The sequence below is a fragment of the Pseudomonas frederiksbergensis genome, assembly GCF_900105495.1.
GTDB lineage: Bacteria > Pseudomonadota > Gammaproteobacteria > Pseudomonadales > Pseudomonadaceae > Aquipseudomonas > Aquipseudomonas frederiksbergensis.
This window is the reverse complement of sequence record NZ_FNTF01000002.1, coordinates 4,537,877-4,592,211: the sequence shown is the minus strand read 5'-3', so window position 1 is coordinate 4,592,211 and position 54,335 is coordinate 4,537,877. Positions and strand designations below refer to the sequence as shown.

60 protein-coding genes and 4 pseudogenes (2 of these 64 running past the window's edge) are annotated in these 54,335 nt (G+C 58.1%); 14 read left to right on the top strand and 50 right to left on the bottom strand.

Going from position 1 to position 54,335, the window contains the following annotated elements:
- Together tnpA and tnpB are read left to right on the top strand one after the other, a co-directional pair.
- Positions 1-102, top strand: the end of a protein-coding gene (gene tnpA, locus BLW70_RS21535) for an IS66-like element accessory protein TnpA (protein ID WP_074877385.1). The gene continues 231 nt to the left of window position 1, outside the view; the window shows 102 of its 333 coding nt (coding positions 232-333); its start codon lies off the left edge, out of view; the stop codon is at positions 100-102.
- A gap of 4 nt (positions 103-106) precedes the next feature.
- Positions 107-403: an IS66 family insertion sequence element accessory protein TnpB gene (gene tnpB / locus BLW70_RS31165; RefSeq protein ID WP_074877383.1), complete on the top strand. Its 297-nt coding sequence runs from the start codon at positions 107-109 to the stop codon at positions 401-403.
- Between the two features lie 205 nt (positions 404-608).
- Here tnpB and BLW70_RS21525 read toward each other — a convergent pair whose 3' ends face one another.
- From BLW70_RS21525 to BLW70_RS21505, 5 genes are read right to left on the bottom strand one after another with little or no spacing between them, the layout of a single operon-like run.
- Positions 609-1,199 (bottom strand): HvfX family Cu-binding RiPP maturation protein, encoded by a 591-nt coding sequence (locus BLW70_RS21525; RefSeq protein ID WP_074877381.1) that lies wholly within the window; start codon positions 1,197-1,199, stop codon positions 609-611.
- Between the two features lie 12 nt (positions 1,200-1,211).
- Positions 1,212-1,871 carry a putative DNA-binding domain-containing protein gene (locus BLW70_RS21520; protein WP_074877379.1) on the bottom strand — a complete coding sequence of 220 codons (660 nt, stop codon included), beginning with the start codon at positions 1,869-1,871 and terminating at the stop codon, positions 1,212-1,214.
- The gene (locus BLW70_RS21515; RefSeq protein WP_074877377.1) at positions 1,868-2,701 is read right to left on the bottom strand and encodes an MbnB/TglH/ChrH family RiPP precursor modification enzyme; all 834 of its coding nucleotides are present in this window, start codon (positions 2,699-2,701) and stop codon (positions 1,868-1,870) included. Before BLW70_RS21515 ends, BLW70_RS21520 begins: the two co-directional genes overlap by 4 nt.
- Complete coding sequence (locus tag BLW70_RS21510) at positions 2,698-3,000, bottom strand: hypothetical protein (RefSeq protein ID WP_074877375.1); 303 nt, start codon at positions 2,998-3,000, stop codon at positions 2,698-2,700. The genes BLW70_RS21515 and BLW70_RS21510 overlap by 4 nt, the downstream gene beginning before the upstream one ends.
- 14 nt (positions 3,001-3,014) lie before the next feature.
- Positions 3,015-3,950 (bottom strand): MBL fold metallo-hydrolase, encoded by a 936-nt coding sequence (locus BLW70_RS21505; protein WP_074877373.1) that lies wholly within the window; start codon positions 3,948-3,950, stop codon positions 3,015-3,017.
- Between the two features lie 609 nt (positions 3,951-4,559).
- Between BLW70_RS21505 and BLW70_RS21500 the strand changes: the two genes are divergently transcribed.
- The 3 genes and pseudogenes from BLW70_RS21500 to BLW70_RS31550 all read left to right on the top strand — a co-directional run.
- Positions 4,560-4,814: a DUF2790 domain-containing protein gene (locus BLW70_RS21500; RefSeq protein ID WP_074877371.1), complete on the top strand. Its 255-nt coding sequence runs from the start codon at positions 4,560-4,562 to the stop codon at positions 4,812-4,814.
- A 105-nt stretch (positions 4,815-4,919) separates the two neighbouring features.
- The gene (locus BLW70_RS21495; RefSeq protein WP_074877369.1) at positions 4,920-5,144 is read left to right on the top strand and encodes a co-regulatory protein PtrA N-terminal domain-containing protein; all 225 of its coding nucleotides are present in this window, start codon (positions 4,920-4,922) and stop codon (positions 5,142-5,144) included.
- 317 nt (positions 5,145-5,461) lie between these two features.
- A pseudogene (locus BLW70_RS31550) lies at positions 5,462-5,609 on the top strand (group II intron reverse transcriptase/maturase); the annotation flags it as partial.
- A 535-nt stretch (positions 5,610-6,144) separates the two neighbouring features.
- On the opposite strand, the pseudogene BLW70_RS21485 reads toward BLW70_RS31550, so the two are convergent.
- Positions 6,145-6,448, bottom strand: a pseudogene (locus BLW70_RS21485) (transposase domain-containing protein); the annotation flags it as partial.
- 508 nt (positions 6,449-6,956) lie between these two features.
- Here BLW70_RS21485 and BLW70_RS21480 point away from each other — a divergent pair.
- Positions 6,957-8,094 (top strand): annotated as a pseudogene (locus BLW70_RS21480) (ATP-binding protein).
- A 246-nt stretch (positions 8,095-8,340) separates the two neighbouring features.
- Here the strand turns inward: BLW70_RS21480 and BLW70_RS21475 are convergent.
- Positions 8,341-9,501 carry a S1C family serine protease gene (locus BLW70_RS21475; RefSeq protein WP_074877367.1) on the bottom strand — a complete coding sequence of 387 codons (1,161 nt, stop codon included), beginning with the start codon at positions 9,499-9,501 and terminating at the stop codon, positions 8,341-8,343.
- A gap of 203 nt (positions 9,502-9,704) precedes the next feature.
- On the opposite strand from BLW70_RS21475, the gene BLW70_RS21470 reads away from it, so the two are divergent.
- The gene (locus tag BLW70_RS21470; protein ID WP_074877365.1) at positions 9,705-10,820 is read left to right on the top strand and encodes a S1C family serine protease; all 1,116 of its coding nucleotides are present in this window, start codon (positions 9,705-9,707) and stop codon (positions 10,818-10,820) included.
- A 549-nt stretch (positions 10,821-11,369) separates the two neighbouring features.
- On the opposite strand, the gene lhpI is transcribed toward BLW70_RS21470, so the two are convergent.
- The 7 genes from lhpI to BLW70_RS21435 all read right to left on the bottom strand — a co-directional run bounded on the left by lhpI (position 11,370) and on the right by BLW70_RS21435 (position 17,734).
- Positions 11,370-12,317, bottom strand: a complete 948-nt coding sequence (gene lhpI, locus BLW70_RS21465) for a bifunctional Delta(1)-pyrroline-2-carboxylate/Delta(1)-piperideine-2-carboxylate reductase (RefSeq protein ID WP_074877364.1) — start codon at positions 12,315-12,317, stop codon at positions 11,370-11,372.
- A gap of 137 nt (positions 12,318-12,454) precedes the next feature.
- On the bottom strand, positions 12,455-13,243 hold the full coding sequence (locus tag BLW70_RS21460) for an amino acid ABC transporter ATP-binding protein (RefSeq protein WP_074877362.1): 789 nt from the start codon (positions 13,241-13,243) through the stop codon (positions 12,455-12,457).
- Between the two features lie 17 nt (positions 13,244-13,260).
- Entirely contained in the window at positions 13,261-14,502 is a 1,242-nt protein-coding gene (locus tag BLW70_RS21455; protein ID WP_074877360.1) for an NAD(P)/FAD-dependent oxidoreductase, read from the bottom strand.
- Between the two features lie 48 nt (positions 14,503-14,550).
- A complete protein-coding gene (locus tag BLW70_RS21450) occupies positions 14,551-15,261 on the bottom strand; it encodes an ABC transporter permease (protein WP_074877358.1) in 711 nt (236 codons plus the stop codon).
- A complete protein-coding gene (locus BLW70_RS21445) occupies positions 15,258-15,977 on the bottom strand; it encodes an ABC transporter permease (RefSeq protein WP_074877357.1) in 720 nt (239 codons plus the stop codon). The genes BLW70_RS21450 and BLW70_RS21445 overlap by 4 nt, the downstream gene beginning before the upstream one ends.
- Before the next feature lie 112 nt (positions 15,978-16,089).
- Positions 16,090-16,845 (bottom strand): transporter substrate-binding domain-containing protein, encoded by a 756-nt coding sequence (locus BLW70_RS21440; RefSeq protein WP_074877355.1) that lies wholly within the window; start codon positions 16,843-16,845, stop codon positions 16,090-16,092.
- A gap of 13 nt (positions 16,846-16,858) precedes the next feature.
- Positions 16,859-17,734 (bottom strand): MurR/RpiR family transcriptional regulator, encoded by an 876-nt coding sequence (locus tag BLW70_RS21435; RefSeq protein WP_074877354.1) that lies wholly within the window; start codon positions 17,732-17,734, stop codon positions 16,859-16,861.
- A gap of 471 nt (positions 17,735-18,205) precedes the next feature.
- On the opposite strand from BLW70_RS21435, the gene BLW70_RS21430 reads away from it, so the two are divergent.
- Both BLW70_RS21430 and BLW70_RS21425 read left to right on the top strand, forming a co-directional pair.
- Complete coding sequence (locus BLW70_RS21430; protein ID WP_074880741.1) at positions 18,206-18,700, top strand: chalcone isomerase family protein; 495 nt, start codon at positions 18,206-18,208, stop codon at positions 18,698-18,700.
- A gap of 10 nt (positions 18,701-18,710) precedes the next feature.
- A complete protein-coding gene (locus BLW70_RS21425) occupies positions 18,711-19,247 on the top strand; it encodes a DUF3833 domain-containing protein (RefSeq protein ID WP_074877352.1) in 537 nt (178 codons plus the stop codon).
- Positions 19,248-19,296: 49 nt separating this feature from the next.
- On the opposite strand, the gene BLW70_RS21420 is transcribed toward BLW70_RS21425, so the two are convergent.
- From BLW70_RS21420 to BLW70_RS21390, 7 genes are all read right to left on the bottom strand, one after another.
- Positions 19,297-19,785, bottom strand: coding sequence for a DUF2878 domain-containing protein (locus BLW70_RS21420; protein ID WP_074877351.1), 489 nt, complete (start codon positions 19,783-19,785; stop codon positions 19,297-19,299).
- Position 19,786: 1 nt separating this feature from the next.
- A complete protein-coding gene (locus BLW70_RS21415) occupies positions 19,787-21,046 on the bottom strand; it encodes an SAM-dependent methyltransferase (RefSeq protein ID WP_074880740.1) in 1,260 nt (419 codons plus the stop codon).
- Positions 21,021-21,833: a DUF1365 domain-containing protein gene (locus BLW70_RS21410; RefSeq protein WP_074877349.1), complete on the bottom strand. Its 813-nt coding sequence runs from the start codon at positions 21,831-21,833 to the stop codon at positions 21,021-21,023. The genes BLW70_RS21415 and BLW70_RS21410 overlap by 26 nt, the downstream gene beginning before the upstream one ends.
- A complete protein-coding gene (locus BLW70_RS21405) occupies positions 21,830-23,077 on the bottom strand; it encodes an NAD(P)/FAD-dependent oxidoreductase (RefSeq protein ID WP_074877347.1) in 1,248 nt (415 codons plus the stop codon). Before BLW70_RS21405 ends, BLW70_RS21410 begins: the two co-directional genes overlap by 4 nt.
- A gap of 6 nt (positions 23,078-23,083) precedes the next feature.
- Entirely contained in the window at positions 23,084-23,833 is a 750-nt protein-coding gene (locus tag BLW70_RS21400; RefSeq protein ID WP_074877345.1) for an SDR family NAD(P)-dependent oxidoreductase, read from the bottom strand.
- Entirely contained in the window at positions 23,830-24,252 is a 423-nt protein-coding gene (locus tag BLW70_RS21395; protein ID WP_074877343.1) for a nuclear transport factor 2 family protein, read from the bottom strand. The genes BLW70_RS21400 and BLW70_RS21395 overlap by 4 nt, the downstream gene beginning before the upstream one ends.
- Before the next feature lie 125 nt (positions 24,253-24,377).
- A complete protein-coding gene (locus BLW70_RS21390; protein ID WP_074877341.1) occupies positions 24,378-24,824 on the bottom strand; it encodes a PAS domain-containing protein in 447 nt (148 codons plus the stop codon).
- 164 nt (positions 24,825-24,988) lie between these two features.
- Between BLW70_RS21390 and BLW70_RS21385 the strand changes: the two genes are divergently transcribed.
- Positions 24,989-25,906: a MerR family transcriptional regulator gene (locus BLW70_RS21385; protein ID WP_074877339.1), complete on the top strand. Its 918-nt coding sequence runs from the start codon at positions 24,989-24,991 to the stop codon at positions 25,904-25,906.
- 185 nt (positions 25,907-26,091) lie between these two features.
- On the opposite strand, the gene BLW70_RS21380 is transcribed toward BLW70_RS21385, so the two are convergent.
- From BLW70_RS21380 to BLW70_RS21345, 8 genes are all read right to left on the bottom strand, one after another.
- Positions 26,092-26,262, bottom strand: coding sequence for a DUF1289 domain-containing protein (locus tag BLW70_RS21380; protein WP_074877338.1), 171 nt, complete (start codon positions 26,260-26,262; stop codon positions 26,092-26,094).
- 2 nt (positions 26,263-26,264) lie between these two features.
- Positions 26,265-26,621 (bottom strand): hypothetical protein, encoded by a 357-nt coding sequence (locus BLW70_RS21375; protein WP_074877336.1) that lies wholly within the window; start codon positions 26,619-26,621, stop codon positions 26,265-26,267.
- A 36-nt stretch (positions 26,622-26,657) separates the two neighbouring features.
- A complete protein-coding gene (gene dmeF, locus BLW70_RS21370) occupies positions 26,658-27,581 on the bottom strand; it encodes a CDF family Co(II)/Ni(II) efflux transporter DmeF (protein WP_074877335.1) in 924 nt (307 codons plus the stop codon).
- Between the two features lie 20 nt (positions 27,582-27,601).
- Entirely contained in the window at positions 27,602-27,877 is a 276-nt protein-coding gene (locus tag BLW70_RS21365; RefSeq protein ID WP_074877333.1) for a metal/formaldehyde-sensitive transcriptional repressor, read from the bottom strand.
- A gap of 185 nt (positions 27,878-28,062) precedes the next feature.
- Positions 28,063-28,788: an anti-sigma factor gene (locus tag BLW70_RS21360; RefSeq protein WP_074877332.1), complete on the bottom strand. Its 726-nt coding sequence runs from the start codon at positions 28,786-28,788 to the stop codon at positions 28,063-28,065.
- Positions 28,785-29,351 carry a sigma-70 family RNA polymerase sigma factor gene (locus tag BLW70_RS21355; protein WP_413037965.1) on the bottom strand — a complete coding sequence of 189 codons (567 nt, stop codon included), beginning with the start codon at positions 29,349-29,351 and terminating at the stop codon, positions 28,785-28,787. The genes BLW70_RS21360 and BLW70_RS21355 overlap by 4 nt, the downstream gene beginning before the upstream one ends.
- 106 nt (positions 29,352-29,457) lie before the next feature.
- Positions 29,458-30,000 (bottom strand): DUF3455 domain-containing protein, encoded by a 543-nt coding sequence (locus BLW70_RS21350; protein ID WP_074877331.1) that lies wholly within the window; start codon positions 29,998-30,000, stop codon positions 29,458-29,460.
- A 187-nt stretch (positions 30,001-30,187) separates the two neighbouring features.
- A complete protein-coding gene (locus BLW70_RS21345; RefSeq protein WP_074877329.1) occupies positions 30,188-31,018 on the bottom strand; it encodes an alpha/beta fold hydrolase in 831 nt (276 codons plus the stop codon).
- 235 nt (positions 31,019-31,253) lie between these two features.
- Here BLW70_RS21345 and BLW70_RS21340 point away from each other — a divergent pair, with 235 nt between their 5' ends.
- Positions 31,254-31,733, top strand: coding sequence for a MerR family transcriptional regulator (locus BLW70_RS21340; protein ID WP_074877327.1), 480 nt, complete (start codon positions 31,254-31,256; stop codon positions 31,731-31,733).
- A 15-nt stretch (positions 31,734-31,748) separates the two neighbouring features.
- On the opposite strand, the pseudogene BLW70_RS21335 reads toward BLW70_RS21340, so the two are convergent.
- The 5 genes and pseudogenes from BLW70_RS21335 to BLW70_RS21315 all read right to left on the bottom strand — a co-directional run.
- Positions 31,749-31,877: pseudogene (locus BLW70_RS21335) on the bottom strand (acetoacetate decarboxylase (ADC)); the annotation flags it as partial.
- 172 nt (positions 31,878-32,049) lie between these two features.
- Positions 32,050-33,072, bottom strand: a complete 1,023-nt coding sequence (locus BLW70_RS21330; RefSeq protein ID WP_074877323.1) for a transketolase family protein — start codon at positions 33,070-33,072, stop codon at positions 32,050-32,052.
- Positions 33,069-33,917, bottom strand: a complete 849-nt coding sequence (locus BLW70_RS21325) for a transketolase (protein ID WP_074877321.1) — start codon at positions 33,915-33,917, stop codon at positions 33,069-33,071. The genes BLW70_RS21330 and BLW70_RS21325 overlap by 4 nt, the downstream gene beginning before the upstream one ends.
- A gap of 17 nt (positions 33,918-33,934) precedes the next feature.
- Positions 33,935-35,233, bottom strand: coding sequence for an MFS transporter (locus tag BLW70_RS21320; protein WP_074877319.1), 1,299 nt, complete (start codon positions 35,231-35,233; stop codon positions 33,935-33,937).
- A gap of 100 nt (positions 35,234-35,333) precedes the next feature.
- A complete protein-coding gene (locus BLW70_RS21315; RefSeq protein WP_074877317.1) occupies positions 35,334-36,083 on the bottom strand; it encodes an SDR family NAD(P)-dependent oxidoreductase in 750 nt (249 codons plus the stop codon).
- 198 nt (positions 36,084-36,281) lie between these two features.
- Here BLW70_RS21315 and BLW70_RS21310 point away from each other — a divergent pair, with 198 nt between their 5' ends.
- A complete protein-coding gene (locus BLW70_RS21310) occupies positions 36,282-37,196 on the top strand; it encodes a LysR substrate-binding domain-containing protein (protein WP_074877315.1) in 915 nt (304 codons plus the stop codon).
- 194 nt (positions 37,197-37,390) lie between these two features.
- On the opposite strand, the gene BLW70_RS21305 is transcribed toward BLW70_RS21310, so the two are convergent.
- Complete coding sequence (locus BLW70_RS21305; protein ID WP_074877313.1) at positions 37,391-38,434, bottom strand: LLM class flavin-dependent oxidoreductase; 1,044 nt, start codon at positions 38,432-38,434, stop codon at positions 37,391-37,393.
- Positions 38,435-38,470: 36 nt separating this feature from the next.
- Positions 38,471-38,956: a flavin reductase family protein gene (locus BLW70_RS21300; RefSeq protein ID WP_074877311.1), complete on the bottom strand. Its 486-nt coding sequence runs from the start codon at positions 38,954-38,956 to the stop codon at positions 38,471-38,473.
- 324 nt (positions 38,957-39,280) lie between these two features.
- Here BLW70_RS21300 and BLW70_RS21295 point away from each other — a divergent pair, with 324 nt between their 5' ends.
- On the top strand, positions 39,281-40,687 hold the full coding sequence (locus BLW70_RS21295; RefSeq protein WP_074877310.1) for a purine-cytosine permease family protein: 1,407 nt from the start codon (positions 39,281-39,283) through the stop codon (positions 40,685-40,687).
- 2 nt (positions 40,688-40,689) lie between these two features.
- Here BLW70_RS21295 and BLW70_RS21290 read toward each other — a convergent pair whose 3' ends face one another.
- The 6 genes from BLW70_RS21290 to ribBA all read right to left on the bottom strand — a co-directional run bounded on the left by BLW70_RS21290 (position 40,690) and on the right by ribBA (position 47,276).
- Complete coding sequence (locus BLW70_RS21290) at positions 40,690-41,661, bottom strand: TerC family protein (protein WP_074877307.1); 972 nt, start codon at positions 41,659-41,661, stop codon at positions 40,690-40,692.
- Positions 41,662-41,902: 241 nt separating this feature from the next.
- Positions 41,903-43,057: an ABC transporter ATP-binding protein gene (locus BLW70_RS21285; RefSeq protein ID WP_074877305.1), complete on the bottom strand. Its 1,155-nt coding sequence runs from the start codon at positions 43,055-43,057 to the stop codon at positions 41,903-41,905.
- A 17-nt stretch (positions 43,058-43,074) separates the two neighbouring features.
- The gene (locus tag BLW70_RS21280; protein WP_074877303.1) at positions 43,075-43,884 is read right to left on the bottom strand and encodes an ABC transporter permease; all 810 of its coding nucleotides are present in this window, start codon (positions 43,882-43,884) and stop codon (positions 43,075-43,077) included.
- A gap of 6 nt (positions 43,885-43,890) precedes the next feature.
- On the bottom strand, positions 43,891-44,835 hold the full coding sequence (locus BLW70_RS21275; protein ID WP_074877302.1) for an ABC transporter permease: 945 nt from the start codon (positions 44,833-44,835) through the stop codon (positions 43,891-43,893).
- On the bottom strand, positions 44,832-45,857 hold the full coding sequence (locus BLW70_RS21270) for an ABC transporter substrate-binding protein (protein ID WP_074877300.1): 1,026 nt from the start codon (positions 45,855-45,857) through the stop codon (positions 44,832-44,834). The genes BLW70_RS21275 and BLW70_RS21270 overlap by 4 nt, the downstream gene beginning before the upstream one ends.
- A gap of 309 nt (positions 45,858-46,166) precedes the next feature.
- On the bottom strand, positions 46,167-47,276 hold the full coding sequence (gene ribBA / locus BLW70_RS21260; RefSeq protein WP_074877296.1) for a bifunctional 3,4-dihydroxy-2-butanone-4-phosphate synthase/GTP cyclohydrolase II: 1,110 nt from the start codon (positions 47,274-47,276) through the stop codon (positions 46,167-46,169).
- A gap of 71 nt (positions 47,277-47,347) precedes the next feature.
- On the opposite strand from ribBA, the gene BLW70_RS21255 reads away from it, so the two are divergent.
- Entirely contained in the window at positions 47,348-47,641 is a 294-nt protein-coding gene (locus BLW70_RS21255) for a DUF1330 domain-containing protein (RefSeq protein WP_074877294.1), read from the top strand.
- Positions 47,642-47,647: 6 nt separating this feature from the next.
- On the opposite strand, the gene BLW70_RS21250 is transcribed toward BLW70_RS21255, so the two are convergent.
- From BLW70_RS21250 to BLW70_RS21215, 8 genes are all read right to left on the bottom strand, one after another.
- Complete coding sequence (locus BLW70_RS21250) at positions 47,648-48,211, bottom strand: NUDIX hydrolase (protein ID WP_074877293.1); 564 nt, start codon at positions 48,209-48,211, stop codon at positions 47,648-47,650.
- Positions 48,212-48,213: 2 nt separating this feature from the next.
- Positions 48,214-48,966 carry a GntR family transcriptional regulator gene (locus BLW70_RS21245; protein ID WP_074877291.1) on the bottom strand — a complete coding sequence of 251 codons (753 nt, stop codon included), beginning with the start codon at positions 48,964-48,966 and terminating at the stop codon, positions 48,214-48,216.
- 87 nt (positions 48,967-49,053) lie between these two features.
- The gene (locus BLW70_RS21240; RefSeq protein WP_008059553.1) at positions 49,054-49,443 is read right to left on the bottom strand and encodes a carboxymuconolactone decarboxylase family protein; all 390 of its coding nucleotides are present in this window, start codon (positions 49,441-49,443) and stop codon (positions 49,054-49,056) included.
- Positions 49,440-50,915, bottom strand: a complete 1,476-nt coding sequence (locus BLW70_RS21235) for an NAD-dependent succinate-semialdehyde dehydrogenase (RefSeq protein ID WP_074877288.1) — start codon at positions 50,913-50,915, stop codon at positions 49,440-49,442. Before BLW70_RS21235 ends, BLW70_RS21240 begins: the two co-directional genes overlap by 4 nt.
- A 144-nt stretch (positions 50,916-51,059) precedes the next feature.
- Positions 51,060-51,545: a flavin reductase family protein gene (locus tag BLW70_RS21230; RefSeq protein WP_074877285.1), complete on the bottom strand. Its 486-nt coding sequence runs from the start codon at positions 51,543-51,545 to the stop codon at positions 51,060-51,062.
- 12 nt (positions 51,546-51,557) lie between these two features.
- Entirely contained in the window at positions 51,558-53,039 is a 1,482-nt protein-coding gene (locus BLW70_RS21225) for an aldehyde dehydrogenase (protein WP_074877283.1), read from the bottom strand.
- Complete coding sequence (locus BLW70_RS21220) at positions 53,036-53,869, bottom strand: alpha/beta fold hydrolase (protein ID WP_074877281.1); 834 nt, start codon at positions 53,867-53,869, stop codon at positions 53,036-53,038. The genes BLW70_RS21225 and BLW70_RS21220 overlap by 4 nt, the downstream gene beginning before the upstream one ends.
- Positions 53,870-53,912: 43 nt before the next feature.
- Positions 53,913-54,335, bottom strand: partial view of an amino acid synthesis family protein gene (locus BLW70_RS21215; protein ID WP_003182108.1) — the 3' portion only. 168 nt of this gene lie beyond the right edge of the window; 423 of the gene's 591 nt are visible here — the last part of the coding sequence; its start codon lies beyond the right edge, outside the window; it ends in the stop codon at positions 53,913-53,915.

Below are 54,335 nucleotides of genomic sequence, written 5' to 3'. Positions count from 1 at the left end.
ATCTGCGTTGAGATCCAGCCCCCGCGCGGCACCATCAAAGTGAACTGGCCAACTGAAAGTGCTGCTGCCTGCGCGACTTTTCTTCGAGATTTGCTGCGATGATTCGATGGACATGCGAGCGGGCATCGAAACCGCGTTAGCCAGGGTGATCGCGGTGTTCGGTGCGGCGAAGCCGCACTGTGCTTATCTATTCGCCAACCGTCGCGCCACTCGTATGAAAGTTCTGGTGCATGACGGTTTCGGCATCTGGCTGGCTGCTCGCCGGTTGAACCAAGGCAAGTTCCACTGGCCAAGCATTCGCCATGGCTCTGAAATACAGTTGGATACCGAGCAACTCCAAGCTCTGGTATTGGGCCTGCCATGGCAGCGCGTGGGGTCTGGTGGTGCGATCACACTGCTTTAACGGCTGCCATTAGCCTATCGGTCTATCGCTGCAAAAAAAATGGGCTGAGTAGCGAACTCAGCCCAAAGCTATTCAAACGGAACCTTCAGAACCCGGCTTGGGTTTAACTGTTACCGTCGCCGGTCGTTGATGGATATACCTGGCGACATTGACCACGCGGCTACATAGCGCGTCCTAGATTGGAACCGCCACGCTAGCCATATGGTCACTTCGGCCAACGCGGGAAGACCTTGGCCAGCCAATGGTCTGCGCTGACATAGCGACCTGCACCATAGAAGAACAGCACCATAATCATGATGGCGTAGGTCACCGTGAATTCGATGCCGTTGTTGAGGATTATTGGGTCACCCAATTCCGTAACATAATTGAAGCGGCCCGGAAAGGATTGTTGCAGCCAAGTCATTAGACCACTGAGCCGCATACTTGCTTCGGTGGATTTGTCGGCAATCGCGGCCCAGCCGTGCGACCAGTGGACGGACAGACCGGCGACGGTCATCAATATCGCCAACGGAATGGTGACGATGCGGGTGAACAGACCCAGGGCAATGCAGATGAGTCCTGCTACTTCGGTTCCCGTAGCAAGCGTGGCCATCAGCGTGGGCAAAGGCATGCCGAGACCGCCTTGAGCTGCTGGAGTGGCGAACCACTCGACCAGGCCACTGAAGCCGGTAACTTTGGCGTGGGCGCCCTCGTAAAGGGTCGGCAGCAGATACAAACGGATGGAAAGGAGCGCTACGAAATCCAACTTTTTGGACCTTTCGAGGCCGCGATTCAGAAGTGCGATCAGTTTAGCCATGGTGATGCCTTACTATTCGTGGTGTGAAGTAATGAGTTCGTGCGCAAGCGCGTGCGCGAACCAGTGTGCTGACTCTTTTGGCGATATGAGCCGCTCGCCATCTGTGAAGGAGGACAGTTCTGCGATGTCGTGATTTGAAAGCCTTTGCGTCATGACCCTATGGTCGAATGTGCGAAAGATGGCATAGGCATAAGGCGCATCGTGGTTTAGCAGCGCCTGCGCCGCATGTTGGTCGTCCGCATGCAGATCAAAGGGAGTGGCCAGCCATCGCACAGTGGGGTTGAGGTAAACATGGGTTGGGCGACGCGCCTCCTGTCCATCGGGGCGGGGGACTGGGGTTTTATCGACCTCAACGTCAAACAGAATCCATTCGTACTCGATAAGGGGCCGCCCGATACCTGGCGGTAGGCGCGGTTGCATGAAGCGGACAAACTCGGTCGCGAGGTGAATGAATTCGGCCCGCGTTGCGCCAAAGCATTTGTAGAATGCGTCGATATCTTGGCGCAGGCGCTCGGCACCGCGATGTTGGGTAAACCGTGGGAACATCGTGGTGACTAGCTCTTGCGCGTTCACCCGGACCAACTCGCCATACGGGCCGAGATCACCGCGGCGAACGGCCTGACACCGACGCTCTGCTTCGCTGGCGACATCTGCTGCGATGCGAACGTTCATTGCAGGTTCCCGGTCGAGCCGGTCATGGCCTCATGGATGCCGCGTAGTTCCTCACACAGCTCGTCAAGGCTGGGTATATTGTTGTCGCGCTCCAGCACAATGGGCTGCTCGCCGAACCGATGAACCGCATAGGCACCCAGATTAAGCACGGCGGCCGAAACGTCGGTTCCATGGGTATCCAGGACCCGCTCTTGAGGGCCATTATCCAGATGGCCGGCAACGTGAAAGTAAGTCACCGCATCCGTTGGTAATGCATCTATGAACATGTGCGGATCGAATCCGTGATTGCGCGAGTTCACATACGCATTGTTGACATCCAATAGCAGCCCGCAGCTTGAGGCGTCGATCAGCCGAGCGATGAATTCGCTCTCGGCCATCTGCCCCTCCTCATCGTAGTAGTAGGAGATGTTCTCCAACGCGATACGCCGGGACAGGTAATCCTGCACTGCCTTGATCTTATCGACCATCAGCTGCAGGCTGGCCTGCGTGCGACGTACCGGAATCAGCTCGTAAAGGTAGCCGCAGCTATCGCGTGACATGCTGACGTGATCGCTGTAAATCGCAATGTCGTAGTTGTCCAGGAAGGTCTTCACTGCGCTCAAGTAATTCATATCCAGCGGTTGTGCGTCGCCGATGGACAGGCTCAAGCTATGTGCCACCAGTGGATATTTATCCGCGATGGCGTCGAGTTGTTCCATGCTCTCTCCACCCAACCCCATCCAGTTGTCGGGTACGACTTCCAGAAAGTCGAAGTCATTCCGGATGGGGCCGTTGGCGAGAGACGAGGCAAACTCACGTCGGAGCCCAAGCCCTCGTCCTTGGATAATCATTGGCCACAAACCCCTTCGGAGAGCTTCTTCTGAGTCGTTTCGGCGATGTCGTAACCTTCAGCGGTCAGGCCACATTTACCGTCACGTGTGCGGACCAGGCGACCCTGTGGGTCCTGACTGAGTTTGGTCTGGCCGTAGATCTTCTCGGTGCCGCACTTACCGCTGGCACACTTGCCGCCACCCGTGGTGGTCTTGGCAGTGGCCGATGGTGGGGTTTCGCTTGCGTGAGCCGGCTGGCTGATGACGGCGAGCGAGGCGAGCGAAGCTACAGCGATGGATAGTGCAAGTGTGTGTTTCATTGGATGCTCCTGAGTCATGGCATTTCGAAGCGCGACAGATCACGACCGGCGTAAACCGGGCCGTGGTAGTAGCGTTTGATGATTTCGACGTTGCTATCCTTATTCTTCAAAGACTTACCCATGAAGTGATTGAGGATGAGCATTTTGGGATTGACGGCTGCGGCAATCTTGCCAACGACCGTGGGTGTTGCATGGAGGAATTTAGAGGTGTCGTCGGCATCGTCATCGATGGCAGCCGGCATAACCAGAATGTCAGCGCCCTTGGCAAAGTCGATGAACCCGGCACGGCTGCCGTTCTGATCCGCGGAGATCACGATCGTGCCGCACTTGCCTTCGATGCGAAACGCCAGGGTCGGCACATCACCGTGCGGAATGCCGTACGCATAAACCTTAACCTCGGCGTCTTGATAGACGAGGGAGGCTTTCTCGGCGTGGCGATCCACGTTGATAATCGGGCTGACCTTCAGATTCAGCCCATCACTGCCATCATGCAGACCCTCGAGATAGGCAAATGAGCCCGTCTTGGCAGCAAACGTGTCACGGAAGAATTCCGTCATGCTCGGGAATGAGTCAGATCCATCCGGACCGACCAGTGCGGTTGTGTGGCCCGAGGCCATAAAATACGCGCCCTTCAAGATGGCGGGTAAGTCGACACTATGGTCCGTGTGGAAGTGCGAAATGCCGATGAAGTTCAGGTCTTCCAATCGGGCATGCGCCTGACCAAAGCGCAGGTACGTACCGCCGCCAGCGTCAATGAGCAGTCGCGACTTTCCATCAATCCAGACTATCTCCCCGGATGATGCACGAGCGTCGTCAGAGATGGGGCCACCAGAACCGAGCAGTTGAATGCTCATGGAATGCGATTTGTCACAGCTAGTTGTAGCGGCCAATGCACCGCAGGAGAGTGCCGCCAAGCTAAGAGCGGTGGCGATTCGCAAGATTTTTTTCACAGTGAAGCTCCAAACGGACTGAAGTTGAATGTGCAGGGCACCGAGTGGTGCCAAGCAGCACCAATGAGGTGTGACACATCGTCATCTACAGCCGACATATGCACCATTGCTTGTTTTTGATAGGTCGCATGCCTTTTTGGTATGCATTAAAGCGATGTTGCCGAGTGGGTAGATTTCACTCTCTTGTTGGGCAGGGGGACACAAGCCATGCCAATAGGGCATGGCGCACATGCGAAAAATGTCATCGTGCATATCGGGTGAAAGTGGAAGGATGAATTTGAATCAATCACCGCGCTATCCCGCATTACTTGCTAATGGAAATACCATGGTCATTTCTCGTCCATTTTTTCGCGCTGAACTTGTCCCTGGAGGTCGTTCCCCCGTTTACCCCGATGGGGAATCAGACTTTTCTAGGCGGTATCTCAATTGTGAGTGTCCGGCTCATTAGCCCTATACACATCTCATGCAGTTACGCCTCATGAATCTTAAGGTGGGGCGAGATTGCACTACAACTTTGTCATTGTTCTGTTCGTAGATTGCTTTTGTCGGATTAGTTGCTGTGGGCTAATTGTCAGCTAAAAAAAACTAAACAAATAGAGAGGTAATACAATGAAGTTATTTATGCTTGGATTTGCTACCTTGCTCACCAGTGGTTCAGTTTTTGCCGATACCACCGAGAACTCACCGGTGATTCACGACAAGACTGGCTTCTATGTTTCTATGGATATCGCAAAAGTCATATCAGTTACCGATATCTCGGGCCAGTGCGGTGTGATTCCCGCACGTCTCGATTACCTGGACCATCAGGGGCGGGAGCATGTATTGGACTATCTGGTTCAAGGGAGTTGCCCGAACGAAAACTGATGATCACTAAGCGATCAATTAATAACGACACTTCCTAAAGTGCCATTCATAAATTTCATATAGCCCAAGCGGCACCCTCCGTTATTACCTCAGGAAATTTATTCTATGAAACTGTCCACCCTTGTCATGGCCGGCCTATTGTCCGTCATCTCTGTCGCCGCCTTTGCCGAAGACGGTTCTGACCGGGCCCGCGCCCGTTGGGAGGCGTTCCAGGCCAGCCAAATGGAGGCCCACGCTGAAGCCGGGCAAAAGACCTTGGCAGCCCAGACCAAATACAACGGTTCTTCTGCAGCAGACACTATCGAACAGAATCAACAGCCCGATATTTGATCATTCGAACCGTTCCCGATATTCACTTCTTTTATACTCGGCTAACTTGGATTTGGTGTTTAATTTAGCGCGCGATAATGCGGGCGTTTATTGTTTTCGCGCCAGGCATGGCGCGTTGCGCGTTAGTGCAACCAGCTTGGCTGTGGTGGCCCCGCTGGTGACCTGGTGGTGAAACTCTCTGCACTCCCGGCAAAGGGAAGAAGCCAGAGGCAAGGGTGTCGCGGGTGACTGCGGATCTGAAGGAAGCATGTGAAACGCAGATCATTTTCCAAAAGAAAACTGTTACTTCGAGTCCCGGATGGTATCCGAGGAAGACTCTGACAGAGTCAAGCATCGACGGCGTCCGTGTCGTGGACGAACGCGGAGCCGGACACGCTTATGGCCCGGGTGCTTGCACCCGCCAACCTCAAGCGTGCGTTTCAGCGCGTAGTCAGCAACAAGGGCGCACGGTGTGCCGATGGCATTATTACTTGGGTTGCGGGATGAGTTGGCACCAACAGCCGAGACTAAAAGAGGGGGAACTCAACTAGCGCTAATCTAGTATTAGTTGCTTATGATACGGGATTAGTGCTGATCGTTGTTCTGTGCTCGCTGAGCTTCTTTTTCCTTCCTGTGATTATTTATATCTAGTCTGGCACCCCAAGCGGTGACGACGACTCCAAAAACGACCAACAGAATCAGTTGAGTGCTAAGCATGGCTGTCTCCCTGTAAAGGGTCTATTGGACTTGCAATTGCATTCCATGCCAAGTTGAAGTTGTTACAGTATCTTACAGCGACGGACGCTTTTACGAATTCGCACTAAACCCTGTCAGCTCGACGCTTCTGATTTTAAGAATCTTCTTATATCAACCAGATAATTCAGCTGTCATCTTCTTCTCCATTTATTTCTCCCAACATTGAACGGCAATGAAGATAGATTCAGAAAGAATTACACAACCCTTTTTACGCTGGCTATTTTTTATACTGCGACAGCAGTTGGTGCCGCCCCGTCTTGCGCAACTAAATCGGTTGCCAGTTATGCGCCAGCAACTGCGCAATATTACTGGTCCGCTGCGTCGGCAGGCGCGTGAGGACGTCCTTCAAATAAGCATACGGATCATGCCTGTTGAGTCGCGCTGACTGGATCAAATTCATGATCGTCGCCGCCCGTTTGCCGCTGCGCAGCGAACCTGCATAAGCTAGTTCTTACGACCCACGACCGGATCTGGTTCTCGGCCCAATTATTGGGCAAGGCCCCGTCTTCGAGATAGCGCGACAGCGCAGTCCAGCGTTTCAGGCTGTAGTCCAAGGCTCTGCTGATGGCTCTGCACGTTGTAGCCGATGATTCCCGTGCCGCGCGTCATCATGGAGCGGGCGTCTGGATTGTTCAGTAGCTCAGTGCGGTGCGGCTGAAAGAGAAAATCGCTCAAGCTCAAAACTCAGATGAAGGAGCTTCAGGCTGTCGGGCGTTCATGTTCCTTGGCCACTTAGTGAGATTATTTTGAACGGGGTAATAATCGCTGCTGGCCTGCGGTCAATTCAAACAAGGTTGGAACTACTGAATCGACCTACTTTCGCAAACGTACTGAATGGCTGCTTCTGGCCGATTCTGTTGAAAAAGTCGGCGTTCGGATTCAGTCTCTTCTACAGAGCAGGGTCAGTGTCAAATCTGGCGATGCCTTGATCATGCGTATCGACAAAGCGGCCTCATACGCACTGAGCTTTAAAAGCTATAAACAACCTCCTACACTGCTGAACACCCCCTCACACCGTATCTACGCAGCCTCGCTTTCCTGCCGGCCTCTGCATCGCCTCCCATTAGGATCACCGACATGCGCCTGTCCGATTTCATTCTTGAGAACCTTGAGCCGATTTTGCAGGCCTGGGAAGATTTCGCCAGAACCATTGAGACGCCGGGTGCGGACCTCGATAGTGAAGCTCTGCGAGATCATGCCGAACAGATGTTGCGGGCAATTGTAAGTGACCTGCGAACAAAGCAGACGAAGCGAGAGCAAGCGGCCAAGTCTCAAGGCCAAGCCCCTTCAGATGATGAAGAAACCGCAGCTGAAACGCATGCAATGACACGGCTAATGGCAGGTTTCACGATCGATCAAATGGTGTCGGAATATCGAGCCCTAAGAACGAGTGTCGTCAGTCAGTGGATGAGGCAAGTGAAGGATGGCACGCCGATTAATGTCGACGACATGATCCGATTCCATAAGGCCATCGATCAGGCTCTCGCCGAATCCATCGCCAGTTACTCACGCGCGGTGGAGGCATCGCGCAACGTATTTTTAGGCATTCTCGGCCACGACCTGCGCACCCCGCTTGGAGCAATCTTGCTGGGTGCCGATATGTTGAGGCGCTCAGAAGGGGCCGGAGCCCGGGCTACCAAGGTTGCCAATCAGATATATACAAGCGTGCGGCGAGCGAGCCAAATTGTTGGAGACCTACTCGATTTAACACGCTGCCAAATGGGCCCAGGCATTCCTGTCAAAACGACGGATCTAGATCTCTCGCACGTTTGCGAACGTGTTGTCGAAGAAATCCGAGCGTCTCATCCAGAGGCGATGGTCTTGTTCGACGCGAAGACTCCAGTTCAAGGGCAATTCGATGGCGCCAGAATGGAACAAGTCTTCTCGAATGTAATCAGCAACGCTGTACAGCATGGAGATAATCAACTCCCTATCAAGGTGGAGTTAGAGACCTCAGAAGACTGCGCTATTTTTACCGTCCATAACAGTGGTGAGCCCATACCAGAGGACGTTCTCCCGTTTATATTTAACCCTATGGGTCGTTTCTCTCAGCGATCTGCAATTGATCACGGGCCGACAGAGGGGCTGGGCTTGGGCCTGTTCATCGCGTCAGAGATCGTGGCAACATAACGGTTCAATCGATGTCAGTTCTGACTCAAGTGGAGGCACCACTTTTCTAGTCAAGCTTCCAATTACTGAAGCGCCCCTGATTTAGTAGACACTCGGGAGCTCCCGCTTTTGGCCGATGTCTGCCTGTTCACGACTGACCGAATCAACCCATAGTTGTCGGTGGCGACAGCCAGCAAATCGGCCAACAGCAGTAGTCCCCATGCGACAGCTATTGGTTGTTAATTCAACTGGTCGATGCAAAAGATTGGCTAAATCGTTCAGCGGGCGTTCCGTAGATTAGGTTTCTACATAAAAGGCCGCAGGCATTCGCTCCAATCAACGCCTCAACCGTTCAAGGCCAGTTGACGACGACTGCTTGGGGATCACCCTGACGCATCTGGCTCAGTTCAGCGTCCGCCTTGGCTTGGGTCGGATGACAAAACTCGAAGGCGTTCTGGGTTTTGCCAGTCGGCCCTTTGGCCTCGGCCATGCAAACCACCGCGCCCGGTGCGCAAACGGCGGGGTTGAGTATGAAATTCCCCCAGACGCCGGGTTGTTCCTGTTTCACTTTGGCGATATATCCCTTCAGCGAGGTTTGCATGTCGTTCGCTGCACCGCTGATCAATTTGACCGGGCTGACGGTAGCGCCGTAAGTATGCTGAGTGGACACCACTGCGGTGCAATACAGTGCGTCGGTCGATGACGTAGCCGTTGCGCCGTTTGCCGGCACCGGCGTCACTGATACCTGGGTCCCGCCAGGGCCCACGACAACAGGCACGATGCTAAAAGCGTTGCCTCGCCAAACCTTTAGATTGGCCCGAGAACCGATGGCGATCTTGGCGAGTTCGACCCTGAAATCGATTGAATCACCGATCGGCTTGTTATCGACGGCCACGATTATATCCTGAGGCTGTATGCCTGCCTGTTGAGCACCGCTGCCCGGAACGGTCGCCAGGACCACCACGCCAGCCGGGGGCTGTGACAAGGCCATCGCCCGCTGCGGATCGATAGTGTCCATGCTGATGCCGACCCTGCCGCGAGGCAGGTTGGCGGACTGGCAGTGCTTCTCAAGCCATATCGGGCTGGCCGCTTCTTTACGAGCATTGCCGACCTGTTTCATCATTGGCTCAGCACTAGCCTGGTACATCGGCACCTCGCTGAGGGCCATCTCAATGTAATCGCACGACTTGAAGCGATACCGTTCCGGCGTTTCCCGGGTGACCAGTTTTTGCAAGTCTATGGGTGGCATGCCTTGAGGTGCGGCAATCGTGGAGGTCGCAGGTGAAACGTTGGCGGAGTCCGTACTAGCCACCGAGGAAACGACGTAGGCACCGGCCGCGACGCCGACGGCAGTGGTCACTACGCTGGTGTCCAATCCCGCCGGCATAGGTAGGAGCATCGCGCCGAACAGCGCAGCATCGCCCAGTCCACCATCGGAGGCGCAACCCGTCAGGCCGGTGAGAGACAATGCGAAGGCAAAGCGAGAGCCTGACTTGAGGATATGTGCAAGCATTTCGCTTCCCTGTGATGAGTTCTAACGGATCGTGCCGCATCATGGCAAAGTGCCGTTAAGTTGTATACGCACGAACGGTGTGGCCCGATGCCACTCGTCCAGTTGCAGTGGGCGGTAGATTTCTGAGCCTGGCGTTGGACAGCATGATGGTCAAACGCTAACTTGCTCGGACTTGTCTCAACGCCCCAGCATCAGGGAAGTCCATGTCGACTAAACGCTTTGCCTTAACGCTTGCTCTGCTCCCGCTTCTGGCATCGTGCATCAACCCCATGTACAGCGCTGCGGAGCGCGCTGAAACAGCGGAATACCTGCGAAAGTCAAAAGACCCTGCGACCTACTACGCAATGGATTGTGAAACTTTCCTGGCTACCAAGAGAGGGTGGGAGACTTATCCCAGCATGGCGAACGACCCCGTTAACCTGGTGATTCAGCAGGTAGCGACACAACGCAGTTGCTCTGTCAGCAGCCCTTCTGCTTCAGTTGCGGCTACGGTTCCACCTGCTGCCGTACCGTCGTCGGAAACTCCTGCACAAGGAGCTAATCAGTTGGGAACCCTGGGTTTACACATCACCGCCGTTACACCCAAGGTGGCGAAGCAGTTCGGCTTACCCTCGGCCAGCGGCGTATTGGTCTTGGGGCCAAAGCCGGGAACTGGCGGTGAAAAGGCAGGTATGTTGGCTGGCGATATCGTTTTGCAAATCGCCGGTACGCCGGTTAACAGCCCGGCCGAGCTGGTTGCTGTTGCCAGTCGCATTCGACCTGGCTTCACGGCACCGCTAAAGGTGTGGCGTCACCGGGCTAACATCGACGTGCTGGTTGAAATCAGCGGTTCAACGGATACGGCACAAGGGGCAGTTTCTCAGCTTCCGATCGCCGTCGCACCGACGTCGAGGACACCTGCGATCGCTCCCGATGCAACCCCTGTCAGCAGCGCGACAAACAGTTCGTTCTGTTTCGCCCAGTTCGAGGCCAGACAAAACCAAGGGTTGAGCGATTATCCGTCGAGGGGCCTCATTACGAACGTCTGGCAGGGGCCGGCACTCAGCGGTACACCGGCTCGTCTTGCTATGCCTGAATTCCAGGCATTCACCCGGTCCCAAGGCTATGACGTGGAAATGCAACCGATGTTCTGCCAGCCCATCGGTTCCTTTGAACAATGCCAATCGCTGGGTTCTGAAGACTTCCTACTGACCATGCGAAGCTTTTCCGCGGTGGTCAACTGCGCGGATACCTTGCAAGGCGTAGAAGCTGTGCGCGCCGCAATGCTCAAGCAATGGCCTTTCCTTCAGGCCTCTACGTGGCGACCTGTTGGCACGTAATGCAGCGGCTACTGAGAAGTGATATCGGGGCTGGAACTTTCCCGCAGCGATGTCTCGATTGCACTACCTCGCCACGGGCTGCTTTTGGCCGATTTCTGCCTGTCGCGACCCTTAGTTATGTGGCTTGGGGCTGGCGACCAGTTGAACATTGAGAGTTGGATGGAGTGATGGTGTTAAATCCAGTCCGGGATACGACTACCGCCCGCTAATGTTTGAGGCTTCAATCGACACGAACATGTTCGGTGACCCGCGATAACCGAATTCGGTTTAATGCCAGGTGGGAGAGCTAAGTGAGAGTGCCCACTTGCGTTCATGCTCCTTGGTCACTTAGTGAGATTGTTTTGAATGGGGTAATAATCACTGCTGGCCTGCGGGCCGATAGCTGATATCCACGACTGGCTGCAATCGGCCACGCAAAAAAACTCGTAAAAAATTACAGCCTCTGGGACATGGACGTGCTGGCGCGGCGTGGCCGAGAACGATTGGGTGCGCCGCGCCGATGGGCGCGAACAAGGGCATCGTCCCGCCGACCGCACCGCCCGAATCGGGCTATTGGCTGGCAAGGGAGTGGAGCGCGACCCGCGAAGCGGCCAGGTCCCAAGCCGCGGTACCAACGCTTTTAAATACTAGGGGTCGTGACGAGTCGATTGGACCGCGAATGGCTGCGGCCAGCGATCTGACTTGAGACCAATCCACACCTGCCCGCAGCAGGTCGCCTGCTTCGTGCTGCGCACCGGCAGTATCGTCCGCATAGAGAACGCTACCGTCTAAAGTGACTTTGCCAAGCTCCGCCATCTCTGGCTTGAATGCACCTACACCAATAATCAATCGACCAGGCTTGGCTGGCTCGTTGTAGACCGGTTCTGTGCTGGTGGTTACGGTGATTACCACATCCACGTCGGGAATGCTGTCGCCGCACGGTTGCAAATGCTCGTGCAGGTCTCGATTTTTGTTGCAGAAGTCTGCCGTCGCTTGCGCGTCAATTCCTCGGACCCACAGCTTGCACTGTGGGTGCAGGGCATTGATAGCTTGTACGTGATGACGTGCTTGTGCGCCGGTCCCGAACAGTAAGATCTGTTCCGGTTCACGCTGCAACAGCGTCCGAATCGCTAAAAGGGTTACTGCCGCAGTACGACGCCCCGTGACCTCTGGGCCGTCGAGCAAGCACTTTATTTGTCCGGTCACGGCATCACATACAGTTACCATGCCGTTGATCGTGGGAAGCTGACGCTGCACATTCCCCGGCTGGACGTTAACCAGCTTGTGGATGCCGATGTCCTTGGCGGTGGCGGGCATGCTCAGCAAAACACCGCCGTCACCCAAGGGTACAACCATGCGCTCAGGGCTGAGAATTGAACCTGCTTCGAGCTCGGTTGCGGCTTGGGCAATAGCGTCAACGAGTTTTTTGAAATCTAGCAGTGCCGCTGTCTGCGCTTGATCACAGACGGTAACCGAAGAGGTTTTCGGGGCGGCATTATTCGCCAGCATATTAGTCATTGAATATTCCTTTTGCTGATATCAGTAGTGGCGGATGTCTAAAAGAAACTGCTGTGCGCGCAAGTGTGTTGATAAACGCCTACGCCTGGCGTAGGGACGGCACAGCCAGCGAAGGCAAGCCGTGCTCTTATGTGTCCTCAGTGTAAAATTTGCGCAAGAAAGGCCTTGGCCCGCGCGCTGTTCGGTGCGCTGAAGAAGTCCTGAGGCGGCGCGTCCTCAATGATCTGGCCGCCATCGAGAAACAGCACGCGCTCGGCCACTTGCCGGGCAAAGCCCATTTCGTGGGTCACGCAGAGCATGGTCATACCGCTGCCGGCCAGGTTGACCATCACATCCAGCACTTCGCTTACCATCTCCGGATCAAGCGCCGAGGTGGGTTCGTCAAACAGCATGATTTTGGGTTCCATGCACAACGCCCGGGCGATGGCCACGCGCTGTTGCTGTCCCCCCGAGAGCTGGCTGGGGTACTTGCTGGCCTGGCTGGCGATACCAACTTTTTGCAGGAAGTGCTGGGCCAGTTCCTCGGCCTTCTTGCGGCTCAGACCACGCACCGAAATCGGGGCCAGGGTGCAGTTATCGAGCACGCTCATGTGCGGGAACAGATTGAAATGCTGGAACACCATGCCAATTTCACTGCGGACCTTGGCGGCCTCGCGGCTGGTCTGGGCCAAGTCGGTGTCGTTGACCAGAATGCGGCCTTTTTCGGCGATTTCCAGGCGGTTGATGCAGCGGATCAGCGTCGATTTTCCAGAGCCGGAAGGCCCACAGAGCACGATGCGCTCGCCTTCGCGCACTTTCAGATCGATGTTTTGCAGCACATGGAAGGCGCCATAGAACTTATTCAGGCCGGCGATATCAACCACCACCTTACGGGTGTCCGGGCTTGCGGCGAGCGGCGTGTTTAGAAGGGCAGAGAGGGCATGCATGGTCTTGTCTCCGGCAATCAGTGAAAGCGCTCGGCGCTGTACGGGGCTGGGTTGGTAAAGGGGGTGGCACCGGTCATCAACTCGGCCAGCAGACGGCCGCAGACCGGGCCGAGGGTCAGGCCATGGTGGGCATGCCCGAAGTTGAACCATAAACCTTTGTGTCGTGGCGCCGGACCGATCACCGGGCACATGTCGGGCAAGCATGGACGGCGTCCCAGCCAAGGCACGGCATCCAAGCGTTCGCCCAGCGGGTAAAAGGCGCGCGCCAGCTCTTCGCAGCGACGTAGCTGGATTTCGTTGACCGGGTCCTGGCTGTCGGCGAACTCAATCCCGGTGGTCAGGCGAATGCCGCCGACCATCGGTGCCAGGACATAACCGCCCACCGGGTCAAGCAGCGGTCGTTGCAAGCGCGTACCAGGCAGGGCGGCATAGTGCATGTGATAACCGCGCTTGATCGCCAGTGGAATGTCATACCCTAGTGGCTCGAAAATGCCCCGGGCTTGCGGGCCGAGGGCGACCACGGCTTCGTCTGCAATCACCAGGCCTTGTTCGCTCTGCACTTCCCATTTACCCACGCGCTGGCGCAAGGATAGGGCGTCACCAAGGACGAACACGCCGCCGCGTTTGACGAACAGTTCGGCATAACCGCGTGTCAGGCCGCCGGGGTCGCTGACGGTCTTGGGGTCAAGCCAGTGAATGCCGCCGACCACGCAACTGTGCAAGCCCGGTTGACGGGCATGCATTTGGTCGTGGTCGAGCACTTCGTAATTGAGGCCATAGTCCATGAGCGCAGCAGCGTCGCGTTGGGCCTTGGCAAACGCCAGTGGAGAATTGTAGGCCTCGACCCAGCCACTGGCCTGGATCAAGTGATCCATGCCGGCCGGTGCAGAGAGCAGGTCGTGTTCGCTGACGCAGTGCTCCACCAACGGCAGCATGGCCCGGGTTGCGGCGGCCAAGCCTTTGGTCCCGGAGTGCCGCCAGTACTGCAGCAGCCATGGACTGGCCTTGGGCAGGTATTTCAGGCTGTAGCGCACGTCCGACTGCTGGTTGCCCGCATAGCGCAACAGGGTCGACAGTTGGCGCGGGAACGCGTACGGAATTACGCTGGCGCGCTCGATCAGCCCGGCGTTGCCGTGGCTGGTACCGTTACCCGGCTGCTGGCGGTCGATGAGCACGACCTTACGGCCACGGGCCTGTAACTGGAGCGCGGTACTGACGCCGACAATCCCTGCGCCCAGAACGATGGTTTCGCAATGCATGGTGTATCCCTGATGCTGGGGCGCGCATGGCAGCCCGAGAAAATTGGTTTACTGAAGGTGACGGCCGAGGCGGCCCTCGAGCGCGTTCAGGCTGCGCCGCACGACTTCCACAATCAGCAGATAGAGCACGGCGGCCCAGAGGTAGATCTGGAAGTCGAAACTGCGCGAGAAGGCCAACTTCGTCACTCCCATCAAGTCGTAGATGGTCACCAGCGAGGCAATGGCGCTGGCCTTGATCATCAGGATCAGTTCATTGCCCAGCGGGCCAATGGCGACCAGCAGGGATTGCGGCAAGATGACTTTGCGAAAGGTGGTCCAGCGCGACAGGCTGAGGGCTTTCGAGGCCTCGCGCTGGCCTTGGGTCACGGCCAGGATGCTGCCGCGCAAAATCTCGGCCTGATAGGCCGCGGTGTTCAGGGTGAAGGCCAGCAGCGTGCAGAACCAAGCGTCACGGAAGAACCACCACAAACCCACGTCCTGCCAGAAGCCTTTGAACGAGCCCAGGCCGTAATAGAGCATGAACAGCTGTGCCAGCAGCGGCGAGCCGCGGAAGAAATACACATAGACGCCGGTAAAACGGCTGATAAAGCGGTTACTCGACAACCGGCCCAAGGCGATCACCAGGCCGAGCAGAGCGCCAAGGGTGAAGGAAATGGCCACCAGCTTGGCAGTCACCAACAGACCTTCGATGAAGCGGGGACCGTAACGCTCCAACAAGTCAGGGCTGAGGAACAGATTTTGCAAATCATCGAAGCTCATGGGCGAACGCTCCGTTGATGGCGGCTGAAATACTTCTCCAGGAACTGGAACAGGCGGCCGGAAATGGCCGAGAAAAACAGGTAGCCAAAGCAGGCCACTGTGTAGAACAGCATTGGTTCCTTGGTGACGCTGACTGCCAGGTTGGTCTGGCGCATCAGGTCGACCAGGGAGATGGTTGACACCAGCGAGGTGTCCTTGAGCAGCGACAGCCAGTTATTCGACAGGCCCGGCAAAGCAATGCGTACCAATTGCGGCAGTACCACCTTGGTAAAGGTTGTGCGTCGAGACAGGCCCAGGGCGGCTGCAGCTTCGAACTGGCCCTTGGGCACGGTTTTGAAAGCGCCCAGCCAGATCTGGCTGGAAAACGCGGCGAACACCAGGCTGAAGGCGATCATAGCGGCGACGAAGGGGTTGATCGCGACTTCGGCCTCGTAGCCCATCGCGGCCAACAGTTTTTGCGCACCGATCTGGCAGCCGTAATAGATTATCAACAGCGTCAGCAGCTCGGGTAGCCCGCGGAACACGGTGGCAAACACCGTGCTCATGGAGCGCAACGAGCGTCGTCGGGAACGGGCGGCCAAGGCCAGGCCCAGGCCTAGCGGCAGGCCAATCGGCAGGCAGCTCAGGGCCAGGACAATGGTCACCAGAGCGCCGGCCAGCAAGGCTGAACCCCAGCCGCCGCTGGCGAAGGATAGCAATGACAGGTTTTCGAACATGCTCGAACCCTCTCGGTCAATTACGCTCGCACGCTCTCACCGCGCCCGTGTGTGGGTGCGGTGCAACATGTCGGCAAGGAATGACCCTCAGGCGCGGCTGAGGGCCAGGGGATCAATAGATATCGAAGGCGAAGTAGCGACTGGAGATCTTCTTATAGGTGCCGTCGGCAATGATCTCATCCAGGGCCTTGTTGAAGCGTTCGCGCAGAACATCGTCACCCTTGCGCACGGCGATCGAGGCATCGGCGGTGGTGCCGTTGACGTCGCCGATGATCTTGCAGCACTCCTTGCCAGCGCTTTCGACCCAGGCCAGCAGCGGGAATTTGTCGGCAATCACCCCGTCGATCCGGCCAGTTGCCAAGTCACTGTTGGCTTCATCGAGGGTAGGGTAGAACTTCACGTCGGCGCCGGCTGGGCCGTAATGATCTTCGGCATAGATGGCCTGGGTCGAGGAGGCCTGGGCACCGACCGTGCGGCCCTTGAAGTTCGTCTGGGCGTCGGTGATGTTCGAATCTTTGGATACCGCCACGGACAGGGGGGTGCGGTAGTAGTGGTGGGTGAAATCGATTTTCTGCTTGCGTTCATCGGTGGCGATCATCGAAGCCACGACCGCATCGTATTTCTTCGCCATCAGCGCCGGGATAATCCCTTCCCAGTCCTGGGCGACGATGCTGCACTTCACGTTCATCCGTTCGCACAGCGCGTTGGCAATATCCACATCGAAACCGTGCAGCTTGTTGTCCGAGTCAACATAGTTGAACGGCGGATAAGCGCCTTCGGTAGCGATCTTCAGTACTTCAGCCTGCGCGCTGGTGGCCCCGGCCAGGACCATTGCGCATACACCGGCAAATCGAATGACGTGTTTCATCTAGCACCTCGTTTTATTGTTTTGAGTTTGGTGATGATGTGTATCCAACGAACTCGTTGTGTAAGGTCGCGATGGCTTCAAGACGCTTTTCGACCTCGGGACCCAGCTGTTTGCAGACGTCGTTGACCAGCAGGTGGACCAGCGACAGCATCGCCGCTGTCGATTCCCAGAACAGGTTGAACTCGGTGGGCACGCGGAACACTTCATCGGCGTTCTGTTCGGCCCAGTCGCAAAAGGTGTCGGTAATCAGCGTCACAGGGATTCCGGCATCACGGGCCTTGCGGCACAGGGTCAGGGCGTGGCGGGAATAGCGGCGGGCTTCGAACACCACCAGCGCACTGTCATCAGGAGCACTGAGTAACACGTCGGCGTAATGCCCGGCGGCACCGTCGACCCAGTGCGTGTCATCGCGCAGGTACTGCAGCAGATGCACCATGGATGCCGCGATGCCACGCTCTGTCTGGAACCCGGCGACGAACACCTTGCGCCGGGTGGCCAGGCGCTGGCTGACGTTGTGCCAGGTCGGGGTGAGGCTATATTCGTAAACCTTAACCAGGGCCGCGACTTCCAACTCGAAACTGCGCGGTAGGCCTTGCGGGCCCTGGCTGGCTTGATGGCGAAACTCCTGCAAGCGATCGCCCACCAGCCATGGGCCATCGCCCAGGTCGACCTTGAGGTCGTTTTTCAGGTCTTTGAAGTGGCTGTATCCGAGTGAGCGACAGAAGCGCCCCACACTGGATTCACTGACGTTCAATTTCGCGGCAATATCAGCGGCGGTCTGGAACGGCAGTTCATAGAGGTTGGCCAGCATATAGTTAGCAATCGCCCGGCCAGAGGCGGCGGCGGTTGAAAGACTGCTTTCAAGGCGTTGTTTGATGGGCTGGCTCAAGGCTGCTTCCTGTTGTTTTTCAGCGCTTACGAAAGAAAATGCGTGTTTTCTGGCATTAAGTCAATACGTGACAGATAGCTGTCACGATTGGTGGTGATTTGCTGACCCAGTGCTTCTGGCCGATTGCTATCTGTCGCAAACGGAATTGAACGCCTTATTGCAGCCTTTTGACGACTGCAAATGACCGATTTCTACTTGTCGTGACCGGCTTAAAACGACCCAATAAAGACGATCATCAAAGAAACCTCTAGCGCATAAAGTTGGAGACCTCCAGTGGGTTGCCAACGGGGCCTGCGTTCTCAACCGCGTCCCTTTGGGGTAAAAAGTTGTACGCGATCTGCTCTGATGGCGTAAAAACTATACATTGAGCTAATCTTGTATAGAATTTTAAAAAAGGCCGAGACGTTGATGAACGTGGCTGAGTCCAGACGCTTTCTCGTACATCGCCTGTCGATAGGCTGGCTATTCGCGATGTTACTCGCCGTACCTGCCTGGGCGGATTGGCATCCCGCGCTGCCCGATAGGCGTTTGGTGGGCAGCGGCGACTTTACCTGGTTCGGCGTGAGTCTATACACCGCGCGGTTGTGGAGCTCTGGGTTGCCGCTGACCTGGGATCAGCCCTTTGCCCTCGAACTGACTTATCACCGTGTCTTTTCCCGGGACACGCTGGTGGAGGCCAGCCTCACTGAAATGGCGCGCATGGCAGAGGCTCGTCTAGAGGAGTCCACCCTCCAGCGCTGGTCCAATGAAATGCGTGAAGCCTTCGTCGATGTTCGGCCCGGAATGCGCATCACCGGGGTCTACCATCCCGGCAAAGGCTGCACGTTCTTCGTCGACGGCCAGTTGCACCATCGGGTCGACGACCCTGCATTCGCCCGCGCCTTCTTCAATATCTGGCTTGATCCGCGCACTCGGGACAAGCAACTGCGTCAACGACTGCTGGGGATGGCCGGGCCGGTGGAGTGAGGAGGTTGGGATGCGTCAAATACTGGTAGTGCTCGTTAGCCTGTTGCTGGTCAGCTGTAACAACGTTGGCGTGGAGCACTACGCAAAGGAGCGACCCACGCTGGATCTCGTGGCGTTCTTCTCTCGGCCGGTACAGGCTTGGGGCCTGTTCCAGAATCGCTCGGGCGAGGTGGTCAAGCGTTTCCATGTCCAGATTGAAAGCCGCGTCGAGGGCCAGCAATTGATCCTCGACGAGCGATTTCTCTACAGCGATGGCACGCGTCAGCGGCGCGTCTGGACGCTGCAACCGGTCGGCGCCGGGCGTTGGCGTGGTCGTGCGGACGATGTAGTCGGTGAGGCTAGCGGCGAGGTCGCTGGCAACGCGCTGCGCTGGCGCTATCGCCTTGACCTGCCGGTTGACGGCAGGCATTGGGAAGTGGATCTGGACGACTGGATGTACCTGATGGACGAAGACACGATGATAAATCGCTCGAGTATGAGCAAGCTTGGAGTCGAGTTGGGAGAAGTGATCCTGTTCTTCCGCCGTCAGCCGGAGTCGCTTCCGTAAACCCACAATAACCGGCAAAGCAGGCGATATTCACGCAGGCCGTTGCTTATCAGCGGGACGCAGCCAGTCGCAGGATGATTGGCATCCATACAGCCCACAGCGCTGCAAGTAGCAGGGCCGTGCAAAGGGTGCCCAAGGGCAGGCCTACACCGGCCTGCGTTGCGCCGGCGATGTAAGCCAGAGGTCCACCGAACAGACCCAGTAGCGCCCCGTACCAGATGGGACGTCGAGCCCACGCCAGGCTGTGGCGAAGCCCACTCGCCAGTACCAGCCACAGCATGGCAAGCCACAAGGGAAGGGGTTTCTGGGCAAAATCGAAGACTCCCAATGCACCCAGGCTGGCATCCAGTAAACAGCCTGCCATCCCCACACAGGCCAGAGTGATTGCTTCGTCGCCTGGTCGTGGGCAAGCAGCCACATGCACCAACAGGCCTGCCGCCACGGGGAGTAGCAGCCAAGGATGCCGCTCGCTCAGTACGCAAGCCCACCAGGCGGCCTGCATCCATAGCGCGTTGCCGATCAACCAGGCCCGGCTCAAATCAGGCGCCCGGCAGCGCTGCGCGGCGTGCGGCCGGAGCTGCCCAGAGCAGTTGCGCGACGCCGATAGTACGCTCCTCGAAACCACCCTGGCAGTAACAAAGGTAGAACTCCCAGAGGCGTTGAAAGGTGTCGTCATAGCCCAGCTCGGTCAAGGCGGTGCGCGACTGACGCAAGTTGTCCCGCCAGTGCTGCAGAGTCCGCGCATAGTCCAGGCCGAAGTCCTCCATGTGCACCAGGTTCAACGCGGTATGGCTACTGGCGGTCTGCAGCATGACGCTCAGGGAGGGCAGGGCACCACCGGGAAAGATATAGCGCTGAATGAAATCTACCGACCGCCGGGCCTGTTCATAACGCTGGTCACGGATGGTGATGGCCTGCAGCAGCATCAAGCCGTCATCCTTGAGCAGCGACGCGCAGCGCTGAAAGTAAACAGGCAGATAGCGGTGCCCGACCGCTTCGATCATCTCGATAGAGACCAGCTTGTCAAAGCGTCCGCCAAGATCACGGTAGTCCTCGCGCAGGACGGTAATGCGGTGTTGCAGACCAAGATCCTGGACGCGCTGCAGGGTATGGGCGTACTGCGCCTCGGACAACGTGGTGGTGGTCACCCGGCACCCGTGGTGGGTAGCGGCATGGATCGCCAGGCTACCCCATCCGCTACCGATCTCGAGCAGATGGTCATCGGGGCGCAGCGCAAGTTTGGCGCAGATACGCTCGAGCTTGTTCAGTTGGGCCTGCTCCAGACTCTGCTCCAGACTGTCGAACATGGCTGCCGAGTACATCATGGTCGGGTCCAGCAGCCGCTCGAACAAGGCATTGCCCAGATCGTAATGGGCGAGAATGTTGCGTCGCGCGCCGCGCCGGCTGTTGCGGTTTACCCAGTGCAGCAGGCGTAGGATCGGACGGCCCAGGCGCGCCAACCCGCCTTCAAGGGCGTCGAGCACTTCCAGATTGGCGACGAAGAGGCGAGTGACCGCGGCCAGGTCCGGACTGCGCCAGTAGCCATGGATGTAAGCTTCGCCGGCACCGATAGAGCCGTTGGCAGCCACCATCCCCCAAGCTGCCTCGTCGAAGATCTCAACCTCAGCGTGCAGCGCGCTGCCGACGTCGCCAAACAGCCACTGCCGGTCTTGGTAGATCAGGCGCAGCCGGCCTTGGCGCAAGTTGCGAAGCTGAGTGAGCACGGCGCTCCTGGCCAGGCCGCCGAATAACGGCGCCAGGCCCCACGATTTGCTAACGCTCAGAGTTGGATCGGACATGCTTGGGCTCCTCGTGGATGTGATGGCGAAGGTTTTGGCTGCTCTGACTGGTCTTGTGGGCATAGAGCGGGGTGCGTCTGAGTAACAGGCGCATGGCTTGCCAATAAATCGCACCGAGGGTGCGCAGGCTCATCCAGGGGAAGGCCAGTACGTGACGCTGTAGTGCGGCGGCATCCAGCGGCTGTCGGTGCAGGGACAGGTCGGCCACGAACACTTTTTGTCCTTCGCGGCGGTTTTCCATGTGGATGCGCATGTGCGCCTCATCAATGGAAAAGCGCATGTGGTACTGCATATCCATTGGCAGGAATGGCGAGACATGGAATGCCTTCGTGACCGAGAACTGACGGGGCTGCCCGGGCAGCACAGGCAACACGTAATGAAAACGTTCTCGCCAAGGGGTGTTGCGTACCTCCAGCACAATCGCCGCCAGGAGACCGTCACTGTCGTGGCAAAAATAGAAACTGACCGGATTGAATGAAATCCCCCAACTGCGCGGCTGGGTCAGCAAATGAATGGTGCCGCAGGGCGCCTGGCCCAAGGCCTTGGCCACCACTTCGCGCACCGCTTCCTTCAAGGGGATACCGCGACGAGTCCAGGCTGGCAGGTAATCGGTTTCCCGCCAGCACAACGGCGCCAGGCGAGAAGCACCGAGTAACGGAGACAGGCCCAGCAGCAGATCCTGTTCGTCCAGATCCAGATAAAGCATGCCAATGCGATAACGGAACCCATGGAATCGCGGCGCCAGACGCCGGTGGATGACCCAACCGTAGCAAAGGCTGCTGTTCACAGGCGCTCCCCGAATCTTTGGGCGACGTCCAGTGCGCTGACCACGCCATCCTCATGGAAGCCGTTTGCCCAATAAGCGCCGCAGAAGTAGCTGTGCTGGTTTCCCTGTAGCTCGCCCTGGCGCGCTTGGGCCGCCATGGCGGCAAGGCTGTATTGAGGATGTGCATATTCGAAGCGAGCCAGCACCTGCGACGGGTCCACGCAATCGCCCTGATTGAGGCTTATGCAGAAGGTTACCGGGGCGTCGAGGCCTTGCAGTATGTTCATGTTGTAGGTCACGGCCGCCGGGGCGTGCGCGGGTCCACCGAGGCGATAGTTCCAGCTGGCCCAAGCCTTGCGCCGGCTGGGCAGCAGGCGGGTGTCGGTGTGAAGCAATACTTCGTTGGCGGCATAGTCGAGGGCGCCTAGCACCTCGTGCTCGGTGGCGGTCGGTTTCTCCAGCAGCGCCAAAGCCTGGTCGCTATGGCAGGCGAATACGACCTTGTCGAAACGCTCCTGGCCTGCCGCACTAGTGATCACCACGCCGTTGTCGTCCCGGCGGACGCTCATCACCGGGCAGCTGAGCCGAATGCGTTCGCTGAAGGTCTTGCACAACGGCTCCACATAGCTGTGCGAGCCACCCTCGATCACTCGCCATTGTGGTCGCTGGCTGATCGAGAGCAGTCCATGGTTACGGAAAAAGCGGACGAAGAAGTGCAACGGGAAGCGCAGCATATCGGCCCGTGATACCGACCAGATGGCCGAGCCCATGGGGACGATGTAGTGATGGATGAAACGCTGCCCGTAGCGTCGCGTGTGCAGGTAATCGCCAAGGCTCATGCCCGGCTCAATGCGGTGGCCGTCAAGGTCGGCCACCGCCTGGCGGTTGAAGCGCACGATATCGCGCAACATACCCCAGAAGCCCGGCGACAGCAGATTGCCGCGCTGGGCGAAGAGGGTGTCCAGGTTGTTGCCGTTGTATTCGAGGCCGCTCTCCGGATCGTTCACGGAAAAGCTCATCTCGGTGGGGCGTGAGACGACTCCAAGGCGATCCATCAAGCGGATGAAGTTGGGATAGGTCCAGTCGTTGAATACGATGAAACCGGTGTCTACTGCATAACGCTGGCCCTGCCATTCTATGTCGACAGTATGGGTATGACCGCCGATCCAGTCAGCCGCTTCGAACACGGTCACCTCATTGCGACGTGACAACAGATAGGCACAGGTCAGCCCAGAGATCCCGCTGCCGATAATGGCGATACGCATATGACGCTATTCCTTTTCGGTTCGCGCCAGTCGACGGCCCAGGGCCAGGCGCCAACGCGCTGGCAGGGCGCCAAGCAAGCGCAGGATGAGAATGAAGAAGCGTGGAAAGTTGATCTCCAACGGTCGTCGCGTCAGGCGCGCGACGACATGCCGCGCGGCGCGGTCGGCTGTCCAGAGTTGGGGCATGGCAAAGGTGTTGCGCTGAGTCAGGGGGGTGTCGATGAAGCCGGGGCTGACCAGCGTTACATCGATGCCTTCGGCATGTAGATCCAGGCGCAGGGATTCGATCAGATAACGCAGAGCCGCCTTGGACGCGCCATAGGCTCCAGCCCGGGGTAGCGCCAGCCAGGTTACCGAGCTGCCGATCACTACCAGATGTGGTCTATGCCCCCGGCGCAGCAGTGGAAGGGCCGCCTGCAGGCAGTAGCTGACCCCCAGCAGGTTGGTGCGCATCATCCGCTCGACGGTCTCGGCTTCGAACCTGCCCGGCACAAGGTATTCGCAGGTACCGGCGTTCAGGATCACCAGGTCGAGTGCGCCCCAGGCATGCTCGATGTTTTCGCAGATAGCCGAGACGTGTCGTGGGTCAGTCACGTCGCCGGTAGTGAGCAGGGCCCCAGGGTAGCGCAGCACCAGCGGCATCAGTGCCTCCGCCCGCCGGCCACCCAAGGCCACCTCATGGCCTTGCTCCAGCAGCCGTTCAGCCAGGGCAGCACCGAGGCCGCTGCTGGCGCCTGTCAGCCAGCAGCGGCTCATGCGAGCCTGCCCTTGATCCAGCCAATCACTCCGCCCAGTACGGGAACGTGCTCGTAGAGCAGGGCGCCGGCATCGAAGTAGTCGTGGTGCAGGTAGACATGTGTCGTCCAGCGCAGGTGGCTGCAGCCATGCAGACTGATTGGCTGACCGCGGGACAGGCGCGGATGACGGAAATGCAGGATCCAGCGCAGATAACCCTGGCCGGGGGCGGTTTCATCCGCGTCAAGGAGGTCGTAGCGGATATCCTGTACGTTGGTGTACAGCTTTTCAAAGTACGTGCGCAGTGCGGGCAAGCCATCCAGCTGATGCAACGGGTCACGAAACTGAACGTCGTTGCTATATAGCTCGCCCAGGCGGTCCAGGCAATCAGCGTTCAGCGTTGCGAACGTATCCGCGAAATGGTGGAGATATGCAGACATGGCAGGCTCCAGGTAAAGTTGTACAATTCGAGAAAACTGTACAGATTTATCTGAAGCCTACGGGGAAAATTGTACAAGTCAATATTCTTGTACACTTTTTGTGTAGGTTTTAGTGCTACTCGTCGTTAGCCACCAAGCCTTGCCAGTTTACTGCGAAGCTCGGCCACTTCGGTCTCAAGTGACTGTATCCTTTCCAGAGCGGCAATCTTGTCGCTGACGTCGTGCTGTATGCCAATGTAGTAGGTCAACTGGTCGGCATCATTGTGCACGGGAGTGATAGACAGCTCGTTCCAGAACGGGCTGCCATCCTTGCGATAGTTGCGCAGCACCTGACGGCAGGGCTGACCGAGGCGGATGGCGTCACGGATTGCCTCCAGGCCGGCCTGGGCATGATCGTCTGCCTGCAGGAAGCGGCAATCCTGGTAGAGAATTTCGTCTGAACTGTAGCCGGTCAGGCGCTCGAAGGCAGGGTTGGCATAGATGAGGATGCTGTCATTGCCTTCCTGCTCGGCCACGACGATGCCGTCATTGGAGGCTTCGACCATAAGTTGCAGGAGTTTGGCGTCAATCATGATCTGGGCTCATTGTGATTCATGGGGTTGCCCCACAGCGTAGTCGCCAGCGACAGCCATGCCTAGATGGCAGGACGCAGGACCGTCGGACATCGATTGGTGCTGGTTAAAAAGCGTCATGCCTGGTTTAGAATGCCGACACACTCAGGATGCAACGACTTTCAATGACCGAGCCCATCGAATCCACCTCCGACGACGCATTGCTCCCAATGCGGGAAGTCGCCAGCCTGACTGGCGTCAACCCGATCACCTTGCGGGCATGGGAGCGCCGCCACGGGCTGATCCGACCCGTACGCACTGTGGGAGGGCATCGCCTGTATTCGCAACAGGACATCGAACATATTCGTAGCATCATGCTCTGGACCAGCCGGGGCCTGCCCATCAGCAAGATAGGCGCTTTGCTCGTCCGGCAGCAGGACACACCCGATGTCACTGTATCTGGCTCGGCCGAAGCTCCCCTGGTCCAGTGGCAAGAGGCAGTTCATCGTGCCACTCAGGCTTTTGACGGCGCTGAGCTGGAGCGCCTGCACGGGCAACTATTTACGATCTATCCGAAAGCAACTGCACTGGAGGCTATTCTGCTGCCGGTTTGGCGCAGCCTGGCATCCGGTAATAATTTCGGTCGACGCAGCCAGTGGTTGTTCCTTGACGCCTTCTTGCGTGCGCGGATGTTATTGCGACTGCAGATGAACCAGAGCAACGGTGCTTGCGTGCTGCTGGCAGACGGCTCGGGCCATGCGCGCGAATTGGAGCTGTTGTGTGCTGGTTTGTTGATGAGCAGCGACCAGCTTCGCATCGAGGTGTTGGGCACAGGCCAGCCTCTGGAAGAACTGCCGTTGCTATGTGAAGCAATTCAGCCCGCCGCGCTGGTGCTATTGGTCCAGGCGCCACTGCAGGAAGATGCGCTCAAGCGACTGCGCGCCGTTCAAATGGGCGTTACGTGCCCAGTGGCCTTGGCCGGCGACGCAGCTGCCGCTTCGTCGGCAGGGTTGCGGGGTTCTTCGATTGCCATTTTGGGCAATGACGAAGCGAGTATTTTGCCCAGGCTGGAAGCCTTGGTAAGGGGAACACTGCAAATTTGAATCCAGTCATTCCAGCTAAGGAGGGTTATCTCAAACTGCATTGCAAACTTCATCCAGATCCTGCCAAGAGTTGGTACAGAGCCTGACCTGGAACACTGGGATATGGGCTGTGAGAGTCGCCTTCCTGCCAGTTAATCCCACATCAGCTTCTTCTGGCTTTCGGTGTAATTAGATCCGAGGTCTGCTTAGTTCAGCCCTTTCATACGTACATTCGCCCTTTGCACCGCGGCCATTTTTTCAGGCCGCTTCATGCGTTTCCACTTTCTAATGTCTTCCTTGCTCCGCCCACAACTCACACACAGATCCCCCCTAAGTTGGCACACCGAGACGCAGGGATTTTCGATTTCTTTAGCCATCGTCAATAACCTTTAGCCAGGCGCTTCTGCCAATCACCACCATGGATACGCTGGCATTCTTCTTCAGAGTCAAGGCAGACATTGCGATCTGAAAGGTTCAGATCGATGCCGGCCTCATTCAACGCGATGGCCGTCAGCTCAAAGATGTGAGCCTTCGCGTCAACTTGGGCGAGCTTTCTGTCAGCCAGGGTTTCGAACACCCAGATTACCTTCAGGGTTTCAGCCAACGCGTTCAGGTCAGCAATGTGGGTGAGCCAGATAAAGCCTTTGATTTTACCTTTTGCTGTTTCGCACGCTTCGGTCAGCGCGGTTATCAACCGGCGTTCAATTCGCGCCAGTTCACGTTTCCCTGGAGGCATCGCAATTTCCTTTGGAGTTAATGGGGGAGGTCCTGATCAGGCAGGTCGAAATTCGACCGTCAGATGGCTGACCTCGTGAACCGGCTTGAGACGTTCACGAATGCTGTCGGCGTTCGCAGTGGCTTCACCAAGGACGCTGACGATGGCGGCATGGGCTTGCGGTCCAACCCGCCAGACGTGCAAGTCCGTGATGGTGGCATCCCCCGGTTTTTCAACCAGTTCGCGGATTTCCTCGGCAACATGGGCGTCTGTTTGATCCAGCAATACACCTGCGGTGGCCCCCATCAAGGTCCATGCCCACCGCGCGATAACGATGGCGCCGACGATGCCCATGACCGGGTCCAGCCATACCCAACCCAGATACCGACCGGCGAGCAGTGCAGCGATGGCCAGAACCGAAGTCAGCGCGTCTGCGATGACGTGGGCATAGGCCGATTTCAGGTTGTTGTCGTTTCCATGATGAGCATGGGTATGGCCATGATCATCATGATCGTGCCCATGACTGTGCCCGCGGCCCAGCAGCAGGGCACTGACGATGTTGACGATCAAACCGGCAATTGCGATGAGCGTAGCGATGCCGAACTGAACGTTCGTTGGCTGCAAGAGGCGCATGACGGACTCAACGCCAATGCCCAGGGAAACCATACCGAGAATCAACGCCGAAGCGAACCCGCCCAAATCTCCAACCTTTCCGGTACCGAAACTGTAACGCTGGCTGGAGGCGTGGCGTTTAGCATATCCGTACGCGGCTGCCGCGATGCCCAATGCGCCGGCATGAGTTGCCATGTGAAACCCATCGGCCAATAACGCCATCGAGCCTGTGATATACCCGGTGGTGATTTCACCAACCATCATCACAACAGTTAGAGCCACTACCCAAAGCGTACGCTTTGCGTTTTCGTCATGCGCTGAGCCAAGGAACACGTGGTCATGCGTGTAGTTGATGTTCTTGCTGTTCATGAGTGTGTGCCGGGATGTGTTCACTTGGAGTAACGGCGAATGGCTTCAAGAAGCTCTTCGACGCCCGTATTGCGCTCCTCTTCACTGAGTCCAGGGTTCGCAACATGCTCACGCGCGTGATCCTCGATGATTTCCTCCATCAAGCCGTTGATGGCTCCGCGAGTGGCAGCAACAAGGTGCAGTGTCTTTGCGCAATCGAGGTCCGACTCCAGTGCCCGTTCAACGGCCTGTATTTGTCCGGCGATGCGTTTAACACGCTTGAGAAGATCGTCTTTGTTTGCAGCGATATGGCCCATTGGATACCCCCTACCTATGTTGCGCACATGATAGGTATACCCCCTATACCTATGCAAGGGACGACGGACAAAGGGATCATCTACGGCCGTTTAGGGGAAAGAGAGGACTTCATTGGGAACTCAGGTAGAGAGGTGAGGGAAGGGGAATGCCGCCTATGCGGCCTTTTCCTTCAAGGCGCTCATGGTCAGATCACTTTAATGGCCCGGCCAATGAACTGCACCGGACCCGTGGGTTTGCCGGTCTGCGATCCATTTGGATTTTCCAGGGTCAATTCGAAGAGCTGGTTGGGTTCCAGCGGGGGTAATTTATCCAGAGGGACTGAAAGCGTTTGCCCTGGTTTGACCAATCCAAGAGATACCGGTCCTTGCCAGCCGTCCGCTTTGGTCCAGAACTCAAGTGCTTTATCGGTTGGGACTTGCGCTACCACCAAGGGTATCAGTTGGATTTCTCTTGGGTTGCTCGCCTGAATGACCCAGCCGGGCGCCTGGCTTTGTGGAGCCACCAGAACGACCAGGTAGGTGGTCGGATTTACCGGAGCTGTTCGTGTCAGTAGTACTGATCCGAGCAAGAGCGTCGCGACAAGACCTGATCCCGCGAGCCCACGCCATAGGGGAAGAAGGTTCCACCATGAAGTTGGCTTCGCGGCGGCTGCCACTCCTGATGCTCGCCGGTTATTCAAGCTACGCTCGATTCGCCTCCAGAGCAGCGGGGTAGGATTCTGCGGTTCAGCCAATTCGGTCAACGTAAGCAAGCGCTGTTCCCACGCATCTACAGCAGATCGCAAATCGAATTCATGAGCGAGACGCTTTTGTATCTCGATGCGCTGCTCAGCCGGCAACGTGCCTAATACATACTCACTCGCCAGTTCGTCAATGTTCTCGGGATGGTCATCCTCTGGGCTTATGGTCATCCCATGCACTCCCGCAATACAACCAGACTGCGTTTGATCCAGGCTTTGACGGTCCCCAGCGGTGCGTCCAGTTTCTGCGATATTTCAGAATGCGAATAGCCGTCTACATATGCATGAAGGATGCAGTTGCGACGTACCGGCTCCAGTTGTTCAAGACATAAATAAATACGTCCTGAACGGGTTCGAAAATCGAAGGCCTCCACACTCTCTGACGATGTCTCCATGGATGACAAAGCTTGCAGTGCCATTTCACTTTGCTCGCTGACTTGTACCTCTCTGGCGTTATCTCGCATGAAATTGAGCGCCAGATGTCGCGTCACGCTGAAGATCCAGCCACGGGCAGAGCCTCGTGCCGGATCAAAACTGGCGGCACGGGTCCATATTTTGATGAAGGCATCGTGCACAATGTCTTCCGCCAAGGAGTTATTGCGAGCGATTCGCTTGGCAACCCCCAAAAGTCGAGCACTTTCCTGCTCATACAAGTCTCGCAGTGCCTGCTGCTCGCCCCGGGAGCAAGCAGCCAGACAGGCTTCATAGTCAAAACAGGGCTCAGGTAGGGACAAAGTTTTCAGCCGCCAGCTGGTAGAAATTTCCCAGCCATTGGGCTGGAGTTCCATCGGAGCAGAGTAGACGACTTTGTGCGCTAACAACCTGTTCCAGGTAGTTGGCTTAATTGGCTGCCCAAAAAATATAGTCAGCCTGATATTTCACTACCTCACGTTTGCCTTTGTCAGCGGTGGAGCATTCAGTCGTGGGCGCAACGCCGCCTTTTACGGCCACCCGCTGGATAAAACTGACACCGCTCATCGCGCCATTGCCTTCCGCAGGGGTGGCCTTGACCAACTGATAAGGGAGGTCGCCAGTACCTGAGGGTGCAACCGCCAGTTGGGTCCCGGTAATTTTAGACCCGTCATTAGCTTGCCAGGTGGCAGGCGGTCCGAAGTAGGTGCCGACCTGTTTGCCGCTGCGATCATTTAGTACTGCTTTGGGCCCGACGAAAGCCCATTCAGTCTGGCCGGTGGCGTTTGTTTTGGAGCGACACTCATACGTGATTTCGCCTACGCCCACGGTTTCCAGCGCGACCTTATGACCGTCAGGAACCTTGATGCTGTCGGGCAGATCTGACTGGGCGTAGGCAGCTGGCAATGTGACTAACAAGCAGGAGGCAGCAAGCGTAGTACTGACAATGCCCAGAAATCGTTTAGCGTTCATACAAGTCTCTCCAGAAAGGTGATCAGTTCAGCAGCGTTGGCTACTACCTGTACTACCCATTGGAGGACAAACTGGATGCAGTTCTTGAAAAATATCAGTAATGGAAAGTTTGTAGCGATTGCTTAATCGCTGTCGATCTAGTGGCCTTGAAAAGGGTAAGGGCGGGTTTTTCCCCGCCCTCCATTGTTTAGCTCCGAATGAAAGCGAGCAGATCGGCGTTAATCGTATCGGCGTTGGTTGTAGGCATTCCATGCGGGAAGCCAGGGTAAATTTTCAGCGTACTGTTTTGCAGAAGTTTGGCTGACAGAACCCCGGAATTTTCATAAGGCACGATCTGGTCATCATCACCATGCATCACCAGAACGGGGATCTTGATGCTCTTCAAATCATCGGTGAAGTCGGTCTGAGAAAAAGCCACGATCCCGTCATAGTGTGCCTTTGCACAGCCCATCATGCCTTGCCGCCACCAGTTCCGGATGATGCCCTCAGAGGATTTTGCACCTGGCCGGTTGTAGCCGTAAAAAGGTCCCGCTGGAACGTCGTGGTAGAACTGTGCGCGGTTGGCCTTCAGTTGTGCCTGCAAGTCGTCGAAAACTGACTTAGGCAGGCCGCCAGAATTACTCGGGGTCTGGACCATCAGCGGTGGGACGGCACTGATGATGGCGGCCTTCGACACTCGGTCTTCGCCGTGTCGCGCGATGTAATGAACGACTTCACCCCCGCCGGTGGAGTGGCCGACATGGACTGCTCCTTGTACGCCGAGGTGATCAACCACGGCCGCGACGTCGTCAGCATAGTGATCCATGTCGTGTCCGTCCCACACCTGACTGGAGCGCCCGTGACCACGTCGGTCGTGTGCAACAACCCGGTAACCGTTGGCCAGGAAAAAGAGCATTTGCGCGTCCCAATCGTCCGCGCTCAGTGGCCATCCATGATGGAAAAAGATTACCTGGGCATCGTGCGGCCCCCAGTCTTTGTAAAAGATCTCAACACCGTCTCGCGTAGTGACATACCCCATGTTCGCATCTCCTGAATGAAGTGAAGGCCTAAACCGAATCGTGTTTCGATCAAGGCCCTGAATGAACAAAGTGCAGCTCATCCAATAGGCGGTTCAGAGGGCGCGTGTTTCTGGATCTGTCTGCCCCATGATTTCCATGACGGCTGAGCAACACGTGGCACTCGAGCCGCTTGGCCACCCGAAGACTTTAGGTTTAAAGTCAACTTTAAGGTCAATAGACTTCTTGAGGTGGAATATGAGAATAGGCGAACTGGCGAAAATCAGCGGGTTGGCGCCTTCACGCATTCGCTTCTACGAAGCGAGCGGCCTGATCAAGTCGGTCGAGCGTAAAGCCAATGGTTATCGGGATTATGCGCCTGACATCCAGTGGGTTCTGGAGATCATCACCGGCGCGCAGGCGGCGGGCTTTTCATTGGAAGAAATTCGGCAATTGATGCCGATGAATGCGAGTGGCTGGCAGCACGAAGAGTTGCTCAGTGGCCTCAAGCAAAAGGTTGAGGAAATCGAAGTCCTGCAGCAGCGGTTGGCCCAGAACAAAGCGCAACTTCTGCTGGTCATCAAAGGCATCGAGGGTAAGCCCGAGGGCATGGCGTGTGCAGACAATGCGCAATTGCTGTTGCATCGTCTGCGCGATGAGGGGGTGGCAGGCACTTCAGGCCGCCGTGATGCAGCGTCTTCCAGGAAAAAAACAGCCCGTCAGGCTTCCGGGGCCTGACAGGCGCAACAGGTTTCAGCGCTCGCCAACCAGGGTGGCAAGCGGTTTTGGCGCATAGAGCGTGCTCTGGAACTCAGGCACATATTCGTACTTCATCATTTTCCCCAGCTTCAGGGAGCGGATGTAGTTCGACAGACTGTCATCCCAAGAGAAGATGCCTATTTTTGCAAAAATCTGTTTGCGATTACCTCCAGTCAGTAAAGACACAGGCGCAGAAGCTCTTCATCTACCGTTATCCATCGCTCTTCCTATGCGCTGTTTTGCTGAGCCCTATAGGTTGAATGGCACCCGCTTCCAGGTGCCTTGTACTCGCCCGTTAAAGCCAGGCTTTGATTTGCGCACAAACGGCTTGAGTTGAAATGCCGTAACGATCATGCAGCGTCGGCAGCGCCCCGGCATCGAGGAACGCATCGGGCAAGGCGATCTGCCTGAAGGTTGGCGTCACTCCGTTGCGCAGCAGCACTCCGGCAACGGCCTCACCGAGACCGCCAATTATCGAACTGTTTTCTGCGGTGACCACCAGTCGACCTGACTTCCTAGCCTCGGCAAGAATGGTTTGTTCATCCAGTGGTTTGATCGTCGGTACGTGCAATACGGCGACATCGACGCCGTCCGCTTGCAGTTCTTTGGCTGCTTCCAGTGCACGCATGGTCATCAGACCGGTGGAGATGATCAGCACATCGTTACCGGTGCGCAGGGTCTTGGCCTTGCCGATCTCAAATTTATAGCCGTACTCGTCCAGCACCAGCGGTACATTGCCGCGCAGCAAGCGCATGTACACCGGCCCCTGATGCGCGGCGATGGCGGGCACGGCTTGTTCAATTTCCAGGGCATCGCACGGGTCGACGATCATCAGATTAGGCATGGCGCGGAAGATTGCCAGGTCATCGGTGGCCTGGTGGCTTGGGCCGTAACCGGTAGTAAGGCCGGGCAACCCACAAACGATTTTGACGTTGAGGTTTTCTTCGGCAATCGCCATGCAGATGAAGTCATAGGCGCGGCGCGAAGCGAACACCGCGTAGGTGGTGGCGAAAGGCACGAAGCCTTCGCGGGCCATACCCGCGGCCGCACTCATCAGCAACTGTTCGGCCATGCCCATTTGATAGAAACGGTCGGGATGTGCTTTGGCGAAGATATGCAGGTCGGTGTATTTGGACAGGTCGGCGGACAGGCCGACGATGTCTGAACGCTGTTCTGCCAGCGCCGCGAGCGCATGACCGAAAGGCGCGGATTTCGTGGCTTGGCCTTCCGAGGCAATCGAAGCGATCATCGCTGATGTGGTCAGGCGTTTCTTGGTCGGTTCGGCAACCGAAGTCGGAGTGTTGGCGGCGTTGCTCATTGGTTTTTTCCTTCTTCAAGATTGTTCAGTGCCAGATCCCATTCGTGTTCTTCCACGCGGATGAAGTGGGTCTTCTCCCGGGTTTCGAGGAAGGGCACGCCTTTGCCCATTTTGGTGTCGCAGATGATCACCCGAGGCTGAGTGCCAGGATGATTGCGGGCGGCATCGAACGCGCTGACCAGCGCCTCCAGATCATTGCCGTCAATGCGCTGGGTGAACCAGCCGAACGCTTGCCAGCGATCGACGATGGGTTCAAAGGACAGGATTTCACTGGAGTAACCGTCGGCTTGCTGGTTGTTGACGTCGACGATGGCGATCAGGTTGTCGAGCTTCCAGTGTGACGCCGACATCACGGCTTCCCAGGTTGAGCCTTCATTCAGTTCGCCGTCCGACAGCAAGTTGTAGACGAAGGAGGGCGACCTTTTGCGCTTGAGGCCCAGGCAGGCACCGACCGCGATGCCAAGACCCTGACCCAGTGAACCACCGGTGATTTCCATGCCCGGCGTGTAGGCGGCCATGCCCGACATCGGCAGGCGGCTGTCGTCCGCACCGTAGGTTTCCAGCTCGTCGAGCGGGATGATTTCGGCTTCGATCAAGGCCGCGTACAACGCAATGGCGTAGTGACCGATCGACAGGTAAAAGCGATCGCGCTCTTCCCATTCAGGATCTTCGGGCCGATAGCTCAGGGCATGGAAGTAGGTTACTGCCAACAGGTCGGCGGCACCGAGGGCCTGGCCGACGTAGCCTTGTCCCTGAACTTTCCCCATTCGCAGCGCGTGGTGGCGAATGTTATGAGCGCGCTCCACTAGGGTCTTGGATGAAACGTATGAAGGATTAGTCGTCATGGTGAAAACTCCGTAAATCAACGATTGACCAAGGCGGCGGGAATGCGCAGCACCAGGGTGGCTCCGGCGAGCAGTACGCCAGTGATCAGATACATGCCGATAGCGCTGGAACCGGTCAGTGTGGTTATCCAGCCAATCAGGTAGGGCGAGCAGAAGCCGGCGAGGTTGGCGAAGCTGTTGACCGCCGCAATGCCGGCGGCAGCGGATACCCCACCGAGCAGCGTGGTGGGCAGCATCCAGAACATCGACGTCGCGGACAGGATTCCTGAAGCGGCCAGGCAAAGACTCAGGATGGAGAGCATCACATTGCCCCCCATCATGGCCGCGAGGCTCAGGCCGATGGCCCCGGCAATCATCGGAACAATCAGGTGCCAGCGGCGCTCGCGGTGTTTGTCGCCACTGCGTCCGGCATACAGCATGGCGGCAATCGCACAGAGGTAGGGCAGGCTGGTCAGCAGGCCGATTTTCATCGGGTCGGACACCCCTGCGTTGCGCACCAAGGTAGGTAGCCAAAAGGTGATTGCGTACTGACCCATCACGACACAGAAGTAGATGGCGGCCAGTAACCAGAGTCGACGGTCGCGGATGAATTCGCCAATAGAGGCATGCGTTACTTTCTTCTGGTCATCCTCGGCCAGCTCGCGGGTGATCAACGCTTTTTCGTCGTCGTTGAGCCAGCTGGCTTGATGCACGCCATCCTTGAGATAGCTCAACACCAGCAGTCCAACCACAACGGTGGGCACAGCCTCCAGCACGAACATCCACTGCCACCCGGCCCAGCCGTGTACACCGGCGAAGTGAGTCATGATCCAACCAGAGATCGGGCCGCCCACCATCCCCGACAACGGAATCGCGATGAACCACAGTACAGTCATGCGGGCACGACGGTAAGACGGGAACCAATAGGTCAGGTACAACAGCAGACCCGGTGCCAGGCCGGCTTCGGCAATCCCGAGCAGAAAGCGCAACACATAGAATTGCCACGCGGTTTCGACGAAGGCGAACAGGGCGGAGACGATGCCCCAGGTGATCATGATGCGCGCGATCCAGACTCGCGCCCCGACCTTATGCAGGATGATGTTGCTGGGGACTTCGCAGAGAAAGTAGCCGATGAAGAACATGCCCGCGCCCAGCCCGTAGACCGTTTCGCTGAGCGCCAGGTCGTTCATCATTTGCAGTTTGGCAAAGCCGACGTTAACGCGATCGAGATAGGCACACAGGTAGCACAGCATCAGGAACGGCATCAGGCGCCACGCGGTTTTACGGTAGGCGTTGGAGCGCACGGTCGAAACCGCTTCGAGCGACAGGGTAGTCATGATGGTCTGATCTCTTGTTTTTATTGACCGCCAGGCAATCAAGGCTGGCTGTGTCATCGATCCAGAACCGCACGGGCCTTGCAGGCCCGCCCAGGTGTACTCAGTGAATCAGCATGCCGCCGTTCACATCCAGAGTGATGCCGGTCAGGTATGAGGATAGGTCGCTGGCCAGGAATAGCGCCGCATTGGCCACATCCTGTGCTTCGCCGAGACGACCCAGCGGGATGCCGTCGATGATCGCGTGGCGGCGTTCATCCTGCATCAGGCCGCCGGTGATGTCGGTGTGAATCAGGCCGGGGGCGATGGAGTTGACGCGCACCTTGTCCGGCCCCAGTTCCCGAGCCATGGCCTTGGCCAGGCCCAGCACACCGGCCTTGGCGGCGCTGTAATGAGGGCCACCGAAAATGCCGCCGCCGCGTTGAGCGGAAACCGACGACATGCACACGATGCTGCCGCCGGACTGCTGGCGCATGAGCGGAATCACCGCCTGGGACATGAGCAAGGTTCCGCGCAGGCTGACGTCCAACACCTTGTCGTAATCCGAAGGGCGAATGTCCAGAGTCTTGAGGGGTTGGGTGATGCCGGCGTTATTGACGAGGATGTCGATGCGACCGAAGTGCTCGATGATTTTCGCGACAGCCTGCTGCACTTGGGATTCGTCTGCGACGTTGGCGGCGAGGCCGAGATGACCTTCACCCAGGGAGGCGGCGGCATCCCGTGCGGCGGATTCGTCCAGATCGAGGATCACCACACGTGCGCCTTGTTGCGCGAAGGTGGTCGCTGTAGCGCGGCCGATACCACGTGCGGAAGCTGCACCGGTGATGATCGCGACTTTGCCTTGAAGAAGCATGGAAGAGTACCTCTGATTGTTTTTATTGGGTCGATCCTCGAAGAACCGATGACTCAGCTTGTTCTCCACGCTGACCCTGAGCAATAACGCGAATGTCACTCGATGCTGAAAAAAATTCAGCACTCGCCAACCAACTCTTCCAATGTTTGAATAGCTGAACGCCCGGCACAAGCCACCTGCAGCGGAATAGCAATAATCATGAGTTCACCTGGCGATGCACCTCCGATCCTTCCACCACTGAAAGCCATTCAGGCCTTTGAACAGACGGCACGCTTTGGCAACGTTGCCCGCGCCGCCGAACTGCTCGACCTGACGCCCTCGGCAGTCAGTCATCAGTTGGCCAAACTCGAGGCAATGATCGGGCGGCAGTTGTTTATCAGAACGGCCAGGGGAGTGACATTGACCCCGGTCGGCGAGCAATATCTCACTGAGGTTTCCGGCATTCTGCACAGTCTGGCGGTGGCCACCGAACGGGCCACCAGCGATGTCAGCCTCGATTGCCTGCGACTGCACTCGTCACCCAGTTTCGGCCTGTTGTGGCTGATGCCGCGCCTGGAGCAATTTCGCCAGAGCCATCCCGATATCCAGCTCAACCTCTCGTGCTCCTACGAGTCGCTGCACTTCAGTCGCGACAAGATCGATGTGGACATTCGCCACGGCATGCCCAACTGGCCCAGCTACGAAGTACGGACGATCCGCAATGAAAAGATTGCCGTGCTGGCGTCCCCGAAACTCTTGGAAAAACGCCCCATCCTGGCGGTCGCGGATTTACTGGACTGCAATCTGATCCTGTCGGAGGCCACGCTGATAAAGTGGCCGCAGCTGTTTGCCCAACATGGGCTGTCTCGTCCGGAAAAACCCTACACGCTTAGCTTTGACCGCTCCTACATGACGCTGGAGGCAGCCAGCCACGGTCTTGGATTTGCCTTGGAAAGCACGCTGCTGGCGCAGGACTATCTAGCGTGTGGAACGTTAGTCGAGGTAGCGCAAGAGTTGAGCGCCCCAATCACTGCACACCACTTGGTTTTCCCCAGAGCCCATGCAAATTTCCCTCGGGTGAGAAGATTTCTGGAGTGGATGCAGAATGAGTTAGGACATGACTTCAATTACTGATGCCATTTCAACGCAGGCCGATTGCTGCCTTCGTTTCCAGCCCATCACAAAATAGAAAACGTGTTCCAGCGGATACCACCGGCCGAACACTATTAGCGTGTCTACAACCATTAAGATCTGGTGCGGACAACAAAACGCCGGCATGAGCCGGCGTTTTGCTTACTGGGTTTTATCGCAAAGCCTGACGGGCGAACTTAGCGAAACGCCGGTACCACCTGCTTGATGAACAGCTCCAGGGATTTTTTCTTCTCGGAGTGAGGCAAGCTGTTATCGCACCAGAAGCTGAACTCATCGACGCCCAGTTCCTGGTAGTACTTGATGCGCGGGATGATTTCCTCTGCCGTGCCGATCATGGCGGTCTTGTGCAGGCTTTCGAGTTCGAACTCCGGGCGAGCAGCGAATTTCTCTTCCGGGCTCGGCGCCAGGAAGCCGTTGACCGGCACTTCCTTGTTGCCGAACCAGGCATCGAAGGTGCGGTAGAACTTCGAGATCGCCTTGGCACCGACTTTCCAGCCTTCCGGGTCATCGGCCGCATGCACGTGGGTGTGACGCAGCACCATCAATTGCGGACGCGGTACGTCCGGGTTGTTGTCGAGGGCGGCCTGGAACTTGTTCTTCAGGTCGAGGACTTCTTCGTCGCCCTTCATCAGTGGCGTGACCATCACGTTGCAGCCGTTGGCCACGGCGAAGTTGTGCGAGTCCGGGTCGCGGGCGGCGATCCACATCGGCGGGTTGGGCTTCTGGATCGGTTTGGGCACGCTGGTGGAGGTAGGGAACTTCCAGATATCACCGTCGTGGGCATAGTCGCCTTGCCACAGGGCGCGCACTACCGGAACCATTTCCCGCAGGGCTTGACCGCCTGAGGAAGCGGGCATGCCGCCGGCCATACGGTCGAATTCCACTTGGTAGGCGCCACGGGCCAGGCCGACTTCCATGCGACCGTTACTGATCACGTCCAGCAACGCGCACTCGCCAGCTACCCGCAACGGATGCCAGAACGGCGCGATGATGGTGCCGGCGCCAAGGTGAATGGTGGTGGTCTTGGCGGCCAGATAGGCCAGCAATGGCATCGGGCTTGGCGAGATGGTGTATTCCATGGCGTGGTGTTCGCCGATCCAGACGGTGCTGAAACCACCGGCTTCGGCCATCAGGGTCAGTTCGGTCAGGTCTTCGAACAACTGGCGGTGGCTGACACTTTCGTCCCAACGTTCCATGTGCACGAACAGGGAAAACTTCATGACGCTTACCTCGGATCTTTGTTATTGACTGTCGGTTCAGGCGAGGACGGGCAGGGCGCCCATTTTGCCGTGGCAGTACACCAGCGGACCGGCGGTGTGCTGCGGCACTATCAGGTTCTTCACGGCGCCAACCATGATCGCGTGGTCGCCACCTTCATATTCACGCCATAGCTCACATTCGATGACGGCCGTGGCATTGGCCAGAATCGGATTGCCCAGCTCGCTCAACGTCCATTCGATTCCTTGAGCTTTGTCTTTGCCTTTACGGGCGAAGGCATAGGCTTCGCTTTGCTGGCCGCCAGAAAGCACGTGAATGGCAAAGCGTTTGTTCTTGATCAGTACCGGATAGGAATCGGAGCTGTAGTTGGGGCAGAACAGCACCAGGGCCGGGTCCATGGACAGCGAGCTGAACGCGCTGGCGGTGAGGCCGACAATTTGACCCTCATCATCCAGCGTGGTGATCACCGTCACCCCGGACGGGAACGAGCCCATGACTTGTTTGTAGATGGCGGCATCGATCATTGGAGGGTCCTCGGGCGCTGCGGCATGGTTTTTATGAATTTATAGGTCTGATGGTATACCGTAATACATAGTTTGCAAGGGCTTTTTATCTTTGCCGATAAACGCGTCCTGCGGCGATAAGGCTTAATGTTTACGGGGCTTTTAACGCAAGGTTGAGAGCCGGAAGCCCTTGGAAAAGCGGATCAGTTTGCCTTTCAAGCAACGGATCAGTCTTGTGAAAATGTTGGAATACCATAATATGGTGCGCTTCTGAGGGGTTACCAAAGAGCGCCCCCGGTTTGGCTTCATACAAATATAAGATCAGACAAACTCGAGTTCATGCACATGTCCCAGATGTCCCGGCAAGACCCGTTGATCGAGAATCACACGGTCGATTACGTCCCTCTCGCGGAACGCCATGGGAAGGCCCGCGATCTGTTCACTCTATGGTTCAGCACCAATATTGCGCCGTTGCCGATCGTCACCGGCGCGATGGTGGTTCAGGTATTTCACCTTGACCTGTTCTGGGGGCTGCTGGCGATTGTCCTCGGGCATATGGTCGGCGGTTTGGTGATTGCCCTCGCATCGGCCCAGGGGCCGCGCATGGGAATTCCGCAAATGGTGCAGAGCCGTGGTCAGTTCGGCCGTTATGGTGCGCTGCTGATCGTGTTCTTCGCTGCGCTGATCTACATCGGTTTTTTCATCTCCAACATCGTGCTGGCCGGCAAATCGATTGTCGGCATCGTGCCTTCGGTTCCGGTGCCGGCGAGCATCATCATCGGCGCCCTCAGTGCTACCGCGATCGGAGTGATCGGTTACCGCTTCATTCATACCCTCAATCGCATCGGCACCTGGGTCATGGGCAGCGCCTTGCTCGCCGGTTTTTTTTACATCTTCGCCCATGAATTGCCGGCGGACTTTTACAGTCGCGGCGGTTTTAACCTGTCGGGCTGGCTGGCCACGGTGTCGCTGGGGGTCATCTGGCAGATCAGTTTCTCGCCATATGTCTCGGATTACTCCCGTTACCTGCCGGCGGATATCGGCATTGCCAAGCCGTTCTGGGCCACTTATCTGGGCGCGACCCTGGGCACCATTCTGTCGTTCACCTTCGGTGCGGTGGCGGTACTGGCGACGCCGGAAGGCACTGAAGCGATGGATGCAGTGAAACAGTCCACCGGTTGGCTGGGGCCGATTCTGATGGTGCTGTTTTTGCTCAATATCATCAGCCACAACGCCTTGAATCTGTATGGCGCGGTGCTGTCGATTATTACCTCGATCCAAACCTTCGCCAGCCAATGGACGCCGAGCATCAAGCTGCGGGTGGTGTTGTCCAGCGTGGTGTTGGTGGGCTGCTGCCTGGTGGCGTTGGGGGCTTCGGCGGATTTCATCACGCAGTTCATCGGCTTGATCCTGGCGCTGTTGCTGGTACTGGTGCCATGGGCTTCGATCAACCTGATCGACTTTTATGTGATCAAGCGCGGCAGCTACGACATCGCATCGATCTTTCGGGCGGATGGCGGGATTTATGGGCGTTTCAATCCGCATGCAATCGTTGCGTACTTCATCGGCATCCTTGTGCAGTTGCCGTTTGCCAATACTTCGTTGTATGTCGGGCCCTACGCCAACCTGGTCGAGGGTGCGGATCTTTCGTGGCTGGTGGGGCTGGTGGTGACGTGTCCGTTGTATTACTGCCTGGCTACACGCGGGCAAACCCGGCAGAGCAGAGCTGCGCGGTGGGGATACACGGACTGACCCTACAGGGATCGCATTCGATCTTCCTTGGGGGGCAAGATAAGGCTCAACAGCACCGAAGTCAGAATGATCCCGCCGACAATCGCCAGCGACCATTCAACTGGCAGGTGAAACCACGGCATCAGCGTCATCTTGGTGCCGATGAACACCAGTACGATCGCCAAACCATATTTGAGCAAGTGAAAGCGGTCAGCCATGTCGGCCAGCAGGAAGTACAGCGCCCGCAAGCCCATGATTGCGAAGATGTTCGATGTGAACACAATGAACGGATCGGTGGTGATAGCGAAGATCGCCGGGATGCTGTCGATCGCGAACATCAGGTCGCTGGCTTCGATCAGCACAAGTACCAGAAACAATGGCGTCGCCCAGAGTCGACCGTCTTGCACCACAAAAAAACGTTCGCCATGAAACTCACCAGTGACACGCAGATGGCCGCGTATCCAGCGCAATATAGGGTTTTTTTCGAGATCAGGCCGCTGATGCGCGAATGCCAGCATCTTGATCCCGGTGATGATCAATAACACACCGAACACATACAGCAACCACGCGAACTGCGACACCAGCCACACGCCGGCGAAAATCATCGCCCCCCGCATCACGATTGCCCCGAGCACACCGTACAGCAACATCCGGCGCTGCAACTCCGGCGGCGCGGCGAAGTAGCCGGAAATCATCACGAAGACGAACATGTTGTCGATCGACAGCGACTGTTCGATCAGGTAACCGGTGAGGAACTCCAGCATTTTGCGCTGGGCGATTTCGGGACCGAGCTCATCATTCAAGTACCAGCGCAGCAATCCTGCAAAGACCAGCGCCAGCGCGCACCAGGCAATTACCCAGCATGTCGCCTCGCGCGACGATACCCGATGCGCCTTGCGCCCGCCGAAGACAAACAGATCCAAAGCCAGCATGGCGACGACGAAGACGATGAAGGCGACCCACATCCAGGGTTCGCCGATGCTTATGGGCTGCATGTCGCTCTCCTTGGCTGGACGTATTCTGGAGCCGACAGGGCCATGCTAGCGAGAGGATGAGGGTTTAGAAAAATCGATTATTCCTTATCAATGATTCGTTATTTACGAAGTGTCGCCGGGGAATTTTAGGTGAGCTTCCTTTGATCCAAAATGCTCGGCAAAAAAAAGGTCACCACAGCCCGACGCTGTGGTGACCCGAGGGTGATACGCGAATCCGGACCCACCGGGGTGGGCTTTTGCATTAATGCGCGCCAGCGGCCTTGTTCAGATCGCTTTCCGCCCATTCGGTGTACACGCACGCATCCGCCGTCGCCCAGCGCACTCGCACCGGGTCGCCAGCCTTGAGCGGCATACCGGCGGCAGAGAGGGCCTTGACGGTCATCGATGTGCCGCCCGAGGTCACCACACTGCAAGTCTGGCTTTCGCCAAGAAACAGCACTTCAACGACCGTGGCCGACACTTCATTCCAGCCCGCCGCCAAAGGTTCCAGGGCGGCTTGCTCGACGCTCAAGGCCAACGCTTTCTCCGGCCGCACCATCAGCAAAACATCCTGATCGGTCTGCAACCCTGCGGTCAGGCGAATCGACAGAGGCTGACCTTCAAACGAAGCCACCGCATTACCCTGAGCCTTGAGTTTGAGGAAGTTGGAGTTGCCCAGAAACGAAGCAACGAAAGCATTCGGCGGATTCTGATAAAGGTCAAAACCACTGCCCAATCCAACGATCTTGCCGTGGCTGAAAATCGCGATGCGCTGAGACAGACGCATGGCTTCTTCCTGGTCGTGGGTCACGTAGATGATGGTGATGCCCAGACGCCGATGCAGCTGGCGCAGTTCATCTTGCAAGTCTTCGCGCAGCTTTTTGTCCAAGGCACCGAGGGGTTCGTCCATCAACAGAATGCGTGGCTCATAAACCAGCGCCCGAGCGATCGCCACCCGTTGCTGCTGACCACCGGAAAGTTGTGAAGGGCGGCGATGCGCAAATTGCTCAAGCTGTACCAGTTTGAGCATGGCGTCGACCCGGCGCTCACGCTCGCTGGCGGCCAGTTTGCGGATGGCCAGGGGGAACGCGATGTTCTCGCGCACCGACAAATGTGGGAACAGCGAATAACGCTGGAACACCATGCCGATGTCGCGCTTGTGCGGCGGTACGTTGACCAGTGATTGGCCATTGACCTGGATCTCGCCGCTGCTCGGGGTTTCGAAGCCGGCGAGCATCGACAGGGTAGTGCTTTTGCCAGAGCCGCTGGAGCCGAGGAAGGTCAGGAATTCACCGTCCTTGATGTCCAGCGAGATGTCGTCCACGGCAGCGAAGTCGCCGTAGTACTTGTTCAGGTTGCGCAGGCTGACCAGCGGTTTGTCGTTCTGCTGCGCGGAATCTTTGATGACGGCACTCATGTCGTACTCCTGTGCGCTCAGGCGCTGATTTGATTGCGCCGGCGAACGGCGGCGGCGATGACCATGACCAATACCGAGAGGCCGATCAGCAGCGTCGAGGCGACGGCGATCACGGGCGTCAGGTCCTGGCGCAAGGTGGTCCACATTTTCACGGGAAGGGTTTGCAGGGTCGGGCTGGCCATCATCACGCTCAGTACCACTTCATCCCACGACACCAGGAACGCGAACAGCGCACCGGCGACCATGCCCGGGCGAATCGCCGGGAAGGTCACCTTGAACACCGCTTGCAGTCGCGAAGCGCCGCAGATCACCGCGGCATCCTCGATCGACTGATCGAACAGCTTCAGCGAGTTGATGATCGAGATGATGGTGAACGGCAGCGCCACGATGACGTGGCTGACCACGAAAGCGAACATCGTCCCGGTGTAGCCGAGTTTGAGAAACAGCGCGTACACCGCCACGGCGATGATCACCAGCGGCACGATCATCGGCAGGGTGAACAGACCGTAGAGCATTTCCCGTCCCGGAAAGCGCCCGCGCACCAAGGCAAAAGCAGTTGGCAAACCCAGGGCGACAGCGCAGATCGTGGTCAGCACCGCTACCTTGAGGCTGGCCATGGCGGCGTTCATCCAATCGGGATTGGAGAAGAACTGGCCGTACCATTTCAGCGTCCAGCCCGGCGGTGGAAACACCAGCCACTGGGAGGAGCCGAAGGACAGCAGCACGATGAACACGATCGGCAGCAGCAGGAACAGCGCGATCAAACCGGTCGTGAAATACAGGCCGAAACGCATGCGCCGGCTCATGGCATTGGGGGTCAGGAGCATGACGGTTTACCTCGCGTTGCTGGCACCAACCGGGGATTCCGGCTGGAGCTTCAGGTAGAAGTAGAACAACACCAGCGTGATCACGATCAGCAAGGCTGCGCCGGCGCTGGCCAGTCCCCAATTGAGGAACGACTGCACCTGCTGAATGATGAATTCGGGCAGCATCATGTTCTGCGCGCCGCCCAGCAGCGCCGGGGTCACGTAGTAACCGAGGGACATCACGAACACCATCAAGCCACCGGAGAACAGCCCCGGCCGGCACAGCGGCAGGAACACCCGGAAGAAGTTGGTCCAGGGGCTGGCGCCGCAAATCGAACCGGCCTGCAGAATCATCGGGTCGATGGCCTGCATGGTTGCCTGCAACGGCAGCACGATGAACGGGATCATGATGTAACTCATGCCGATCACCACGCCGGTCAGGTTGTGCACCATTTCCAGTGGTTGATCGATGATGCCCATGGCCATCAGCGCTTTGTTGATTACACCGGACGCCTGCAACAGCACCAGCCAGGAGTAGGTCCGCGCCAGCAGGCTGGTCCACATCGACAGCAGCACAATATTGAGGACCCACCGGCCCCAGCCACGAGGCACCAGCGTGATTGCCCACGCCAGCGGAAAGCCCAGCAGCAGACTGAACAGCGTCACCAACCCGGCCACCGAGAAGGTGTTGAGCAAGACCCGCGCGTAAGCCGAGTTGGCGAACAGTTGTTCGTAGTTACCCAGGCCCGGAACCGGCTCCAGTACGCCCCGCAGCAGCAGACCAATCAGCGGCGCCAGAAAGAACAGGCCGAGAAACAGCAGGGCGGGGATCAGGTTGCTTGAACCGCGCCAGCGCTGTGCCAGGGAAGGGGATTGGTTCATCACAGCCGCCTTGCCGGTAACCGACCCGGTAGCGCCAGCGGCGCTCCCGGTCGGAGTAGGTTGACGGGACGCTGTTGCCGTCATTTTCATTTGACCAGCCATTCGTTCCACCGTGTCGCGATGGCCGGACCGTTTTTGGCCCAGTACGCGAAATCAAGAGTGATTTGATCCTTTGCGTAGGCAGTCGGCAGGTTGGGGGCGAGCACCTTATCCAGGCGCGCTACGCTGTCGACGTTGACCGGCGCATAGGCGGTCAGGTTGGAGAAGTCAGCTTGTCCTTTGGCGCTGCTGGCATGGGCCAAAAACTTCATGGCTGCGGCCTTGTTTTTCGAGCCTTTTGGGATGACCAGAATGTCGGCCATGACCAGGTTCTGTTTCCAGCTCACGCCCACCGGCGCGCCATCCTGTTGCAGGGCGTAGATGCGGCCGTTCCAGAACTGCCCCAGGCTCGCTTCACCCGAGGCCAGCAACTGCTGGGACTGCGCGCCGCCGCCCCACCAGACGATGTCTTTCTTGATGGTGTCGAGTTTCTTGAAGGCGCGATCCAGATCCAGCGGATACAGCTTGTCGGCGGCAACGCCGTCGGCCAGCAAAGCCAGTTCGAGTACGCCGGGGCTTGGCCATTTGTAGAGGGCGCGTTTGCCGGGATAGGTCTTGGTGTCGAACAGCGCGGACCAATCCTGAGGTTTGCCGGCACCGAGCTTGCCTTCGTTGTAACCGAGGACGAAGGAGAAGTAGAACGAGCCGACGCCATGGTCAGAGACGAAACGCGGGTCGATTTTGTCGCGCTGGATCACCGAAAAATCGAGGGGTTCGAGCAAGCCTTCAGCCGCCGCGCGCAGGGCGAAATCAGCTTCGACGTCGACCACGTCCCATTGCACGTTGCCGCTTTCGACCATGGCTTTGAGTTTGCCGTAGTCGGTAGGACCATCCTGGACCACGGTGATGCCGCTGGCCTTGCTGAACGGATCGGCCCAGGCCTGCTTCTGTGCATCCTGGGTGCTGCCGCCCCAGCTGACGAAGTTGACGCTTTCAGCCGCCATCAGCGCCTGACTGGTCATGCTCAACAAACCCGCAAAAAGCATTGCGGTTACACCTTTGTTCAACACCATTTTTACGCCCTCATTTGTTGTGTTTGTGAGCGGGCTGTTGATGCCCGCCTATCGGGAGCAGTAGGTCCATCTGGTCGATTATGATCGTCCGGTCTATGGAATATCATATTATGGTATTCCAAACTTTGTGCAAGCACTTTGCCTTACCGGCTATCAGCCAAAAGCGGTTTTTTGTGGTGGAGGGGCTTGCCCTGTGGCGAGGGACCTTGCTCCCGCTGGGCTGCGAAGCGGCCCCAAAAAATAGGACTGCTGCGCAGCTACAACGGGAGCAAGCTCCCTCGCCACAAAAGCCCTCCGAAAGCTCCGGATTCATCCGGTGAACGGGATGCTCTCGACCACTTCCAGGTCGTAACCGGTCAAGCCTGCGTATTTCAGCGGTGGGCCGAGATGACGCAACTTGCCCACGCCCAGATCTTGCAGAATCTGCGCACCGGTCCCTACTTCAGAATAGATGCGCGATTGCGATCGGTTGAATTGCCGTGGCGGCTGTGTGAGTTGGGGCACGCGTTCCAGCAACGCTTGCGATGACTCATGATTGGCCAGTACGACCACCACGCCGCAGCCTTCTTCAGCGATTCGTTGCAGCGCCGCCCACAATGTCCAGTTGGACGGGCCGTTGTATTCGGCGCCCACCAGGTCCCGCAGCGGGTCGATCACGTGCACCCGCACCAAGGTCGGTTCTTCCCGACGAATGTCCCCCATGACCATCGCCATGTGGACGCCACCTTCAATGCGATCCTCAAAGGTGATCAGCCGGAACGTCCCGTGCACCGTGGGCAATTCGCGTTCACCGATGCGCACCACGGTGTGCTCGGTGCTCAGGCGATAGTGGATCAGGTCGGCGATGGTGCCGATCTTGATCCCATGCTTGCGCGCGAAGACTTCCAGGTCAGGGCGGCGGGCCATGGTGCCGTCGTCGTTCATTACCTCGACGATCACCGATGCGGGAGTGAAGCCGGCCAGGCGCGCGAGGTCGCAACCGGCTTCGGTGTGTCCGGCGCGGGTCAGCACGCCGCCTTCCTTGGCGCGAAGCGGGAAGATATGGCCGGGCTGCACTATGTCCGTGGGACCAGCATCGGCAGCGACGGCGGCGGCCACCGTACGCGCCCGATCGGCGGCGGAAATACCGGTGGTCACGCCCACGGCGGCCTCGATGGACACGGTGAACGCAGTGCTGAACACACTGCCATTGCTCGGCACCATCTGCTCCAGACCGAGGCGCTGGCAGTGCGCGTCGGTCAGGGTCAGGCAGATCAGGCCCCGGGCTTCGCGGGCCATGAAGCTGATGGCCTCGGCGGTGCAACGGTCGGCGGCGAGCAGCAGATCGCCTTCGTTTTCCCGGTCCTCGTCATCGACTAGAAGCACCATCTTGCCTAGTCGGTAATCTTCGATGATTTCTTCGATGCTGTTGAAGGCCATGCTGGAACTCTCAGTGTTGGGTGGGTATATTTATTGGTATACCATAATACAAACTGAGCCAAGAGGTCACTATGAAGGCGTACTGGATTGCTCACGTGGATGTCACCGACCCCGATCAATACAGCCAATACACCCAACGCGCCCCGGCGGCGTTCGCTTTATATGGCGGGAAGCTGTTGGCACGCGGCGGGCGCAGCGAAGCGATGGAAGGTCGGCCGACCCCACAACGCAGCGTGGTCATCGAGTTCGATTCTTACGAGCAGGCGCTGGCCTGTTATCACAGTGAGCAATATCAAGAGGCGAAACGGCACCGCGCGGGCGTGGCCCGGGCCGAGGTGATCATTGTCGAGGGCGTGGCGCCCTAGGAGATGTCAGCGGATGAAGTGGATCTTGCCGGTATCGTCATTGCCGATGTAGATGCCGTAAACCCCGGCCTGGCGTTCCTCGATATAGCGTTCGAGGATCTGCCGGATCGCCGGGTAATAGATGCTGTCCCAAGGAATGTCCTCGGGCGCGAAGAATTTGTAGTCCAGGGTTTCCGGGCCGTATTGGCCGGTGATCTCCAGCGCGATGGCGCGGAAGATGATGTACACCTCGCTGATCTTCGGCACGCTGAAGATCGAGTAGGGCGAGAGAATTTCCGCGCGCACGCCGCTCTCTTCCCAGACTTCGCGCAGCGCCGCCTGCTCGGTGGTCTCGCCGCCTTCCATGAAACCCGCCGGCAGCGTCCAGGTACCGGGACGCGGCGGGATCGCGCGTTGGCACAGCAGGTACTTGCCGTCTTGCTCGATGATGCAGCCGGCGATGATTTTCGGATTGACGTAATGGATATAGCCGCAGCCGCGGCACATCAGGCGCTCGTGCGTATCGCCCGGTGGCAGCTGGTGACCGAGGTCACCGCCACCGCACTTTGGACAAAAGCTCGGGCTGAACATGGTTAGCGACCTATGCGAGGTTCTTTGAGCGCGATGGGCAGCGTGATCTCGGGGATTTTCCCGGTCTCTTCCTGTTTGCGCTTGAGGTAATCGAGTGCAACGGTTGCGGCGGCGCGGACGTGGTCGACGCAAGCCTGGTGGGCGGCCAGCGGGTCGCCGCTCTTGATCGCCTCGACCATGCGTTCCATTTCCTGATTGCTCGCGCCACGGCGGTTTTCCTGGGACACCGAAGTCGCCCGCAGGTAGCTGATCCGTGCCTGCAACTGACGCAGCTGAGTGGCCGCCACATGATTGCCGGAGCCTTCGAGCAGGACGTCGTAGAAACCCTGAACCGAATCGATCACCTGTTGCAGTTCACCTTCCTTGAGGGCCTTGCGGTTTTCCTCGAGGGCTTTTTCCAGGGCCTTGATGTCCTTGGCCTTGGCACGCAGGGTGAACAACTGGACGATCAGGCCTTCGAGCACACAACGCAGTTCGTAGATATCGACGGCATCGGCCAGGGTAATGATCGCGACACTGGGCCCTTTGGCGTCGGCGAATTCCACCAGGCCTTCGGATTCCAGGTGACGCAAGGCTTCGCGTACGGACGTGCGGCTGACGCCCAGGCGATCGCACAGATCGCGTTCGACCAGACGATCTCCCGGCAAAAGCTGGAAATTCATGATGGCGCTTCGCAGTTTATCCAGCACGATTTCGCGCAGGGTAACGGGGTTGCGATTGACCTTGAAGCTGTCGTCGAGTGGCAGGCGTTTCATGGGGTCCGCTCTGAGTGTGGCTGTCCATGCAAAAAGAGCACTTCGATCCAGGATCATCGTGCTCAGGTCATCAAAAACAGCCAAGGGTTAACTGGAGGCCTCGGCATCGGCTTCGGCGAAGGCTTCACGGGCGAGCCGGAAACTGTCTACGGCAGCGGGGACACCGCAATAAATACCGACTTGAAGCAAAATTTCGCGTATTTGTTCACGACTCAGCCCGTTACGCAAGGCACCGCGTACATGCAGCTTGAGTTCGTGAGGCCGGTTGAGGGCCGAAATCATTGCCAAGTTTATCATGCTGCGTTCTTTAAGCGACAAGCCCTCACGGCCCCAGACGTGGCCCCAGCAGTACTCGGTGACCATCTCCTGAAGAGGCCGGGTGAAGTCGTCGGCGTTTTCGATGGAGCGGTTCACGTAGGCTTCGCCCAGCACCTGGGTGCGGATTTTCAGGCCTTTTTCGTACTTTTCATTGCTCATCGCGGTGTGCTCCCAAAATCGTCGAGCCCGCCCATCAAGGTGTATTTGAGCTCCAGATAATCTTCGATGCCGTACTTGGATCCTTCACGACCGAGACCCGAGGATTTGATCCCGCCAAAGGGCGCGACTTCGGTGGAAATCAGCCCTTCGTTGATCCCGACCATGCCGTATTCCAGCGCTTCACTCATGCGCCAGGCGCGGCCCAGATCGCGGGTGTAGCAGTAAGCCGCGAGGCCGAATTCGGTGTCGTTGGCCAACTGCACAGCTTCGGCTTCGGTGTCGAAGCGGAACACGGCAGCCAGCGGGCCGAAGGTTTCTTCTTGAGCGACTTTCATGTCACCGGTCACGCCGGCCAGCACGGTTGGCTGGAAGAATCCGTGCCCCAGTGCATGGCGTTCGCCGCCGCAAAGCAGTCGGGCGCCTTGGAAGAGGGCGTCCTGAACGTGGTCTTCGACTTTGGCCACCGCGCGTTCGTTAATCAGCGGACCTTGAGTGACACCTGCCTCGAAGCCACTGCCGACGTTCAGTTGCGCCACGCGCTCGGCCAGTCGCGTGGCAAAAGCATCATGAATGCCGCTCTGCACCAGGAAGCGATTGGCACAGACACAGGTTTGCCCGGCATTGCGGAACTTGGCGATCAGCGCACCTTCTACGGCACGCTCCAGATCAGCATCGTCGAACACGATGAAGGGCGCGTTGCCTCCCAGTTCCAGTGAGACTTTTTTCAGGGTTGGCGCGCACTGCGCCATCAGCAACTTGCCTATGGCGGTGGAACCGGTGAACGACAGTTTGCGCACCAGCGGGCTGGCGGTCAGCTCGCCACCGATGGCCACGGCGTCGCCGGTGATCACATTGAAAATGCCCGGTGGAATCCCGGCCTGTTCCGCCAACGCGGCCATGGCCAGCGCCGAAAACGGGGTTTCCGGTGCCGGTTTGACGATGCACGGGCAACCGGCCGCCAGCGCCGGGCCGGCCTTGCGGGTGATCATCGCCGCCGGAAAATTCCACGGGGTGATGGCCGCAACCACGCCGATCGGTTCCTTGCTGACCACAATGCGTGCATCGCCTTTGTGGCTGGGAATGGTGTCGCCGTAGATGCGCTTGGCTTCTTCGGCGAACCACTCGATGAAACTCGCCGCGTAGAGGATTTCGCCCTTGGCTTCGGCCAGTGGCTTGCCTTGTTCGAGGGTGAGGATTTCTGCCAGCGCATCGGCATTTTCAATCATCAGCGCGTGCCAGCGTTTCAGAGTCTGGCTGCGTTCCTTGGCGGTCAGAGCACGCCAGGTCGGCCAGGCTTTGTTGGCGGCGGCGATGGCTTGACGAGCTTCTGCGGCGCCAAGGTTCGGCACTTGGCCGATCTTTTCGCCGGTGGCCGGGTTGAAAATGTCCTGACAGGCGCCATCGGGCGCATCCAGCCATTGGCCGTCGATGTAGGCTTGCTGGCGGAACAGTTGCGAGGTTGCTGGGTTCATGCCGGCTCCCAAGAAAGTGGAGGCGCTCTATGTGGGAGTGAGCCTGCTCGCGATAGCGGTGTGTCACTCACATTGATGTTGAATGTGCTGCCGTCATCGCGAGCAGGCTCGCTCCCACATGGACCTGCGCCCTGAAGATAAACATCAGGCCAGGGTGGGCAGCGGGCCCAGCTTGCCTTTGTGATAGATCATCGGCGTGACCGGTTGCTCGGGCAGAATCAGGTTCTTCACCGCGCCGACAATGATCGCGTGATCGCCGCCGTCGTATTCACGCCACAGTTCGCACTCGATGATCGCCGTGGCTTTGCGCAACAGCGGGTTGCCCAGCTCGCTGAGGTGCCAGTCGATGCCTTTGGCCTTGTCCTTGCCTTTGCCCGCAAACGCATACGCTTCGGCAGTCTGGTCGGCCGATAGCAGGTGAATCGCGAACTGCTTGCTGTCACGCAGGATCGGGTACGTGTCCGAGGCGTAGTTGGGGCAGAACAGCACCAGTGCCGGATCAATCGACAGGGCGCTGAAGGCGCTGGCGGTGATGCCGACGATGCCACCGTCCGGGTCCAGGGTGGTGACCACCGTGACCCCGGATGGGAACGAGCTCATGACGTCTTTGTAAATGCCGGGTTCGATCATGTCGGCGGTCTCCTAGCGCATCACGAAGGGGTCAGGCATGGGTGCCTGAGAGAGGTTGATCCACACCGTTTTCAACTCGGTGTAGGCCAGCACCGAATCGATGCCGCTCTCGCGTCCATAGCCGCTGTTCTTGAAGCCGCCGATCGGCGCCATGGCCGAGACGGCTCGGTAGGTATTGACCCAGATAATCCCCGAGCGCACGTCCCGGGCCAGGCGATGGGCACGGCCCAGGTCGCGGGTCCAGATACCGGCGGCGAGGCCGAACTGCGAGTCGTTGGCAATCGCCAGGGCTTCGGCTTCATCTTTGAACCGGATGACCGAGGCCACCGGACCGAAGACTTCTTCCTGCATGATCTTCATGGAGTTGCGGTCGCATTCAAAAAGGGTCGGCTCGTAGAACCAGCCATCGCCCAGATTTTGCGGACGCTTGCCGCCCAGGCGCAGGCGCGCACCTTCGGCGATGGCATCGGCGACCAGGCCTTCGACCACAGCCAGTTGCTGTGCGGTGGCCATGGGGCCCATTTCGCTGCTGTCTTCCTGCGGGTTACCGATGCGGATGCGCTTGGCACGTTCGACCAGACGATCGACGAACTCATCGTAGATTTCGTCCTGCACCAACAACCGCGAGCCGGAAACGCAGCTCTGGCCTGATGCTGCATAGATCCCGGCAATCGCACCGTTGATCGCGCTGTCGAGGTCGGCATCGGCAAAGATAATGTTGGGTGATTTGCCGCCCAGTTCCAGCGACAACTTGGCGAAGTTTTCAGCGCTGCTACGCACCACATGCCGGGCAGTGGCAGCACCGCCGGTGAAGGCGATTTTGCGCACCAGCGGATGGCGGGTGAGGGCGGCGCCGGTGTTTGGGCCGTAGCCGGTAACGACGTTGACCACGCCCGGCGGGATGCCGGCTTCCAGCGCCAGACGGGCCAGTTCGAGAATGGTGGCGGAGGCGTGCTCCGATGGTTTGATCACGATGGTGTTGCCCGCCGCCAGGGCCGGGGCGAGCTTGATCGCGGTCAGGTACAGCGGACTGTTCCAGGGAATGATCGCGGCAACCACGCCCATGGCTTCGTGCACGGTGTAGGCAAACAGGTCCGGCTTGTCGAGGGGCAGGGTGCCGCCTTCGAGTTTGTCCGCCAGGCCTGCGGTGTAGTGGAAGAACTCCGGCAAGTAGCTGACCTGACCACGGGTTTCGCGAATCAGCTTGCCGTTGTCGCGGCTTTCCAGCTGCGCAAGATGCTCCTTGTTTTCAGCGATCAGGTCACCGAGGCGGCGCAACAGTTTGCCGCGAGCGGTGGCGGTCAGACCGCGCCAGGCCGGGCTGTCGAAAGCCGTCTGCGCAGCCTGCACGGCGCGCTCGACATCGGCTTCGTCGGCATCGGGTAATTCAGCCCAGGCTTGAGCCAGGGCGGGGTTCAAACTTTCAAAAGTCTTGCCGGAGAGGGCATCGACCCATTCACCGCCGATGCACATCTGGAAGCGTGCGAGTGTCATGCAACGATCCCCTTTATTTGATTTTGTCGGGAGTGCACCGTGTCGAGAAACTCCAACAGCAGCTGGTTGACCAGGCGCGGTGATTCTACGGGCATCATATGCCGCTGCTCGGCGAGCACGGCAACTGTCGCGCCGGGAATGCGTGCGGCCAATTGCTCGGCCATTTCCGGTGTGGAACCTGGGTCCAGTTCACCGGTGGCGATCAGCGTCGGCACTTGGATGCAGCCCAGATCGTCAGCGCGGTACATGTCCTGGGTCGCAAACAGCTCATAGGTGGTCAGGTATCCCTGCGGGTCATTGTCTGCCAGGGTTTGGCGCAAGGCCGCAATCTGCGCCGGGTTGGCCGCCTGATATTCACGGCTGAACCAGCGCGATAGCGCGGCTTCGGCGTTGGCGTCCGGTCCGTGCTCGGCCGCTTGAGCGGTGCGGGCGATAACGCCAGCACGCTGTTCGGGGCTGCGATTGAACACGCTGTTGAGCACCACCAGGCCTTGCAGGCGTTGCGGGTAATGCAAAGCAAAGGCCCGCGCCACCAGCCCGCCCATGGAAAAGCCGATCACCGTCGCCTGAGGCAGTTGCAGGTGGTCGAGCAGTTCAAGCAACTGGTCGGCATAGCCGAGCAGGGGCGTGCCGCTTTCCGGGCGCGGGCTGGCGCCATGACCCAGCATGTCGTAGGCAATCACACGGTACTTCGTGGCCAGGCCAACGACCTGGCCGCCCCACATTTCTTTGTTCAGGCCCACGCCGTGGATCAAAACCACGGGCTGGCCTTGGCCGGTCGCCAGGTAACTGGTGCCAGCCGGGGTGCGTTCAGCGGTGAGCCGAATCATGGAGCGCTCCTGCATGCCTTTTTGTTGTTCTTACCGACCTTGATTACTGGGCGTTTTCAGCGGCCAGCTCTTCGAGATCGATGTAACGGTTGCCGATACGTGGGTGCAGGCGGCCGCCATCGGCGCAACCCAGAACCACGACGATTTCATCGGCGCGCGGCGCGTCTTCGATCTGCATTTCCAGGGTGATGTAGTGCGAACGCAGGCCTTCGTCGTCCTTGTGCATCATCGGGATCTGAATCGAGGTGCCCGGGCCGCCGCGCTTGTTGGTGAAGCTCAGGTAACTCTTGGCTTTCACCGCTTCGCGGTAATGGTTGCCGAAGCGCAGGGTATGGATCACGGCGGAGGCGTGCTCGATTTCACCGTCGGCGCCCACTACGGCGGCCTTGCCATAAGCCTCGATCTTCTCGGCGCCGCCGATGATGCCCACCAGGCGCTCGACCATCAGCGCACCGAGGTCAGAGCA

What these genes read in the sequence shown, in the direction of transcription:
- tnpB (WP_074877383.1), top strand. Translation starts at nt 107, where the DNA reads ATGGACATGCGAGCGGGCATCGAAACCGCGTTAGCCAGGGTGATCGCG.
- BLW70_RS21525 (WP_074877381.1), bottom strand. Translation starts at nt 1,199, where the DNA reads ATGGCTAAACTGATCGCACTTCTGAATCGCGGCCTCGAAAGGTCCAAA.
- BLW70_RS21520 (WP_074877379.1), bottom strand. Translation starts at nt 1,871, where the DNA reads ATGAACGTTCGCATCGCAGCAGATGTCGCCAGCGAAGCAGAGCGTCGG.
- BLW70_RS21515 (WP_074877377.1), bottom strand. Translation starts at nt 2,701, where the DNA reads ATGATTATCCAAGGACGAGGGCTTGGGCTCCGACGTGAGTTTGCCTCG.
- BLW70_RS21510 (WP_074877375.1), bottom strand. Translation starts at nt 3,000, where the DNA reads ATGAAACACACACTTGCACTATCCATCGCTGTAGCTTCGCTCGCCTCG.
- BLW70_RS21500 (WP_074877371.1), top strand. Translation starts at nt 4,560, where the DNA reads ATGAAGTTATTTATGCTTGGATTTGCTACCTTGCTCACCAGTGGTTCA.
- BLW70_RS21495 (WP_074877369.1), top strand. Translation starts at nt 4,920, where the DNA reads ATGAAACTGTCCACCCTTGTCATGGCCGGCCTATTGTCCGTCATCTCT.
- BLW70_RS21475 (WP_074877367.1), bottom strand. Translation starts at nt 9,501, where the DNA reads ATGCTTGCACATATCCTCAAGTCAGGCTCTCGCTTTGCCTTCGCATTG.
- BLW70_RS21470 (WP_074877365.1), top strand. Translation starts at nt 9,705, where the DNA reads ATGTCGACTAAACGCTTTGCCTTAACGCTTGCTCTGCTCCCGCTTCTG.
- lhpI (WP_074877364.1), bottom strand. Translation starts at nt 12,317, where the DNA reads ATGACTAATATGCTGGCGAATAATGCCGCCCCGAAAACCTCTTCGGTT.
- BLW70_RS21460 (WP_074877362.1), bottom strand. Translation starts at nt 13,243, where the DNA reads ATGCATGCCCTCTCTGCCCTTCTAAACACGCCGCTCGCCGCAAGCCCG.
- BLW70_RS21455 (WP_074877360.1), bottom strand. Translation starts at nt 14,502, where the DNA reads ATGCATTGCGAAACCATCGTTCTGGGCGCAGGGATTGTCGGCGTCAGT.
- BLW70_RS21450 (WP_074877358.1), bottom strand. Translation starts at nt 15,261, where the DNA reads ATGAGCTTCGATGATTTGCAAAATCTGTTCCTCAGCCCTGACTTGTTG.
- BLW70_RS21445 (WP_074877357.1), bottom strand. Translation starts at nt 15,977, where the DNA reads ATGTTCGAAAACCTGTCATTGCTATCCTTCGCCAGCGGCGGCTGGGGT.
- BLW70_RS21440 (WP_074877355.1), bottom strand. Translation starts at nt 16,845, where the DNA reads ATGAAACACGTCATTCGATTTGCCGGTGTATGCGCAATGGTCCTGGCC.
- BLW70_RS21430 (WP_074880741.1), top strand. Translation starts at nt 18,206, where the DNA reads ATGTTACTCGCCGTACCTGCCTGGGCGGATTGGCATCCCGCGCTGCCC.
- BLW70_RS21425 (WP_074877352.1), top strand. Translation starts at nt 18,711, where the DNA reads ATGCGTCAAATACTGGTAGTGCTCGTTAGCCTGTTGCTGGTCAGCTGT.
- BLW70_RS21415 (WP_074880740.1), bottom strand. Translation starts at nt 21,046, where the DNA reads ATGTCCGATCCAACTCTGAGCGTTAGCAAATCGTGGGGCCTGGCGCCG.
- BLW70_RS21405 (WP_074877347.1), bottom strand. Translation starts at nt 23,077, where the DNA reads ATGCGTATCGCCATTATCGGCAGCGGGATCTCTGGGCTGACCTGTGCC.
- BLW70_RS21400 (WP_074877345.1), bottom strand. Translation starts at nt 23,833, where the DNA reads ATGAGCCGCTGCTGGCTGACAGGCGCCAGCAGCGGCCTCGGTGCTGCC.
- BLW70_RS21395 (WP_074877343.1), bottom strand. Translation starts at nt 24,252, where the DNA reads ATGTCTGCATATCTCCACCATTTCGCGGATACGTTCGCAACGCTGAAC.
- BLW70_RS21390 (WP_074877341.1), bottom strand. Translation starts at nt 24,824, where the DNA reads ATGATTGACGCCAAACTCCTGCAACTTATGGTCGAAGCCTCCAATGAC.
- BLW70_RS21385 (WP_074877339.1), top strand. Translation starts at nt 24,989, where the DNA reads ATGACCGAGCCCATCGAATCCACCTCCGACGACGCATTGCTCCCAATG.
- BLW70_RS21380 (WP_074877338.1), bottom strand. Translation starts at nt 26,262, where the DNA reads ATGGCTAAAGAAATCGAAAATCCCTGCGTCTCGGTGTGCCAACTTAGG.
- BLW70_RS21375 (WP_074877336.1), bottom strand. Translation starts at nt 26,621, where the DNA reads ATGCCTCCAGGGAAACGTGAACTGGCGCGAATTGAACGCCGGTTGATA.
- dmeF (WP_074877335.1), bottom strand. Translation starts at nt 27,581, where the DNA reads ATGAACAGCAAGAACATCAACTACACGCATGACCACGTGTTCCTTGGC.
- BLW70_RS21365 (WP_074877333.1), bottom strand. Translation starts at nt 27,877, where the DNA reads ATGGGCCATATCGCTGCAAACAAAGACGATCTTCTCAAGCGTGTTAAA.
- BLW70_RS21360 (WP_074877332.1), bottom strand. Translation starts at nt 28,788, where the DNA reads ATGACCATAAGCCCAGAGGATGACCATCCCGAGAACATTGACGAACTG.
- BLW70_RS21350 (WP_074877331.1), bottom strand. Translation starts at nt 30,000, where the DNA reads ATGAACGCTAAACGATTTCTGGGCATTGTCAGTACTACGCTTGCTGCC.
- BLW70_RS21345 (WP_074877329.1), bottom strand. Translation starts at nt 31,018, where the DNA reads ATGGGGTATGTCACTACGCGAGACGGTGTTGAGATCTTTTACAAAGAC.
- BLW70_RS21340 (WP_074877327.1), top strand. Translation starts at nt 31,254, where the DNA reads ATGAGAATAGGCGAACTGGCGAAAATCAGCGGGTTGGCGCCTTCACGC.
- BLW70_RS21330 (WP_074877323.1), bottom strand. Translation starts at nt 33,072, where the DNA reads ATGAGCAACGCCGCCAACACTCCGACTTCGGTTGCCGAACCGACCAAG.
- BLW70_RS21325 (WP_074877321.1), bottom strand. Translation starts at nt 33,917, where the DNA reads ATGACGACTAATCCTTCATACGTTTCATCCAAGACCCTAGTGGAGCGC.
- BLW70_RS21320 (WP_074877319.1), bottom strand. Translation starts at nt 35,233, where the DNA reads ATGACTACCCTGTCGCTCGAAGCGGTTTCGACCGTGCGCTCCAACGCC.
- BLW70_RS21315 (WP_074877317.1), bottom strand. Translation starts at nt 36,083, where the DNA reads ATGCTTCTTCAAGGCAAAGTCGCGATCATCACCGGTGCAGCTTCCGCA.
- BLW70_RS21310 (WP_074877315.1), top strand. Translation starts at nt 36,282, where the DNA reads ATGAGTTCACCTGGCGATGCACCTCCGATCCTTCCACCACTGAAAGCC.
- BLW70_RS21305 (WP_074877313.1), bottom strand. Translation starts at nt 38,434, where the DNA reads ATGAAGTTTTCCCTGTTCGTGCACATGGAACGTTGGGACGAAAGTGTC.
- BLW70_RS21300 (WP_074877311.1), bottom strand. Translation starts at nt 38,956, where the DNA reads ATGATCGATGCCGCCATCTACAAACAAGTCATGGGCTCGTTCCCGTCC.
- BLW70_RS21295 (WP_074877310.1), top strand. Translation starts at nt 39,281, where the DNA reads ATGTCCCAGATGTCCCGGCAAGACCCGTTGATCGAGAATCACACGGTC.
- BLW70_RS21290 (WP_074877307.1), bottom strand. Translation starts at nt 41,661, where the DNA reads ATGCAGCCCATAAGCATCGGCGAACCCTGGATGTGGGTCGCCTTCATC.
- BLW70_RS21285 (WP_074877305.1), bottom strand. Translation starts at nt 43,057, where the DNA reads ATGAGTGCCGTCATCAAAGATTCCGCGCAGCAGAACGACAAACCGCTG.
- BLW70_RS21280 (WP_074877303.1), bottom strand. Translation starts at nt 43,884, where the DNA reads ATGCTCCTGACCCCCAATGCCATGAGCCGGCGCATGCGTTTCGGCCTG.
- BLW70_RS21275 (WP_074877302.1), bottom strand. Translation starts at nt 44,835, where the DNA reads ATGAAAATGACGGCAACAGCGTCCCGTCAACCTACTCCGACCGGGAGC.
- BLW70_RS21270 (WP_074877300.1), bottom strand. Translation starts at nt 45,857, where the DNA reads ATGGTGTTGAACAAAGGTGTAACCGCAATGCTTTTTGCGGGTTTGTTG.
- ribBA (WP_074877296.1), bottom strand. Translation starts at nt 47,276, where the DNA reads ATGGCCTTCAACAGCATCGAAGAAATCATCGAAGATTACCGACTAGGC.
- BLW70_RS21255 (WP_074877294.1), top strand. Translation starts at nt 47,348, where the DNA reads ATGAAGGCGTACTGGATTGCTCACGTGGATGTCACCGACCCCGATCAA.
- BLW70_RS21250 (WP_074877293.1), bottom strand. Translation starts at nt 48,211, where the DNA reads ATGTTCAGCCCGAGCTTTTGTCCAAAGTGCGGTGGCGGTGACCTCGGT.
- BLW70_RS21245 (WP_074877291.1), bottom strand. Translation starts at nt 48,966, where the DNA reads ATGAAACGCCTGCCACTCGACGACAGCTTCAAGGTCAATCGCAACCCC.
- BLW70_RS21240 (WP_008059553.1), bottom strand. Translation starts at nt 49,443, where the DNA reads ATGAGCAATGAAAAGTACGAAAAAGGCCTGAAAATCCGCACCCAGGTG.
- BLW70_RS21235 (WP_074877288.1), bottom strand. Translation starts at nt 50,915, where the DNA reads ATGAACCCAGCAACCTCGCAACTGTTCCGCCAGCAAGCCTACATCGAC.
- BLW70_RS21230 (WP_074877285.1), bottom strand. Translation starts at nt 51,545, where the DNA reads ATGATCGAACCCGGCATTTACAAAGACGTCATGAGCTCGTTCCCATCC.
- BLW70_RS21225 (WP_074877283.1), bottom strand. Translation starts at nt 53,039, where the DNA reads ATGACACTCGCACGCTTCCAGATGTGCATCGGCGGTGAATGGGTCGAT.
- BLW70_RS21220 (WP_074877281.1), bottom strand. Translation starts at nt 53,869, where the DNA reads ATGATTCGGCTCACCGCTGAACGCACCCCGGCTGGCACCAGTTACCTG.